46 protein-coding genes (2 of these 46 only partly in view) are annotated in these 57,671 nt (G+C 73.1%); 38 read left to right on the top strand and 8 right to left on the bottom strand.

The window, feature by feature from the left end; translation table 11 throughout:
• A protein-coding gene (locus FKD65_RS12760) for a DEAD/DEAH box helicase (protein ID WP_141577706.1) crosses the window boundary here: on the bottom strand, positions 1-2,129 show its 5' portion. Its footprint begins 886 nt before the window's first position; 2,129 of the gene's 3,015 nt are visible here — the first part of the coding sequence; the start codon lies at positions 2,127-2,129; the stop codon falls past the left edge of the window.
• A 131-nt stretch (positions 2,130-2,260) separates the two neighbouring features.
• On the opposite strand from FKD65_RS12760, the gene FKD65_RS12755 reads away from it, so the two are divergent.
• Positions 2,261-3,043, top strand: a complete 783-nt coding sequence (locus tag FKD65_RS12755) for an enoyl-CoA hydratase/isomerase family protein (RefSeq protein ID WP_141577705.1) — start codon at positions 2,261-2,263, stop codon at positions 3,041-3,043.
• Positions 3,044-3,045: 2 nt separating this feature from the next.
• Here FKD65_RS12755 and FKD65_RS12750 read toward each other — a convergent pair whose 3' ends face one another.
• Positions 3,046-3,435: a helix-turn-helix domain-containing protein gene (locus FKD65_RS12750; RefSeq protein ID WP_168221022.1), complete on the bottom strand. Its 390-nt coding sequence runs from the start codon at positions 3,433-3,435 to the stop codon at positions 3,046-3,048.
• 81 nt (positions 3,436-3,516) lie between these two features.
• Between FKD65_RS12750 and FKD65_RS12745 the strand changes: the two genes are divergently transcribed.
• From FKD65_RS12745 to FKD65_RS12710, 8 genes are all read left to right on the top strand, one after another.
• Positions 3,517-4,182: an NADPH-dependent F420 reductase gene (locus tag FKD65_RS12745; RefSeq protein ID WP_141577704.1), complete on the top strand. Its 666-nt coding sequence runs from the start codon at positions 3,517-3,519 to the stop codon at positions 4,180-4,182.
• 74 nt (positions 4,183-4,256) lie between these two features.
• Entirely contained in the window at positions 4,257-5,024 is a 768-nt protein-coding gene (locus FKD65_RS12740) for an SDR family oxidoreductase (protein WP_141577703.1), read from the top strand.
• 173 nt (positions 5,025-5,197) lie between these two features.
• Positions 5,198-6,148 (top strand): acyl-ACP desaturase, encoded by a 951-nt coding sequence (locus tag FKD65_RS12735; protein ID WP_141577702.1) that lies wholly within the window; start codon positions 5,198-5,200, stop codon positions 6,146-6,148.
• A 45-nt stretch (positions 6,149-6,193) separates the two neighbouring features.
• Positions 6,194-7,006, top strand: coding sequence for a serine/threonine-protein kinase (locus tag FKD65_RS12730; RefSeq protein ID WP_141577701.1), 813 nt, complete (start codon positions 6,194-6,196; stop codon positions 7,004-7,006).
• Between the two features lie 48 nt (positions 7,007-7,054).
• Complete coding sequence (locus FKD65_RS12725) at positions 7,055-8,923, top strand: serine/threonine-protein kinase (RefSeq protein ID WP_141577700.1); 1,869 nt, start codon at positions 7,055-7,057, stop codon at positions 8,921-8,923.
• A 63-nt stretch (positions 8,924-8,986) separates the two neighbouring features.
• Complete coding sequence (locus tag FKD65_RS12720) at positions 8,987-10,315, top strand: hypothetical protein (protein ID WP_141577699.1); 1,329 nt, start codon at positions 8,987-8,989, stop codon at positions 10,313-10,315.
• A 275-nt stretch (positions 10,316-10,590) separates the two neighbouring features.
• On the top strand, positions 10,591-11,370 hold the full coding sequence (locus FKD65_RS12715) for an electron transfer flavoprotein subunit beta/FixA family protein (RefSeq protein ID WP_141577698.1): 780 nt from the start codon (positions 10,591-10,593) through the stop codon (positions 11,368-11,370).
• Between the two features lie 21 nt (positions 11,371-11,391).
• Positions 11,392-12,342 (top strand): electron transfer flavoprotein subunit alpha/FixB family protein, encoded by a 951-nt coding sequence (locus FKD65_RS12710; protein WP_141577697.1) that lies wholly within the window; start codon positions 11,392-11,394, stop codon positions 12,340-12,342.
• A gap of 51 nt (positions 12,343-12,393) precedes the next feature.
• On the opposite strand, the gene FKD65_RS12705 is transcribed toward FKD65_RS12710, so the two are convergent.
• The 3 genes from FKD65_RS12705 to FKD65_RS12695 form a co-directional block, all read right to left on the bottom strand.
• Positions 12,394-14,217: a serine/threonine-protein kinase gene (locus FKD65_RS12705; protein ID WP_141577696.1), complete on the bottom strand. Its 1,824-nt coding sequence runs from the start codon at positions 14,215-14,217 to the stop codon at positions 12,394-12,396.
• Positions 14,218-14,266: 49 nt separating this feature from the next.
• On the bottom strand, positions 14,267-15,496 hold the full coding sequence (locus tag FKD65_RS12700; RefSeq protein WP_141577695.1) for an MFS transporter: 1,230 nt from the start codon (positions 15,494-15,496) through the stop codon (positions 14,267-14,269).
• Between the two features lie 199 nt (positions 15,497-15,695).
• The gene (locus tag FKD65_RS12695) at positions 15,696-16,217 is read right to left on the bottom strand and encodes a TetR/AcrR family transcriptional regulator (RefSeq protein WP_141577694.1); all 522 of its coding nucleotides are present in this window, start codon (positions 16,215-16,217) and stop codon (positions 15,696-15,698) included.
• Positions 16,218-16,400: 183 nt separating this feature from the next.
• On the opposite strand from FKD65_RS12695, the gene FKD65_RS12690 reads away from it, so the two are divergent.
• A complete protein-coding gene (locus tag FKD65_RS12690) occupies positions 16,401-17,576 on the top strand; it encodes a cysteine desulfurase family protein (protein ID WP_141586783.1) in 1,176 nt (391 codons plus the stop codon).
• A gap of 39 nt (positions 17,577-17,615) precedes the next feature.
• A complete protein-coding gene (locus tag FKD65_RS12685; RefSeq protein WP_240810114.1) occupies positions 17,616-18,443 on the top strand; it encodes a DUF1206 domain-containing protein in 828 nt (275 codons plus the stop codon).
• A 244-nt stretch (positions 18,444-18,687) separates the two neighbouring features.
• On the opposite strand, the gene FKD65_RS12680 is transcribed toward FKD65_RS12685, so the two are convergent.
• Positions 18,688-19,770, bottom strand: a complete 1,083-nt coding sequence (locus tag FKD65_RS12680; protein ID WP_141577693.1) for a DUF695 domain-containing protein — start codon at positions 19,768-19,770, stop codon at positions 18,688-18,690.
• Positions 19,771-19,837: 67 nt separating this feature from the next.
• Between FKD65_RS12680 and mnmA the strand changes: the two genes are divergently transcribed.
• From mnmA to FKD65_RS12660, 4 genes are all read left to right on the top strand, one after another.
• Positions 19,838-20,914 carry a tRNA 2-thiouridine(34) synthase MnmA gene (gene mnmA / locus FKD65_RS12675; RefSeq protein ID WP_141577692.1) on the top strand — a complete coding sequence of 359 codons (1,077 nt, stop codon included), beginning with the start codon at positions 19,838-19,840 and terminating at the stop codon, positions 20,912-20,914.
• A 48-nt stretch (positions 20,915-20,962) separates the two neighbouring features.
• Positions 20,963-21,964, top strand: a complete 1,002-nt coding sequence (locus tag FKD65_RS12670; protein WP_141577691.1) for a methionine synthase — start codon at positions 20,963-20,965, stop codon at positions 21,962-21,964.
• 52 nt (positions 21,965-22,016) lie between these two features.
• Positions 22,017-24,185: an NAD-dependent DNA ligase LigA gene (gene ligA / locus FKD65_RS12665; protein ID WP_141577690.1), complete on the top strand. Its 2,169-nt coding sequence runs from the start codon at positions 22,017-22,019 to the stop codon at positions 24,183-24,185.
• A 258-nt stretch (positions 24,186-24,443) separates the two neighbouring features.
• A complete protein-coding gene (locus FKD65_RS12660; protein ID WP_141577689.1) occupies positions 24,444-26,552 on the top strand; it encodes a bifunctional diguanylate cyclase/phosphodiesterase in 2,109 nt (702 codons plus the stop codon).
• Positions 26,553-26,633: 81 nt separating this feature from the next.
• Here the strand turns inward: FKD65_RS12660 and FKD65_RS12655 are convergent, their stop codons facing one another.
• Entirely contained in the window at positions 26,634-26,903 is a 270-nt protein-coding gene (locus tag FKD65_RS12655) for a hypothetical protein (protein WP_141577688.1), read from the bottom strand.
• Between the two features lie 186 nt (positions 26,904-27,089).
• Here FKD65_RS12655 and gatC point away from each other — a divergent pair, with 186 nt between their 5' ends.
• Genes gatC through gatB form a run of 3 tightly spaced genes read left to right on the top strand, consistent with a single transcriptional unit; the run spans position 27,090 to position 30,387 of the window.
• Positions 27,090-27,389 carry an Asp-tRNA(Asn)/Glu-tRNA(Gln) amidotransferase subunit GatC gene (gene gatC / locus FKD65_RS12650; protein WP_141577687.1) on the top strand — a complete coding sequence of 100 codons (300 nt, stop codon included), beginning with the start codon at positions 27,090-27,092 and terminating at the stop codon, positions 27,387-27,389.
• Positions 27,389-28,888 carry an Asp-tRNA(Asn)/Glu-tRNA(Gln) amidotransferase subunit GatA gene (gatA, locus tag FKD65_RS12645; protein WP_141577686.1) on the top strand — a complete coding sequence of 500 codons (1,500 nt, stop codon included), beginning with the start codon at positions 27,389-27,391 and terminating at the stop codon, positions 28,886-28,888. The genes gatC and gatA overlap by 1 nt, the downstream gene beginning before the upstream one ends.
• Positions 28,889-28,902: 14 nt before the next feature.
• Positions 28,903-30,387, top strand: coding sequence for an Asp-tRNA(Asn)/Glu-tRNA(Gln) amidotransferase subunit GatB (gene gatB / locus FKD65_RS12640; RefSeq protein ID WP_141586781.1), 1,485 nt, complete (start codon positions 28,903-28,905; stop codon positions 30,385-30,387).
• A 172-nt stretch (positions 30,388-30,559) separates the two neighbouring features.
• Here the strand turns inward: gatB and FKD65_RS12635 are convergent, their stop codons facing one another.
• Positions 30,560-31,681, bottom strand: a complete 1,122-nt coding sequence (locus FKD65_RS12635; protein ID WP_168221021.1) for a sorbosone dehydrogenase family protein — start codon at positions 31,679-31,681, stop codon at positions 30,560-30,562.
• Positions 31,682-32,167: 486 nt separating this feature from the next.
• Between FKD65_RS12635 and FKD65_RS12630 the strand changes: the two genes are divergently transcribed.
• The 20 genes from FKD65_RS12630 to FKD65_RS12535 all read left to right on the top strand — a co-directional run.
• Positions 32,168-34,999 carry a bifunctional diguanylate cyclase/phosphodiesterase gene (locus tag FKD65_RS12630; RefSeq protein ID WP_141577684.1) on the top strand — a complete coding sequence of 944 codons (2,832 nt, stop codon included), beginning with the start codon at positions 32,168-32,170 and terminating at the stop codon, positions 34,997-34,999.
• A 133-nt stretch (positions 35,000-35,132) separates the two neighbouring features.
• A complete protein-coding gene (locus FKD65_RS12625) occupies positions 35,133-37,004 on the top strand; it encodes an acetolactate synthase large subunit (protein ID WP_168221020.1) in 1,872 nt (623 codons plus the stop codon).
• A 5-nt stretch (positions 37,005-37,009) separates the two neighbouring features.
• On the top strand, positions 37,010-37,534 hold the full coding sequence (ilvN, locus tag FKD65_RS12620) for an acetolactate synthase small subunit (protein WP_141577682.1): 525 nt from the start codon (positions 37,010-37,012) through the stop codon (positions 37,532-37,534).
• A 69-nt stretch (positions 37,535-37,603) separates the two neighbouring features.
• A complete protein-coding gene (gene ilvC / locus FKD65_RS12615) occupies positions 37,604-38,587 on the top strand; it encodes a ketol-acid reductoisomerase (protein WP_141577681.1) in 984 nt (327 codons plus the stop codon).
• Between the two features lie 218 nt (positions 38,588-38,805).
• Positions 38,806-39,393 (top strand): PadR family transcriptional regulator, encoded by a 588-nt coding sequence (locus FKD65_RS12610; RefSeq protein WP_141577680.1) that lies wholly within the window; start codon positions 38,806-38,808, stop codon positions 39,391-39,393.
• Positions 39,390-40,106 (top strand): ABC transporter ATP-binding protein, encoded by a 717-nt coding sequence (locus tag FKD65_RS12605; RefSeq protein ID WP_141577679.1) that lies wholly within the window; start codon positions 39,390-39,392, stop codon positions 40,104-40,106. The genes FKD65_RS12610 and FKD65_RS12605 overlap by 4 nt, the downstream gene beginning before the upstream one ends.
• On the top strand, positions 40,103-42,079 hold the full coding sequence (locus FKD65_RS12600) for an FtsX-like permease family protein (RefSeq protein WP_141577678.1): 1,977 nt from the start codon (positions 40,103-40,105) through the stop codon (positions 42,077-42,079). Before FKD65_RS12605 ends, FKD65_RS12600 begins: the two co-directional genes overlap by 4 nt.
• Before the next feature lie 70 nt (positions 42,080-42,149).
• On the top strand, positions 42,150-43,721 hold the full coding sequence (locus tag FKD65_RS12595) for a DUF2079 domain-containing protein (RefSeq protein ID WP_240810113.1): 1,572 nt from the start codon (positions 42,150-42,152) through the stop codon (positions 43,719-43,721).
• A gap of 401 nt (positions 43,722-44,122) precedes the next feature.
• Positions 44,123-44,761 carry a hypothetical protein gene (locus FKD65_RS12590; protein WP_240810112.1) on the top strand — a complete coding sequence of 213 codons (639 nt, stop codon included), beginning with the start codon at positions 44,123-44,125 and terminating at the stop codon, positions 44,759-44,761.
• Between the two features lie 172 nt (positions 44,762-44,933).
• Positions 44,934-46,523, top strand: a complete 1,590-nt coding sequence (gene serA, locus FKD65_RS12585) for a phosphoglycerate dehydrogenase (RefSeq protein WP_141577677.1) — start codon at positions 44,934-44,936, stop codon at positions 46,521-46,523.
• 1,104 nt (positions 46,524-47,627) lie between these two features.
• Positions 47,628-48,572 (top strand): NAD(P)-dependent oxidoreductase, encoded by a 945-nt coding sequence (locus FKD65_RS12580; RefSeq protein ID WP_141577676.1) that lies wholly within the window; start codon positions 47,628-47,630, stop codon positions 48,570-48,572.
• Between the two features lie 6 nt (positions 48,573-48,578).
• Positions 48,579-49,520: an RNA polymerase sigma-70 factor gene (locus tag FKD65_RS12575; RefSeq protein WP_141577675.1), complete on the top strand. Its 942-nt coding sequence runs from the start codon at positions 48,579-48,581 to the stop codon at positions 49,518-49,520.
• Between the two features lie 31 nt (positions 49,521-49,551).
• Positions 49,552-50,244 carry a (2Fe-2S)-binding protein gene (locus FKD65_RS12570; protein ID WP_141577674.1) on the top strand — a complete coding sequence of 231 codons (693 nt, stop codon included), beginning with the start codon at positions 49,552-49,554 and terminating at the stop codon, positions 50,242-50,244.
• Between the two features lie 43 nt (positions 50,245-50,287).
• Positions 50,288-51,337, top strand: a complete 1,050-nt coding sequence (locus tag FKD65_RS12565) for a 3-isopropylmalate dehydrogenase (protein ID WP_141577673.1) — start codon at positions 50,288-50,290, stop codon at positions 51,335-51,337.
• Positions 51,338-51,513: 176 nt separating this feature from the next.
• Complete coding sequence (locus FKD65_RS12560; protein WP_141577672.1) at positions 51,514-52,617, top strand: branched-chain amino acid aminotransferase; 1,104 nt, start codon at positions 51,514-51,516, stop codon at positions 52,615-52,617.
• Between the two features lie 234 nt (positions 52,618-52,851).
• Complete coding sequence (gene cimA, locus FKD65_RS12555) at positions 52,852-54,429, top strand: citramalate synthase (RefSeq protein WP_141577671.1); 1,578 nt, start codon at positions 52,852-52,854, stop codon at positions 54,427-54,429.
• Positions 54,430-54,465: 36 nt separating this feature from the next.
• Positions 54,466-54,744, top strand: coding sequence for a GNAT family N-acetyltransferase (locus FKD65_RS12550; RefSeq protein ID WP_141577670.1), 279 nt, complete (start codon positions 54,466-54,468; stop codon positions 54,742-54,744).
• 349 nt (positions 54,745-55,093) lie between these two features.
• A complete protein-coding gene (locus FKD65_RS12545) occupies positions 55,094-55,462 on the top strand; it encodes a tol-pal system YbgF family protein (protein ID WP_141577669.1) in 369 nt (122 codons plus the stop codon).
• An 83-nt stretch (positions 55,463-55,545) separates the two neighbouring features.
• Complete coding sequence (locus FKD65_RS12540; RefSeq protein ID WP_141577668.1) at positions 55,546-56,961, top strand: cellulose binding domain-containing protein; 1,416 nt, start codon at positions 55,546-55,548, stop codon at positions 56,959-56,961.
• 194 nt (positions 56,962-57,155) lie between these two features.
• Positions 57,156-57,671: the 5' portion of a fumarylacetoacetate hydrolase family protein gene (locus FKD65_RS12535; RefSeq protein ID WP_141577667.1), read on the top strand. 252 nt of this gene lie beyond the right edge of the window; the window shows 516 of its 768 coding nt (coding positions 1-516); the start codon lies at positions 57,156-57,158; its stop codon lies off the right edge, out of view.

The following is a 57,671-nucleotide window of genomic DNA, read 5'->3' as shown; positions in this document are numbered from 1 at the left end:
CGCGGCCCGAGCAGCCCCGGGTTCGCGAACTCCATGATCGACCACAGCTCGGTCAGGTGGTTCTCCACCGGCGTGCCGGTGAGCGCGATGCGGCTGCGCGCCGGGATGCTGCGCACCGCCCTGGCCTGCCGCGTCCCGCTGTTCTTGAGCGCCTGCGCCTCGTCGCAGACGACCCGCTCCCACGCGATCGCCGCGAGCGTCTCCGCGTCGCGCGCCGCCGTCCCGTAGGTGGTGAGCACGAGATCGGCTCCCGCCACCGCCTCGGCGAGCTCCTCGCCCCGGTGCCGCCCCGTCCCATGGTGGACCTGCACCCGCAGCTTGGGCGTGAACCGCGCCGCCTCCCGCTGCCAGTTCCCCACCAGCGACATGGGAACGATCGCGAGCGTCGGCGGCGGAGTCGCGCCGTCTTTTCGTTCGTGAATAAGCAGTGAAAGTACCGAAATCGTCTTCCCGAGGCCCATGTCGTCCGCGAAAAGGGCACCGAGACCGAGGTCGTTCATGAACGTCAGCCAGGCGAGCCCGCGCTCCTGGTACGGCCGCAGCTCGGCGTTCAGGTCGTCGGGGGTGCGCATGGGGGTGAGGCGGCGGTCGGCCTCGCCGGAGAGGAGGTCGCCCAGAGCGCCGGTGGCGTCGACCTCGGTCAGGGGGAGGGCGTCGTCGCCCGCGTGCACGATCGCGCGGATCGCCTCCGCGGCGGACATGCGGCCGCGGCGCGGGTGGCGCAGGAAGTCGAGGGCCGCCTCCAACTGCCGCTCGTCGAGCTCCACCCACTGGCCGCGCAGCCGGACGAGCGGCGTCTTCAGCCGGGCCAGCTCCTCCAGCTCGGCCTCGTCGATGCTCTCGTCGCCGATGGCGAGGTCCCAGCGGAAGTCGACCATCGACTTCAGGTCGAAGCCCGAGGGGGCGGCCGACCCCGAGGAGGCCTCCGGGTCCTCGCTGCGGGCGGTGAGCTTCATGCCGAGCTTCGCCTTGCCCGCCCACTGGGGGAGCAGGACGCCGAACCCCGCGGCGGCGAGCATGGGGGCCGCCTGGCGGAGGAAGCGGAACGCGCCCGCCGTGTCGAGGACGAGCTCGGACGGGGTGGGCCCGTCGAGGGCGGGCGCCAGCTCGGGGTAGAGGCGCAGGGCGCGGCCGAGGCCGGCGAGGAGCGTCTCCTCCGCCTGCGGGATCGAGGTGGCCTCCCCGTCCCAGACCATCGCGGCGGGGACGTAGAGGCTCGGGTCGTCCGTGCCCTGGAGGGCGAACTCCAGCCGCCACGACTCGTCGTCCCGCGGACGAGGTTCCGGAGCGTCACCGCGCTCCTCGAACTCCTCGGCGCCCGGTTCGGCGAGCCGGAGGCAGACGCGCAGCGGGCCGGACGGGCGGCGCGCCGCGGCGGCCCACGCGTCCAGCTCGGCGATCAGGTCGTCGGGGTCGTCGCGGGGCTCGCGGGCGACCTCGGCGGACGGGCCGGTCAGCGCCATCACCCAGCGCTCGGCGAGCGGCAGCCGGTCGGGCTCCTTGCGCCGCGACACCAGGAGCGGATGCGGCACGACGCCCCGCACCGCCGTGTCGACCAGGGCCGACAGCGCCTCGCGCAGGACCTCGGCGGCCGGGCGCCCGCCATCGGCGGCGCGGCAGGCGGCGGGCATGGCGCGGGCCAGCGCGCGGAACCGCGCCGGGTCGTCGACGACGGGCCGCCAGCGGGCCACGAGGTCGCCGTCCTCGCGCAGCAGGGCGGGCAGGACGTGGCCGCGCCCGGCGAGGTGGACCGCCTCGTCCGCGACCATGCACAGGAAGCGCAGGTCGGTACCGGCGATCACGTCGGCGCCGTTCTCGGCGGCCTGGAGCAGCGCCATCGCGGGGAACGGCGCGAGGACCAGCGCCGGGACCCGCCACGGGCGCAGCTCGGGCTCGCCGCTCACCGGCTCGGGGCCCAGCTCGGCCGACGGCAGCGGATGGTCGCCCGCGGTGGGCAGCGCCATCTCCAGCTCGACGCGGAACGCGGTGCGCAGGAACGGCTCGTAGGACGTGCCGGTGAAGTCGCAGGTCGCGAAGGGGTGGACCGCCGCGGAGGGCTCGTACGGGCCGGTGCGCTCGGCCCACAGGCAGAGCGCACCGCCATGCCAGGTGGCGTGGGCGACGAGCATGGTCCCCGAAGCTACCAGCAGCCTCTGACGTGACCGAGCACCACGCTTCGCGGCGGCCGCCACACAGGTGCGCACACGCCCCTGGCTAGGCTCGGGGCGTCCGCCACCGGGTTTTCACAGGGAGGGTCGCCGTGGGCGAGTTCGTACGGGTCGAGGTCGAGGACGGGATCGCGACGATCAGGCTGGACCGTCCGAAGATGAACGCCCTGAACGCCCAGATGCAGCGGGAGCTGATCGACGCGGCCCGCCAGGTCACGCAGGACGAGGCGGTCGGCGCGGTCGTGCTGTACGGCGGCGAGCGGGTGTTCGCGGCGGGCGCGGACATCAAGGAGATGGCCCCGATGTCGTACGCGGAGATGTCGGCGGGGCACTCGCGGCTGCTGCAGGACTTCGCCAAGGCGCTCGCGGCGATCCCGAAGCCGGTGATCGCCGCGATCACCGGGTACGCGCTCGGCGGCGGGCTGGAGACGGCGCTGACCGCCGACTTCCGCGTCGCGGGCGAGGGGGCGAAGGTGGGGCAGCCGGAGATCCAGCTCGGCATCATCCCCGGTGCGGGCGGCACGCAGCGGCTGGCCCGGCTGGTCGGGCCCTCGAAGGCCAAGGACCTGATCTTCTCGGGGCGGCACGTCGCGGCGGACGAGGCCCTCGCGATGGGGCTGGTGGACCGGGTCGTCCCGGACGACGCCGTCTACACCGCCGCCAAGGAGTGGGCCGCGACGTTCGTCGGCGGTCCCGCGATCGCGCTGCGCGCCGCCAAGCAGGCCATCGACCGCGGTCTCGAGGCCGACCTCGACACCGGGCTGGAGATCGAGCGGACGCAGTTCGCGGCGCTGTTCGCCACCGAGGACCAGGCGAGCGGGATGAAGAGCTTCATGGAGGAGGGGCCCGGCAAGGCCCGCTTCACCGGTCGCTGATCTCACCGGTCGCCGAGCGCGCGGTCCCGCGTGCCGACCACCTCGTCGGCGTAGCGCTCGGTCCAGCGGCCGAGGGCGGCGAGGGGTTCGAGCATCCCGCGTCCCGGCCCGGTCAGCTCGTACTCGACGCGCGGGGGCGCCTCGGCGTAGCGGCGCCGCACCACCAGGCCGTCGCGCTCGAGGCGGCGCAGCGTCTCGGTCAGCACCTTGTGGCTGATGCCGCCGATCCGCGCCCGCATCTCGCCCGGACGCAGCGGCCCGTGCTGGAGCGTCCACAGCACGACGCCCGCCCACGTGCCGGACAGCAGGTCGAGGGCGAGCCGCGTGCGGCAGTCGGCGGCGAACTCGCTCGTGTTCAGGGGCTCGTACTCGTCCATGGGATCGCCCGCCATCCTGCCCCTTCCGATACGCACCGGATGGTGCGGAACGGACCGCCTAACGTCCCGTCCGACGGTAATCGAACGGAGGACGGCATGCGGATCGGAATTCTCGGCGCGGGCGACATGGCGGACGCTCTCGCCACGCGGTGGGCGCGCAAGGGGCACCTTGTGCGGATCGGGGCGCGCACGCCCGCGAAGGCGGTCGCGCTGGCGGAACGGATCGGGCACGGCGCGGCCGGCGGCACGCTGCGGGAGGCGGCCGAGTTCGGCGAGGCGGTGCTCCTCGCCGTCTGGCACGAGGGCGTGCCGGACGTCCTGCGCGCGGCCGGGCCGCTGGAGGGACGGGTGCTGATCGACTGCACCAACCCGATGGAGCCGCCGTTCGAGCGGCTCAAGACGGCGGGCGGCCCGTCGGCGGCGCGGCGGATCGCCGGCGCGACCGGCGCGCGGGTCGTCAAGGCCTTCAACACCTGCCACGAGAGCGTGTGGCGGATGGAGCCCCCGGCGTTCGGTGGGCGGCCCCTCGGCGTCCCGCTGTGCGGGGACGACGAGGACGCCCTCGCCGTGGTGCGCGGCCTGGTGTCCGACCTCGGCTGCGTTCCCATGAACGGCGGAAGCCTGGAGCGGGCGGGGCTCCTGGAGGCGACGACCGCGTTCATGGTGGGCCTGTGGATGGCCGGTGAGGACCCCACCGCGATGCTGCCGCCCCCCGAGTACGCTGGGGGCGACCCGGCGCGCACGTCGGAACTCGCGGGCTGACGGGCCAAAACGTTATTTGCGTTTTTGGGCGTGCTGGGGGGCTGCGCGAAGATCGCCCGATAGCATCTCCCGCCATGCGACACGCGTACCGGACCGCGCTGGTGACGGGGGCGTCCAGCGGTATCGGTGAGAGCTTCGCCCGCCTCCTGGCCCGCCGCGGCACCGATCTCGTGATCGTGGCGCGCCGAAGCGACCTGCTGGACGGGCTGGCCCGCGACCTCGTCGAGCGCTACCGGGTGGCCGTGGAGGTGCTGGCCGCCGACCTCGCCGACCCCGGGCAGCGCGCCGAGGTCGAGGGGCGGCTGCGCGCGGAGCCGGTCGAGCTGCTGGTCAACAACGCCGGTTACGGCGCTTTTGGAGCGTTCGCGGAGCTGCCGCTCGACGACCACCTGGCGCAGATCGAGCTCAACGTGGCCGCGCTGGTCCGGCTCACCCACGCGGCTCTGCCGGGAATGATCGCGCGCGGCCGGGGCGGGGTGCTGAACGTCGCGTCGATGGCGGGGTTCGCGCCCTCGCCCGGCAGTGCGACCTATGGAGCGTCCAAGGCATATGTGGCCTCCTTCTCCGAGAGCCTGCACTCCGAGGTTGCGGGGAAGGGCGTCCACGTGACGGCGCTGTGCCCCGGGTTCACCCGCACCGACGACGACGTCCCCGCCAACCTGCTGTGGCTGCGGCGAGAGGACGTGGCCCGGGCGGGCCTGGAGGCGGTGTCGACCGGGCGCGCGTTGTGCGTCCCCGGCATGCAGTACAAGGCGGCGCTCCCCGCTCTGCGCCTCGTCCCGAGGCCCCTGCTCAGGGCCGCCGTGAACCGCATGTGGCAACAGGCCGCCGACACGCGGTGACAAGACGTCACACCCTTTCGCGCAGGTCTACAAAAGTTCCCGCGTCTTGCTTGTGGCGGGGGTGACTTGACGGGGCGGACCGTGACTCGCGACGATCGAACCTACGCTTGAGTAGGTTGTGACCGGCCTGCTGGGCGGCTGCAAGACGACCTCTCGTCCAGCGAAGGAACCGCATGTCCGTGACCCCCGAAGAGAAGTCCCAGACCGGCCTCATGCTCGACCTCGAGCCGGTGGTCGAGAAGGAGCTGAACCGGCACCTGTCGATGGCCAAGGAATGGTTCCCGCACCAGTACGTCCCCTGGAGCGAGGGCCGCGACTTCGACGGGCCGCTGGACGGCGAGCCGTGGTCGATCGAGCAGTCGAAGGTGACGCCCGAGGCCCGCGAGTCGCTCATCGTCAACCTCCTCACCGAGGACAACCTCCCCGGCTACCACCGCGCCATCGCCACGGTGTTCGGCCGCGACGGCGCCTGGGGCACCTGGGTGAACCGCTGGACCGCCGAGGAGAACCGGCACGGCATCGCCCTGCGCGACTACCTCACCGTCACCCGCGCGGTCGACCCGATCGCGCTGGAGCGCGCCCGCATGCACCACATGGAGGCCGGCTACGAGGCCGACCACGGCGACTCGTTCCTGCACGGGACGGCGTACGTGTCGTTCCAGGAGCTCGCCACCCGCGTGTCGCACCGCAACACCGGCAAGGCCTCCGGCGACCCCGTCTGCGAGCAGATGATGACCCGCATCGCCGCCGACGAGAACCTCCACATGATCTTCTACCGGAACCTGATGGGCGCCGCCCTGGAGGCCGCCCCGAACGAGACGATGCGGGCGATCACCGACGTCGTCACGACGTTCCACATGCCCGGCCACAGCATCGACGGCTTCCTGCGCAAGTCGGTCGTCATCGCCAACGCCGGCATCTACGACCTGCGCCTCCACCACGACGACGTCCTCGTCCCGGTGCTGCGCAAGTGGGGCGTCTTCGACCGCACCGACCTGAGCGGCGACGGCGAGAAGGCCCGCGAGGAGCTCAACGAGTTCCTGGAGCAGCTCGACGCCTCCGCGACGAAGTTCGAGACCCGCCGCGAAGAACGCCGAGCCCGCCAAGCAGCTCGCAAGGGCTGAGGGAAGCCGGGAACCGGGGGGCCGTTTTCTGGCGTCATAGGGGGCATGGGGACGCACAGGCGACTGGGCGGGTACCGGTTGCTGGACGAGATCGGCCGGGGGAGCACGGCCGTGGTCTACCTGGCCATGGACGCCGCCGGCCGGGAGGTCGCGGTCAAGGAGCTCGTTCCGGAGCTCACGGGGGAGCCCGAGGCGATCAGCCGGCTGGCGCGGGAGATGTCGGCGCAGGCGCGGGTGCGCAGCGCCTACGTCGCCCGGCTGCTGGACGGGGCGGTCTCGGCCCGGCGACCGCACGTGGTCATGCAGTACGTGCCGGGGTGCCCGCTGAACGACCTCGTCGAGGCGTACGGGCCGCTGCGCGGCGACCGGCTCGTCCGGTTCGCGCGGCGGCTGGCGCTGGCGCTCGGGGACGTCCACGACGCGGGCGTGCTGCACCGCGACGTCTCGCCCGGCAACGTGATCGTCCTGGGCGACCGGCCGACGCTGATCGACTTCGGGATCGCGCACGAGTCGGGCGCGGAGCAGATCACCAGGCGCGGCATGGTCGTGGGGACGCCCGCCTACCTGGCGCCCGAGCTGATCGAGGGGGAGCGCGCCACCACCGCCTCGGACGTGTTCTCGTGGGCGTCGACCGTGGCATACGCGGCGACGGGGCGCCCGCCGTTCGGGCGCGGCTCGCTGCACGGGGTGTGCTTCAGGATCCTGCGCGGCCAGGCCGACCTCGACGGGGTGCCGGAGCCGCTGGCCGGGCTGCTGCGGGCGGCGTTGCGCCGCGACGCAGCCCGGCGCCCCGCCGCGCGCTGGTTCGCGGGCGCGCTGGCCGGCGCCGCCGAGGGCGACGGGGTGGTGGCGGCCTGATGGCTGGATCTCCCCGGCGGGATCGGCAAGGGTAGGGTTTCGTAAACGATGAAGGGAGCCGTCACGTCCGGGGACCGAATCGGCCACTACAGCGTCCTGCAGACCCTGGGGGAAGGGGGCATGGGCGTCGTCTACCTCGGCGCCGACCCCGAGGGGCGCAAGGTGGCCATCAAGGTGCTGCGGCCAGCGGTCGCGGGGGACGCCACGGCGCGTCGCCGGCTGGCCCGCGAGGTCGACTCGATGCGCAGGGTGCACAGCCCCCACGTCGCCGAGATCCTCGACGCCGACGTGACCGCCGACCAGCCCTACATCGTGACCCAGTACGTGCCCGGCCGGACGCTCGAGGAGATCGTCGAGGAGTCCGGGCCGATCTACGGGCAGGGCCTGCAGCGGCTGGGCGTCGGGCTCGCGTCGGCGCTGTCGGCGATCCACGGCGCCGGGATCGTGCACCGCGACCTCAAGCCCGGCAACGTGATGCTCGTCGACGGCGAGCCCGTCGTGATCGACTTCGGCATCGCACAGGCGGCCGACGCGACCCGGCTGACCGCGACCGGCATGGTCATCGGCACCCCCGGCTACCTCGCCCCGGAGATCATCGAGGGCGAGGACGCGGGCCCGCCGTCGGACGTGCACGCCTGGGCCGGGACGCTCGCCTACGCCGCGACCGGCCGTCCGCCGTTCGGCTCCGGCACCTTCGAGTCGATCTTCTACAAGATCATGCAGGGCGCGCCCGACCTGGACGGCGTGCCCGAGGCGATGCTGCCCGTGCTGCGGTCGGCGATGGCGCGGCACCCGGCCGAGCGCCCGACGGCGGTCGGCCTGGTGCAGCTCACCCGCCGCATCCACCTCGAGGCCACCATCACCGACCAGACGCGCGTCGACCGGCACTACCCGGCGCCGAGCGCGCCGCCGCCGGACGAGACGGCGGCCGACCACTCCCGGCAGTTCTCCATGCCGCTGCCGGCCCCGCAGGACCCGCCCTCGCAGGCGCCGGCCCCCTCGCCCGCGCCCGTCCCCTCGCCCGCGCCCGTCCCGGCGCAGCCGAAGGACTTCGTCGGGCAGTTGCCGCCCGCCGCGCCGCCGCCCGTCCCGCCGCCCGGCCCCGCGCCGTTCAAGGCGGGGGAGCAGTACGCGCAGCAGGGCTACGGAGCGCCCGCGCCTCCCTACCAGGGCGGGTACCCGCCCCAGTACGGGGCTCCGCCGAACCAGCCCCCGCAGGGCGCGCTCCAGCGCGGCCCCTACGAGCCGGAGGCCAGGGCCGACCAGGCCCGTCCCGACCGGGCCGACCGCGGAGACAAGGAGCGCCGCAAGCCCTACGGCTGGTACCGGGTGCTCAGCCTCATCGTCCTGGTGGCGCTGCTCGGGTTCGCCAACATCGCGCCGCTGCTCGCGCTCGGCGTCACCGTCGCCGGCGTGCTCGTGCTGCGCATGGCCGACAAGGCGGCCAAGGGCATGGAGGGCCGGCAGACGCGGCGCGGGCCGCGCTCGGGCGACGCCGTCGCGGCCGCGTTCCGGACGCCGCTGCACCTGCCCGGCGCCCTGATGTCCACCGTGCTGTGGACGTCGCTCAGCGGCCTCGCGGGCGTCGTCCTGCTCGCCGTGCTGATCTTCGCCGACCCGAACATGACCGCGTCCAACGCGATCGCCTACGCGTCGATGGCGGTGATCGGGCTGCTGTGCCTCGCGCCCGGCAGCGGCGCGCCCCGCCGCCAGCTCGCCCGCGTCTGGGGCGCGCTGCTGCCGCGCGCCGAGGCGGCCCTCATCGGGGCGCTGATCCTCGGGATCTTCGCCGCGGTCCTGGTCGGGCTGTCGCAGCGGCAGCCGCCCGACACCACGCCCGTGGACGGGATGAGCCAGGACCTGGAGAGCCTGCGCGCCGACGTCCACGACCTCGTGGCGGGCATCCCCGGCATGTGACGCGCGGGCCCGCCCGGCGACGGGGCGCCGCCGCCCCCCGGATCGGTAGGGTGGCGACCCATAATGAGCGGTGAGACGAGCCACCAGGCGAACATCGGTCCGTACCGGCTGCTGTCCAGGCTGGGCGGCGGAACCGGTGGCGTCCACCGCGCCGCGGGCCCCGACGGCCGCGATGTGGCGATCCGGCTGCTCCCGCCGGGGGCCGCCCCCGACACGGTGCGGATGCGCGAGGTGCTGAGCCCCTACGTGGCCGACGTCCTGGACGGTGAGGCCGCCGGCCCGCGCCCCTACGTCGTGTTCCGGTTCGTGCCCGGGCGGCCGCTCGCGGAGACGGTGGCCGGGCAGGGGCCCATGTCGGGGGACGCGCTGCGCCGCATGGCCTTCGGCCTGGCCAAGGCACTGGCCGCCATCCACCGCACCGGCCTCGCCCACGGGGAGCTCGCGCCCGGCACGGTCCTGGTCGTCGACGACGCGCCCGTGGTCGTCGACTTCGCGCTGGTCGAGGGCGCCGACGCCGCCGACGACATCCGCGCGTGGGCGGCCACGGTCGCGTTCGCCGCCACCGGCCGAGCGGACGCGACCGCCGAGGCGCTGCCCGCGGGCCTGGCCTCCCTGGTGAGGGCCGCCTCGCATCCCGATGCGGCGGCCCGCCCCTCGGCCGCCGAGCTGGCGGAGGCGGCCTTCAAGCTGGACCTTCCGGCCACCGCGGCCCCTCCCACCACGACTCCTTCAGCCACGACTCCCTCGGCCACGGTCTCTTCCGGCGCGGTCGGGGAGCACGGCTCTGAGGCGCCCGCCCCGCCGAGCGGTCCCGCCGCTCCCGGCGAGGCGCCGGGGACGGCGGCGCACGAGATGGCGGTCGCGCGGGGCTGGGCGCGGCTGCTCGCGGCCCTGGTGGTGGTGGCCGGCGTCGGTGTCGTCATCATGCTGCCGATCGCGGGGCTCGCCCTGACGCTGGTCGCGGTGACGCTGCTGCGGGTGGCGGGCACGACGGCGCGCGGCTGGGCGTGGGCGCTCGGGCGGACGCTGCTGACCGTCCCCTACGCGGCGGTGTTCACGGTCGCCGTCCCGCTCGGGCTCGCCGCGGCGTCGGCCGTCGGCGGGAAGCTGGACTCGCTCACCGCCTGCGCGTTCGGCGCCGGAGCCGGGGCCGCGGTGCTGTGGACGGCGCCGGGGGTCAGCGCCCCGCGGCGCCAGCTGGAGCGGATGTTCCTGCCGGTGGCGCTGCGGCCGCGGGCCGTCGCCGCCGCGGTCGTGGGCCTCGGCGTGCTGTGCCTGCTCGCGGGCGTCGGCGCCATGACCCTGACCCCGAGCTTCTCCCCGACCTACGGCCTCCAGCGGACGCTGGAGAGCTCCATGGACCGTCTCCAGCACGCCGTCAACAGGGTGTGAGGCGTGATGTCCGACACGTCCGATTCGGGACGCGTCTTGCACCGCAAACCCGCCGCGCACGTGGGTAAGGTCTCACGAACTGGGATTTGCCAGTAGGCTACCCGCGAGTAACATTGTCGTGCACGGCCGAACCGGGGACCCGGCTCCGAAGCACATTCGGGTGTTTGGCAGGCTGTGACTGCGAAAGCGCATGTCCGCGTCGACCCGTCATGGGCGGCGCCCCTCTGCCGCTTACCTCAGCGGCCAACTGAGTGCAGGGAGGTCGGCCACCGGCCATGAACATCGTCGTCCTGGTGAAGCAGGTTCCCGATACGGAGAGCCCGCGCAAGCTCAAGTCCGATGACAGCACGCTCGACCGCGCCGCGGCGGACGGCGTCATCAACGAACTCTGCGAGTACGCCATCGAAGAGGCGCTGCGCATCAAGGAGGCCCAGGGCGGCGAGGTGACCGTCCTCACCATGGGCCCCGGCAAGGCGACCGACTCCATCCGCAAGGCCCTGGCGATGGGCGCCGACAAGGCCGTCCACCTCCTCGACGACGGCCTCGCCGGCTCCGACGCGCTGCAGACCTCGTACGCGCTGGAGCAGGCGCTCGGACGGACCGGGTTCGACCTGGTCGTCCTCGGCGCGGAGTCCACCGACGCGCGCACCGGCGTGCTCGCCGCGATGCTCGCCGAGCGTCTCGGCGTCCCGCAGCTGTCGCTCGCCAACAAGGTCGAGATCGACGGCACCTCCATCAAGGTGCAGCGGCAGACCGACTACGGCTTCGACCGGGTCGAGGCGAGCCTGCCCGCGGTCGTGTCCGTCGTGGAGAAGATCAACGAGCCGCGCTACCCCTCGTTCAAGGGGATCATGGCGGCCAAGAAGAAGCCGGTCGAGACGCTCGGCCTCGGCGACGCCGGCATCGACGCGTCCCAGGTCGGCCTGGCGAACGCCTCGACCGAGGTGGTCGACTTCGCCGAGGCGCCGCCGCGCGCCAAGGGCGAGATCGTCACCGACGAGGGCGACGGCGGATCGAAGATCGCCGAGTTCCTCGCGTCGAAGAAGTTCGTCTGACCGAGGAAGGGGATTGCAACCATGGCCGAGATTCTCGTCCTCGTCGACCACGTCGACGGTGAGGTCAAGAAGGTCACGCTCGAACTGCTGACGCTGGCGAACCGGCTCGGCGAGGCCGCTGCGGTATGGGTCGGCCCGGGCTACGAGAACGCCAAGGACAGGCTCGCCGAGTACGGCGCCGGCAAGGTCTACGTGGCCGCCGACGAGGAGCTCACCTCCTACGTCGTCGCCCCGAAGGCCGCGCTGCTGGCCCAGCTCGTGAACGACAAGTCCCCGGCGGCGGTGCTGGTGGCCGCGACCGGCGAGGGCAAGGAGATCGCGGGGCGCCTGGCAGTCAAGATCGGCTCCGGCGTGCTCACCGATGTCGTGGACGTCGCCGACGGCTTCGTCGGCGAGCACTCCATCTTCGGCGGCGGGATCATCGCGCACGCCAAGGTGAGGACCGGCACGCCGGTCATCGCCGTGCGGCCGAACTCCGTCGCGCCCGAGGCGGCCCCGGCCACCCCGGCCGAGGAGCAGGTGTCGGTCGCGCTCTCCGACGCCGACAAGGGCGCCCGGATCGTGGAGAAGGTCGTCCAGGAGAAGGGCGAGCGCCCGGACCTGACCGAGGCCGCGATCGTGGTCTCCGGCGGCCGCGGCGTCGGCGGCGCCGAGAACTTCACGATCATCGAGGGGCTGGCCGACTCGCTCGGCGCGGCCGTCGGCGCCTCCCGCGCCGCGACCGACGCCGGCTGGTACCCGCACTCGTTCCAGGTCGGCCAGACCGGCAAGACGGTGTCGCCGCAGCTCTACATCGCGGTCGGCATCTCCGGCGCCATCCAGCACCGGGCCGGCATGCAGACCTCGAAGACCATCGTCGCCATCAACAAGGACCCCGAGGCGCCGATCTTCGAGCTCGTCGACTACGGCGTGGTGGGCGACCTGTTCCAGGTCGCGCCGCAGCTCACCGAGGAGATCAGCAAGCGCAAGTGATCTCGCGCGAAGGGCCCGGCGGCGCACACGCGCCGCCGGGCCCTTCGTCGTTCAGGAGCGCTTGGGCGAGGGGTACGGCACCGCCTTGAGCAGCGCGGGCTTCACCATGTCGCCGACCTCCGCGTAGGGCAGGAGGGTGTCCAGCTGGCCGCACGCCGACTCGTACCCCAGGACCGACAGGTAGAAGGCGACGCGCAGGCCGGCCGGGGTGAGGGCCATGGTGACCTCGCCGGACCCGACGAACGCGGACGGGTTGTCGGTGCCCTGTGGCAGGCCGGCGCCGCCCGAACCGCCCCTGCCGCAGTAGGCGCCGCCGGGCTGGCGGGCCTTGATCCTGCCGTCCAGCGGCTTGAGGCCCTGCTCGGTCGGGACGCGGAACAGGTCGAGCGGCCGGTAGGAGGCGCCGGTCCGCAGGTCGACGGTCGCCGCCTGGGACTGGTCCCAGCCCGTTCCGCGCTCGCCGCGCAGTTCGACGGTGTACCAGACCGACAGCAGCCGGTCGTTGCGCATGAGGATCTTCGGGGTGGCGAGGTCGGTGTAGGGGCCGCGGCCGATCTCCCCGAGGCTGTTGCGGATCTTCGCCCAGCGCCGTTCGAGCGGCTCCCGGAGGGCCTGGTTGATCTTCCGGTTGAGCGCCGGGTCCCCACCCGTGACCTGCACGACCTGGCCCTGCGCCTGGAACGTCTTTCCGCCGCCGAGGTCCTGCCGAGGCTCGCTGAGCGCCGCCAGCCGCGCCACGACCGGCTTCGCCTTGGGAGCCTGGTCGGCCACCGCCACGTACACCGCCGCCCCGCCGCCCACGGCCACCGCGGCGGCTCCTCCGGCGACGGCGGCGGCGCCCTTCGCGCCGAGCGTGCCGATGACGCCCTTGCCCGCCGCGCCCGCCGCGCCGGCGCCGCCCGTCCCGGCGGCGCCGCCCGAGCCCGCCGCCCCGGCGGCCCCCGCGGCCCCGGCCGACCCCGCGGCGCCCGCGGCCCCCGCCGAGGCGCCGCCCCCGCCGAGGCCGAGGGCGGTCAGCGGGAACAGCATCGACAGCGCGGCGGCGGCGCCCGCGAGCGTGCGGACGCCGCGCCCCTCCCAGTCGGGCCCGTAGGCGCCCGCCGCGACCGACTCCAGCTCGGAGACGAACGCGGCGGCGCCCATCGGACGCTCCCACGGGTCCTTCGCCAGTCCCCGCTCGATCAGCGGGCGGAGCGGCGCGGGGACGTCGTCCACCGGGATCGGGGCGGTCAGGTGGCGGCCCATCAGCCCGGCCTGGTCCTCGGCGGTGTACGGGCGGCGCCCCGTCACGCACTCGAAGAACACGCAGGCCGCCGCGTACACGTCGGTGGCGGGGGAGGCGGGCTCGTCCCGCCACTGCTCGGGCGCCATGTAGACGGGCGTCCCGGAGCGCCCGGAGGCGCCCGCGTCCACCGCGATGCCGAAGTCGATCAGTTTGCTCAGCCCGTCGCCGCGCACGATCACGTTGGCGGGCTTGTAGTCGCGGTGGACGATGCCGAGGCCGTGGGCGGCGGAGAGGCCGAGCAGCGAGCCCTTGAGGACCGCCAGCGCGGCCTCGGGGGCCAGCGGCCCCCGCTCGGCGAGCACCGACTTCAGCGACGCCCCGTCCACCGCCTCCATGACGATCGCCGCGCCCTCGGGCGTCTCGACGAGCCCGAAGAGCTGGGCGACGAACGGGTTGCGCAGCCGGCCGAGCAGCTCGGCCTCGCCGCGGAACCGGTCGCGGAACCCCGCGTCCCCGGCGAGGGACGCCGACAGGTACTTGATGGCCGCCGGGCGGCCGGTCGCGTCGTGCCGCGCGAGCACGACGCGGCCCTGCGCGCCCTCGCCGAGCACCCTCAGCTCGCTGTAGCCCGGAACCCGCCATGCGCCCATACCGCCCCCAGTCCACCCGTTCTGGAAGGGGTTATATCGGATGGCGGCCTCAGGCGGCGACGGGTTCCGGCCGGGCCTCGCCCGGCGCCGGCACCGAAGCCTCCGCCGGGGGCTCGGCCGGTGCGGGGACGGAGACCCCCGCGGACGTGCGCAGCGGCGCGTACCGGGCGCCCGCCGCGATCAGCAGCGCCAGCACCACGACCACGCCGACCCCGATCCGCAGGGACGTCGCCTCCGACAGGAAGCCGACCACGACCGGGCCGAGCAGCAGGCCGCCGTAGCCCATCGCGCCGACCTGGGCGACGGCCGCCGCGGGACGGTCCGGGGCGGCCGAGCCCGCCAGCGAGATCGTCGTCGGGACGACCGTGCAGACCACGAGCCCGGTCACGAAGAACCCGGCGATCGCCACGGCCGGGACCGGCGCCAGCACGACGACGGTCATGCCCGCCGCGGTGCCGAGGCCCGCGCCGACCAGCAGCCGGCGGGTGCCCACCCGCATCCGGACGCGGTCGCCGACGAGCCGCCCGAGCAGCATCGCCAGCTCGAACACCGGGTAGCCGGCGGCGGCGACGGCCTCGGTGGCGCCCAGCTCGTCGTGCAGCAGCAGGCCGCTCCAGTCGGCGATCGACCCCTCGGTCATGAACGCGATGAACGCGAGCACGCCGATCAGGTAGACGGCGGCCGGCATCCGGCGCGCCCGGCGCCCCGTCCCGGACGCGGCGGGCGCGACGGGGTCGGGCAGGTAGGTGCGGCCGAGCGCGAGCCCGGTGGGCAGCGACAGCAGCGCGGTGACCAGCACGGTCTCGGTGAACCCGAAACCGGCCGCGGCCGTGGCGACGCCGAACAGGCCGCCGCTCATCGCGCCGACGCACCAGCCGGCGTGCATGCCGCTCATGACGGACCGGCGGTACGCCTGCTCGACGACGCTGCCCTGCGCGTTCATCGCGATGTCGGTGATCCCGAACGTCATGCCGAACAGCGCGACGGCGCCGAGGAGCACTCCGTAGGTGGGGGCGAGCGCCACGGCCGCGTACGACAGCCCCGTCAGCGGCAGGGCGACCCGCAGGACGGCGCGGCTGCCGGCCCGCGCCATCACGCCGCGCAGCGCCTGCATGGCCGCGATCGCGCCGAGCCCCCAGACGAGGACGACGATGCCGATCTCGCCCTCGTTCGTCCCGAACTTGCCGGCGAGCGCGGGCATGCGCGCCACCCACACTCCGGTCAGCAGACCGGCCAGTGCGAAGGTCAGGAACGTCCCCGAACGGGCACGGAACAGCATTGTTCACCTCTTTCTCGGCTCGACGGGGCGCACCCCGGCTGTCATGCGTGGTGTGGAGGGCGGCGCCGCGACATGCCTCGGGGACATGCCGCGTGCGACACGGTGACGTGGGTCATGGAACGCTCCAAACTCGTTCGGGTCCGGGGCGCCCAGGTCCGGAGTCTCCGGAGGTTCGGGCGGGGCGCGCGGCGCCCCCGCGTCAGCGCTCCAGCAGCTCCAGAAGCCGCTGTTTCAGCGCTCGGAGCTGCTCGGCGTCGTACAGCCCGGGATCATGGCTGACCACCTCCCACAGGCCTTCTGCCGCCAGCCTGACGACCGCGGCGGTGCCCGGGTCGGGCTCGTCCGCCGGGGGGCGGCCGTGCCAGCGGCGCATCGCCTCGTTCAGCGGCTCGGCCTGCTCCGGATCGGCGGCGACGGCCGTGATGGCCGACCACCGCCGGTAGGCGCGGGCCTCGCCGCCGAGGATCTCGAACGTGGCCTCGACGTACGCGCGGGTGTAGGAGCCCGGCGTGCCGTCGTCGTGGGACGCGATCAGGTCGTCGAACTCCTCGATGACCCGCGCGACCATGGCCCGGACGAGCGCCTCCTTGGTGGGGAAGTGGTAAAGCAGCCCTCCCTTGCTGACGCCGGCGCGGTCGGCGACCGCGCTGAGCGTCAGCGCCTGCGTCCCCTGCTCGAAGAGCACGGACTCGGCGGCGTCCAAGAGGGCTTCCCGTTTCATGACGTCCCTACTGTTCCATGAGGTCCCCCGCTGTCTCACGACGCCCCCACTGTACCGGCTGGACGGTATACGGGCCAACAGCGGGGCGCCCGCCGCTATTCCGGCCCCGCCGCGGGCGCGTCGCGGCCGTCCCCGAGGGCCCCGGAGGGGAACACGGGGGGCGTGGATACTGTTGTCCGCGTGGTGACCTACCTCGACCATGCGGCGACCACCCCGATGCTGCCCGAGGCCATCGAGGCGATGACGGCGGAGCTGCGCGAACTCGGCAACCCGTCCTCGCTGCACGCGGCGGGCCGGCGGGCCAGGCGCGTCGTCGAGGAGTCCCGCGAGATCATCGCCGAGGCGTTCGGCGCCCGCCCGAGCGAGGTCGTCTTCACCTCCGGCGGCACCGAGGCCGACAACCTCGCCGTCAAGGGGATCTACTGGGCGCGCCGCGCCGCCGACCCGTCCCGCACCCGGGTGCTCGTCGGCGCGGTCGAGCACCACGCCGTCCTCGACGCGGTCCAGTGGCTCGCCGACCACGAGGGCGCCAAGGTCGACGTCGTCCCGGTGGACGCGGTGGGCCGCGTCGTCCCCGAGGCGCTGAGCGAGGCGCTCGGCTCCGGCGACGACGTGGCGCTCGCCACCGTGATGTGGGCGAACAACGAGGTCGGCACCGTCCAGCCCGTGGCCGGGCTGGCCGCTGCCGCGGGCGAGCACGGCGTCCCGCTGCACACCGACGCCGTCCAGGCCGCCGGGCAGCTGCCCGTCGGCTTCGCCGCGAGCGGCGCGCAGGCGCTGACCATCACCGGCCACAAGCTCGGCGGCCCGATCGGCGTCGGCGCCCTGCTGCTGGCCAAGCCCAAGCCGCCGGTCTTCCTCGACCCGGTCCCGCTGCTGCACGGAGGCGGCCAGGAGCGCGACGTCCGCTCCGGCACGCTCGACGCCCCCGCCATCGCCGGGTTCGCCGCCGCCGTCCAGACCGCGGTCGCCCGCCGCGACGCCGAGGCGCACCGCCTCGCCGGGCTGCGCGACGAGCTGATCGCCGCCGTGCGCGCCGCCGTCCCCGAGGCCGTGCTGAACGGCGACCCGGCCGACCGCCTCCCCGGCAACGCGCACTTCTCCTTCCCCGGCTGCGAGGGCGACGCCCTGCTCATGCTGCTGGACGCCCGCGGCATCGCCTGCTCCACCGGCTCGGCGTGCTCGGCGGGCGTCTCCCAGCCCAGCCACGTCCTGGTCGCCATGGACGCGGGCGCCGAGCGGGCCCGCGGCTCGCTGCGCTTCTCCCTCGGCCACACCACCACCGAGGCCGACGTGAAGTCCCTCGCCGAAGCCATCGGCCCGGTCGTCGAGCGCGCCCGGCGCGCGGGGCTCAGCTGACACTTGTTTGACCGTCCCTTGAACGGGGACAGCGTGCCCGTGACGACGGATGTGAGCCACGGACTCAAGCGGGCGGCGGGACACCCCTGGTTCCACCACATGTCCCGGGTCGGGCTGGTCGCGCGCGGCCTGCTCTACCTCCTCATCGGCTGGCTGGCCCTCCAGGTCGCCTTCGGAGGCGGAGGGAAGGAGGCCGACCGCACGGGCGCGCTGGAGACCGTCGCCGACAAACCGGGCGGCCTCGTCCTCATCGCGGTGATGGCGGTCGGTTTCGCCGCGCTGGTCCTCTGGCAGGTCGCCGAGGCGCTGCTCGGCCGCCCCGTCCCGGACGGCGACAAGGCGACCAAGCGCCTGGGCTCGGCCGGACGCGCCGTCATCTACGCGGTCGCGTTCGCCGGGACCCTGGCGTTCCTCTTCGGCCACCACGGCTCGTCGAGCGACAAGCAGTCCAAGACCTACACCGCGCGGCTGATGGAGGCCCCCGGAGGCCGCTGGCTCGTCCTGGCGGTCGCGGTGGGCTTCGCCGTCTACGGCGCGATCATGCTGGGGAAGGCCTTCCGGCACAAGTTCATGAAGGAACTGAAGTCCTGGGAGATGGGGGAGACCGCCCGCCGCGTCGTCAAGCCCCTCGCGATCGTCGGCTACACCGCCCGCGGCCTCGTGGTCCTCGCCGCCGGTGCCTTCTTCGCCTATTCGGCCATCACCTTCCAGCCGGACAAGGCCCAGGGACTGGACGGCACCCTCCGCGAGTTCGCCGACACCCCCGCGGGCCCGTGGGGCCTGGTGGCCATAGCCTTCGGCGTCATCACCTTCGGCCTCTACAGCTTCTGCGAAGCCCGCTACCGCAAGGTAGACGCCAGCAACTAGCAGCCCTGGGCCTGAACCCCAGATCCCCGGGTCTGAACCTCAGCTCCCCGGGTCTGAACCTCAGCCGCCGGTCACGGGCATGCGCGTGGAGCGAGCGCAGCGAGCGCGACGCGCATGCCCGTCGAGCCGGGCGACCGCAGCGCCACGCACAAACCCGCACGGGCACGAAAACCTCAGCGGTGGCGTGAGGATCGCCCGGCTCGCAACAGGGGTTCCAGGGGGTCGCCCCCCTGGGCTAGCACAGTCACGGCTGGTAGGGGGCTAGGGCTTTCCAGCCTGGGTCGTTGGTGGAGGCCACCTTCGCCTTGCCCTCCGGCCAGCCGGCGGCGAGTTGGTCGAGTTCGGAGATGACGCCCGAGTCGGGGTCGGCGTAGAGGTGGAAGACGCGCAGGCCGTCGCCGGTCTCGCGGACGGCGAGGACGGCGCGGTCGCCGAGCTTGGCGAGCTTCTTCTCGAAGGCGCGCAGCGCGCCCGCCGACGGCTCGACGGGGAGCCGGTCGGGGTTGCTGTTGGCGTACGGGACGGTGATCGCCACGTGCAGGTCGCAGAGCGGGTAGTCCTGCCGGTGCAGGGGGAACCGGGCGCCGAGGCGGGCGGGGTGGCCGCGCGGGGTGCGGCCCTCGCCGGTCAGCCAGGCGGGCTCGGCGAACGGCTCGGAGATCTGCTCCACGACCGCCGGCAGCATGGACGGCGGCAGCGAGTCGATCGGCGCCTCGGTCGCGATCGTGACCTCGCCGACCCAGCGGGCGACGTCGTCCTCGCCGAGCGCCCAGTGCAGGACGTTCAGCGCGACCTGGAGCTGCTGCTCCTCGGAGACGAACAGGAAGTCGGGGTGGTAGGCCGTGATGTGCACGCGGGCGCGGTCGGCGTCGGCGCGCATCCCGAGCCGGACGTACTCCAGGTCGAACTCGTGGTCGCCGAGGATGAGGTCCTGGCCGAGCATCTCGGGGTCGGCCTGGCGGGCCGGGTGGAAGCTCCAGCCCGCGGCCGCGGAGCCCGTCGGCGCGGAGCGCACCCAGCGCTCGGTCAGCCCGCGCAGCTCGGGGTCGCCGCCGCCGGTCACGGTGAGCGAGGGGCTGCGGTCGTCGGCGCCGCCGATCTCCCACTGCAGCCCGGGGTGGATCTTGTGGACCCGGCGCGACAGCTCCTCGATCGTCTCGGCCGACAGGCCCTCGCCGGGCACGGCGTCGGACTCCTCGGAGCGCTCCGGTCCGGCGGCCAGCGAGGCCTCGATCGTCGGGCGGGCCTGCGCCCACCACTCCCAGAACTCGCTGATGGCGGGCGGTGCGGCGGCGGACGCCTCACGCGGGCGGCGGAAGATTCCCATAGCGGCCCCAATCGTACGCGGAAATGACGTCGGGAGACCGGGCCACGCCGCGTACGCTCGAAGGACTATGGCTCTTCGCGTACTCGCCGCCATGTCGGGCGGCGTCGACTCCGCCGTGGCCGCCGCCCGCGCCGCCGAGGCCGGGCACGACGTGACCGGCGTCCACATGGCCCTGTCCAGCAACCCCCGGTCGTACCGGACGGGGGCGCGCGGATGCTGCACCCTGGAGGACTCCCGGGACGCCCGCCGCGCCGCCGACGTGATCGGCATCCCGTTCTACGTGTGGGACCTCGCCGAGCGCTTCCACAAGGACGTGGTGGAGGACTTCGTCAGCGAGTACGCGGCGGGCCGCACCCCGAACCCGTGCCTGCGCTGCAACGAGAAGATCAAGTTCGCGGCGCTGCTGGACCGCGCGATGGCGCTCGGGTTCGACGCCGTCTGCACCGGCCACTACGCGCGGCTGGACGGCGGCGTCCTGCGCCGCGGCGTCGACGAGGCCAAGGACCAGTCCTACGTGCTGGCCGTCTGCACGCCCGAGCAGCTCGCGCACGCGCTGTTCCCGCTCGGCGACACCTCCAAGGCCGACATCCGGCTGGAGGCCGGGCGGCGCGGCCTCCAGGTCGCCGACAAGCCCGACAGCCACGACATCTGCTTCATCGCCGACGGCGACACGCGCGGGTTCCTCGCCGAGCGGCTGGGCGCGGCGCCCGGCCCGATCGTCGACACCGACGGCAACGAGGTCGGCGAGCACGACGGCGCCTACGCCTACACGATCGGCCAGCGCAAGGGCCTGCGCATCGGCACCCCCGCGCCGGACGGCAAGCCCCGCTACGTCCTGGACATCTCCCCGGTGACGAACACGGTGACGGTCGGGCCGCGCGAGTCGCTGGACGTCCACGAGATCACCGGCGAGCGCCCGGTGTGGCTGAGCGAGGCCCCGCGGGGCCCGTTCGGCTGCCAGGTGCAGCTCCGCGCGCACGGCGAGGTCTACGACTGCACGGCCGAGCAGGCCGGGGACGGGCTGCGCGTCCGGCTGTCCACCCCCGCCCGGGGCGTGGCGACCGGCCAGGCCGCCGTCCTGTACGCCGGAGACCGCGTCCTGGCGTCGGCCACCATCGCCGACACCGCCCGCGTCCCCGCCTGACCCGGCTCGCGGCGTCGAGGCGATCGGGGCGCGGATAGGGTCTCCAGGGTGACGAGCTATCCGTGGCAGGCCGGGACGGCGACCGGCGTCGGGTCCTATCCGGGGGACGACCCCGCCGAGGCGCTGCGGGTCGTCCTCGGCGAGCTGCCCGAGCTGCCGCACCTGCCCGAGCTGCCCGCTCGCGGCCCCGGCGCCGACCTGGCGGGGCGCACCGCGGGGCTGCTGGTCGACATGCCCGTGCACCTGGAGCCGTCCGGGTGGCGGTTCTCCGACCGTCCGGGACGCGACACGCTGCGCTCCCGCGACCACCTCGCCCGCGACCTGGACGTCCTGGAGGAGGTCGCGGGCGGCCACGACGGCCCGTTCAAGATCCAGGCGTGCGGGCCCTGGACGCTGGCCGCCTCGATCGAGCTGCGGCACGGCGACCGGGCGCTGAAGGATCCGGGCGCCGTCCGCGACCTGGTCGCCTCGCTGGCCGAGGGCGTCGCCGCGCACGTCGCCGACGTCCGGCGGCGGCTGCCCGCCGCGCAGGTCGTCCTCCAGCTGGACGAGCCCGGCCTGCCCGCGGCGCTCGCCGGGACGGTCCCGACCGCCAGCGGGTTCTCGCGGCTCCGGGCGATCGAGGAACCGGTGGCCGAAGAGGCCCTCCGCACGGTGATCGAAGCGGCGGACGCCTACCCCGTCGTGCACTGCTGCGCCCGGAACGTCCCGTACGGGCTGCTGCGCGGCGCCGGGGCGAAGGCGCTCTCGGTCGACCTGCGGCTGGTGCCGAGGCGCGACGACGACGCGGTGGGGGAGGCGATCGACGCGGGGATCGGGCTGCTCCTCGGCGCGGTGCCCGCGACCGACGCGGCCCTGCCGCCCCTTCGGGCGACCGCCGAGCCGGTGCGGGAGCTGTGGCGGCGGTTCGGGTTCCCGGCCGAGCGGCTGGCGGAGCAGGTCGTGGTCACCCCCGCGTGCGGGATGGCCGGCGCGTCGCCGCGCTACGTCCGCACGGCCCTGAAGCGCTGCCGCGACACCGCCCGGATGCTGTACGAGGCGGCCCTCTGAAGGGAGCGCGCCGGGGTCTCATATTGTCGGTCCCGTTGGCGAGAATGGGGGCATGACCATGAGCGACGGCGTTCCGACCGAGGCGCGGCAGCGCCACAAGGAGCTGAGCGAGCGGCTCGACGAGGCCAACTACCGCTACTACGTCCTCGACCAGCCGACGCTCTCCGACGCCGAGTACGACCGGATGATGCGGGAGATCCGCGAGCTGGAGGAGCGGCATCCCGAGCTGGTCACGCCCGACTCGCCGACGCAGAAGGTCGGCGCGCCCATCGTCACCGACTTCGCGACCGTCGAGCACCTGGAGCGGATGCAGAGCCTCGACAACGCGATGAGCGCCGACGAGCTGGCCGCCTGGGACGAGCGGGTCGTCAAGGAGGTCGGCGAGGTCGCCGGCTACCTGTGCGAGCTGAAGATCGACGGCCTGGCGATCGCGCTGACCTACGAGAAGGGGCGGCTCACGCGCGGCGTCACCCGCGGCGACGGCCGCACCGGCGAGGACGTCACCAACAACGTGCGCACCATCGCCGACATCCCGGCCCGGCTGGCCGGCGACGGCTGGCCCGACGTGCTGGAGGTCCGCGGCGAGGTCTTCCTGCCGGTCGAGGGGTTCGAGCAGGTGAACGCGGCCCAGCTGGAGGCGGGCAAGGAGCCCTTCGCCAACCCCCGCAACGCGGCGGCGGGCTCGCTGCGGCAGAAGGACCCGCGGGTCACCGCGCACCGTCCGCTCGGAATGCTGATCCACGGGTTCGGCGCGTGGCGGGGCGGCAAGCAGCCCGACAGCCAGTCCGGCGCGTACGAGCTGATGCGCGGCTGGGGCCTGCCGGTCAGTGACCGCTACAAGGTCGTCGGCGGGCTCGGCGCCGTCCGCGAGTACATCGCGGAGTACGGCGACGACCGGCACGGCACCGCCTACGAGATCGACGGCGTCGTGGTCAAGGTCGACCAGTTCTCGCTGCAGCGCAGGCTCGGGTCGACGAGCCGCGCGCCGCGCTGGGCGATCGCGTGGAAGTACCCGCCGGAGGAGGTCAACACCAAGCTCCTCGACATCAAGGTCGGCGTGGGGCGGACGGGGCGCGTCACCCCGTACGGCGTGATGGAGCCGATCAAGGTCGCCGGGTCCACGGTCGAGCGGGCGACGCTGCACAACGCGAGCGAGGTCAGGCGCAAGGGCGTCCTGATCGGCGACACGGTCGTCCTGCGGAAGGCGGGCGACGTCATCCCCGAGATCGTCGCGCCGGTGACCGGGCTGCGCGACGGCTCCGAGCGCGAGTTCGCGATGCCCGAGACCTGCCCCGAGTGCGGGACGGAGCTGGCGTACGAGAAGGAGGGCGACGTCGACATCCGCTGCCCGAACGCCAGGAGCTGCCCCGGCCAGCTGCGCGAGCGGCTGTTCTACCTGGCGAGCCGCAAGGTGCTCGACATCGAGGCGCTCGGCTACGTCGCGGCGACGGCGCTCACCCAGCCCCTGGAGCCGAGCGACCCGCCGGTGAAGAACGAGGGCGACCTGTTCCACATCACGGTCGGCCAGCTGCTGCCGATCAGGAGCCTCGTCCTCGACCAGCGGACCGGGACGGTCAAGACCGACCCGAAGACCGGCGAGCCGAAGGCGGTGTCGTTCTTCGCCAACAAGGAGGGCGAGCCGAAGAAGACGGTCGAGATCCTCTTCGAGGAGCTGGAGAAGGCCAAGCGGCAGCCGCTGTGGCGGGTGCTGGTGGCGCTGTCGATCCGGCACGTCGGGCCGTCCGCCGCGCAGGACCTCGCGCGCGAGATGCGCTCGATGGACGCGATCGCGAGCGCGACGGAGGAGGAGCTCGCGGCGGTCGACGGCGTCGGGCCGACCATCGCCGCGTCGATCAGGAAGTGGTTCGAGGAGGACTGGCACCGCGAGATCGTCGACAAGTGGCGGGCCGCCGGGGTCCGCATGGAGGACGAGGGCGCCGCGGGCCCGCGCCCGCTGGAGGGCGTCTCCGTGGTGATCACCGGGTCGCTGGAGGGGTTCAGCCGGGACTCGGCGACCGAGGCGGTGCAGCGGCTCGGCGGCAAGGTGTCCGGCTCGGTGTCGAAGAAGACGGGCTTCGTGGTCGTCGGCGACAGCCCAGGGTCGAAATACGACAAGGCGGTCAAGTTGGGCGTACCGGTCCTCGAGGAGGAAGGGTTCCGGGTCCTGCTGGCCGATGGGCCAGATGCGGCCAAAAATGTAACTATGCGCGCCGAGGCCTAACACGGTGTGGTTACAGGGGTTTCGACCAGGGTTGCGTTACTCAGGGGTACACTTCCACTACCCACCGACGAGGGGTGGGTACGGAAAGGAAATAACGGAACGTACCCAACCGGTTTCGCGAAGTTGAGCAAAGGCCGTACTCTCCCTCACATCACGACCCACACCTGAAATCTCCGGACGTGACACCCGGGGGGCGTCCCCCGAGGTCGGGGACGCCCGGTGCCGGGGGACGGCCCCCCGAAGCCCCCCGAGGATGTGATGAAGGACCCGAACAACACGCGGAACACGGCGCCACGCCGCGGCTCCCCGTTGTGGATCTACTTCGTCGTCGTCATCCTGCTCGGCCTCGCCGCCGGTACCGCCGCGTTCTCCGGGCTGAGCCGCGCCGACCTCGACGCGCTCGTCGGCAACCCCGTCTTCTGGATCCTCGGCTGCTTCATCATCTTCGGCGAGCTGCGCCCGATCATCACGCCCGGCTCCACCGAGAACAACGGCGCCACCACCTCGACCACGTTCTCCTTCGCCGCGCTGCTGTACGCGGGGCTGCCCATCGCCGCCGCCCTCCAGGCCGTCGCCGTGATCACCTGCGGGATCTTCCGCGGCCGGTCCCCGCACCGCATCGCCTTCAACGTCTCCCAGTACACCCTCAGCCTCGCCGCCGCCCAGTTCGTCCTCGCGCTCTCCGGCGACATGGCGACCCCGTCGCGGCTGTGGGTGCCGCACGGCTCCGACCTGCCCGCCATCGCGCTCGCCGGGGCCGTCTACTTCGCCTGCAACGACACCCTCGTCGGCGCCGCCGTCGCGCTGCACGCCCGCGTGTCGCTCCTCAAGGCCCTGCGCTGGGACCTCGCCTACCAGGTGCTCGTGCACCTGGCGCTGCTCGGCCTCGCCCCGCTGATGGTCATCGCGATGGACCGGTCCGCCGTCTTCGTGCCGCTCATCGTCCTGCCGTTCATCGCCGTCTACCTGAACGCGTCGGTCTCGGTCCGGCGCGAGCACCAGGCGCTGCACGACGGGCTGACCGGCCTGCCCAACCGCAAGCTGCTGATCGTCCGCACCGAGGAGGCGCTCGCCGAGGCGCGCGGCGCCGACCGGCGGCTCCCGCGCGCCGCGGGCCTCGGGTCCAGGCGGCGCAAGGCGCTCGACCCGCCCGCCCACCGCGCCGGGCTGTTCCTCCTCGACCTCGACCGGTTCAAGGAGGTCAACGACACCCTCGGGCACCCCACCGGCGACCGGCTGCTCCAGCTCGTCGCGCACCGGCTGACCCACAGCGTCCGCCCCGGCGACCTCGTCGCGCGGCTCGGCGGCGACGAGTTCGCGGTGCTGCTGCCCACCGTGCGGGACGAGGCCGCCGCCCGCGAGGTCGCCGCCCGGCTGCGCGCCGCGCTCTCCGAGCCGGTCCGGCTGGACGGCATGTCGTTCGACCTGGAGGCCAGCGTCGGGATCGCCCTGTTCCCCGACCACGCGCCCGACTTCGAGCTGCTCCTTCAACGCGCCGACGTGGCCATGTACAACGCCAAGGAGGCCCGGACCGGCGTCGAGACCTACTCGCCCGGCAAGGACCGCAACTCCCCGGCCCGGCTCACCATGCTCGGCGACCTGCGCCGCGCCATCGACCGCTCCGAGCTGGAGCTGTACTACCAGCCGAAGATCTCGCTGCACGACGGCCATCTCGTCGGCATGGAGGCGCTGCTGCGCTGGCGCCACCCCGACGAGGGGCTACTCGAACCCGAGGCGTTCCTGTCGGTCGCCGAGCAGACCTACCTGATGCGCTCCATCACCCACTACGTCGTGGAGGCCGCGCTCACCCAGGCCGCCGCGTGGTGGCGGGCCGACATGCCCGTCCAGGTCGCGGTGAACGCCTCGGGGCGCGACCTGCTCGACACCGGCCTCACCGAGGTCATCGAGGAGGGCCTGCTCGCCCGCGGCCTGCCCGCCGCCGCGCTCCAGCTGGAGATCACCGAGCGCATCCTGATGAACGAGCCCGCCTACGCCTCCGACACCGTGAGCGCGCTCGCCGAGCTCGGCATCCCGCTCAGCCTCGACGACTTCGGCACCGGCTACTCCTCCCTCGTCCGGCTCAAGCGGCTGCCGGTCGAGGAGATCAAGATCGACTCCTCGTTCGTGCGGCGCCTGGCCGACTCGCCGGACGACGCGGTCATCGTCCGCTCGATCGTCGACCTCGTCCGCACCCTCGGCCTGCGCTCGGTGGCCGAGGGCGTCGAGGACGCCGCCATCGCCGAGCGCCTCCGCGAGATGGGCTGCGAGGCCGCGCAGGGCTGGCACTTCTGCCGTCCGATGGACGCCGAGACCGCCACCGAGTGGCTGCGCCGCCACGCCCACCGGGCCCCCGAACCCGCGGCCTGACCGGCCCTCCCGCCGCCGGGGCGGCGGTATCCGCGGCAGCCGGCGCAGGCCGGTGCCGGCACCCGCGTCAGCGGGGAGCGGTCAGTAGCGCCGGCGGGCCTGGTACTCCTCCGGGTAGGTCTCGTCGCGCGGGTAGTACTCCTCGCGCACGGCCGCCGGCGGCGGGGGACGGCGGTCGACGGCGCGGCGGGCGGTCATCATCCGCATGAGGCCGACGACCAGGCCGATCAGGCCGCCGACCATCAGGATGACGCCGACGAGCCGGATGTCGATGCCGCTCAGGTCGTAGTCGACCGCGTACGCCAGGATGGCGCCGATAATGATCAAGGCGATGCTGCCACCGATGGTCACGGCGGGCTCCTCTCCTCGTCCCGGGGGTGGACGCAAGCAGTGTTCCCCCCGTACGGGAATGAAACGGACAACCTCGTCGCTCCGCCGGCCCGCCGCGGGCCCGCCCCCGATAAACCGGTCGGGTCGTGGGGCCCGGGGCCCATAGGATGGCCGTGAACCCACTTCATCGCAGGAACGGTTTCTCGAATGTCCGCCATCACCCGCGACGAGGTCTCGCACCTCGCCCGGCTGTCCCGGCTGGCGCTCGGCGACGATGAGCTCGACCATCTCGCCGCCCAGCTCGACCAGATCATCTCCGCGGTCGCGCGGGTGCAGGAGGTCGCCGCGGAGGACATCCCGCCCACCTCCCACGCGCTCCCGCTGACCAACGTCTACCGGACGGACGAGGTACGGCCGTGCCTCCGGCCGGAGGAGGCCCTCGCCGCCGCCCCGGCCGCCGAGGAGCAGCGCTTCCGCGTTCCGCGGATCCTCGACGAGGAGGCCTGATGGGCGAGCTGGTCAGGAAGAGCGCGGCGGAGCTCGGGGAGCTGATCGCCGCGGGCGAGACCTCGGCCGTCGAGGTGGCCGAGGCGCACCTCGACCGCATCGCGGCGGTGGACGGCGAACTCAACGCGTTCCTGCACGTCGACCGCGAGACCACGCTGGCGCAGGCCCGCAGGGTGGACGAGCGGCGCGCCGCGGGGGAGGAGCTCGGCCCGCTGGCCGGCGTCCCCGTCGCGCACAAGGACGTGTTCACCACCACGGACATGCCCACCACCGCAGGATCGAAGATCCTCGAAGGCTGGCGGCCGCCGTACGACGCGACCGTGACGGCGCGGCTCCGGCAGGCCGGGCTGGTGATCCTCGGCAAGACGAACATGGACGAGTTCGCGATGGGCTCGTCCACGGAGAACAGCGCCTACTTCACCTCCCGCAACCCGTGGGACCTGGAGCGGGTCCCGGGCGGGTCGTCCGGCGGGTCGTCCGCGGCGGTCGCCGCGTTCGAGGCCCCGCTGTCCACCGGCACCGACACCGGCGGCTCCATCCGCCAGCCCGCCGCCGTCACCGGCATCGTCGGCATGAAGCCCACCTACGGCGGCTCGTCCCGCTATGGCGTCATCGCGTTCGCGTCCTCGCTCGACACGCCGGGCCCGTTCGCCCGCAACGTGCTCGACGCGGCGCTGCTGCACGAGGCGTTCAGCGGCCACGACCCGATGGACTCCACCTCGGCCGACCAGGCCGTCCCGCCGGTCGTGGAGGCCGCGCGCCGCGGCGACGTCAACGGGCTGCGCGTCGGCGTCGTGAAGGAGTTCGCGGGCGAGGGCTACCAGCCGGGCGTCTCCGCGCGCTTCGCCGAGGCGGTCGAGCTGCTGGAGTCCCTCGGCGCGAAGGTCGTCGAGGTGTCCTGCCCGCACTTCACCTACGCGCTTCCCGCCTACTACCTGATCGCGCCGTCGGAGTGCTCGTCGAACCTGGCCCGGTTCGACGCGATGCGCTACGGCCTGCGCGTCGGCGACGACGGCAGCCGCAGCGCCGAGGAGGTCATGGCGCTGACCCGCGCCGAGGGCTTCGGGCCCGAGGTCAAGCGGCGCATCATGCTCGGCACCTACGCGCTGTCGTCGGGCTACTACGACGCCTACTACGGCAAGGCGCAGCAGGTCCGGACCCTGATCAAGCGCGACTTCGAGGCCGCGTTCGAACAGGTGGACGTGCTGGTCTCGCCGACCACGCCCACCACCGCGTTCCCGATCGGCGAGCGCGCCGACGACCCGATCGCCATGTACCTGGCCGACCTGTGCACGATCCCGGCCAACCTCACCGGCAACGCCGCGATCTCGGTGCCGTGCGGCCTCGCGGACGGCCTGCCCGTCGGCCTGCAGATCATGGCCCCCGTCCTCGGCGACGACCGCGTCTACCGCGTCGGCGCCGCCGTCGAGCGGGCCCTCGAAGACCGCTGGGGCGGCCCGCTGCTGGCCAAGGCCCCGGAACTGGTGGAGGCGAAGTGACCACTCCGGCCCTGATGGACTACGACGAGGCGCTGGCGAAGTTCGAGCCGGTGCTCGGCATCGAGACGCACATCGAGCTCGGCACCGCGTCCAAGATGTTCTGCGGGTGCCCGACGGCGTTCGGCGCGGAGCCGAACACGCAGGTGTGCCCGGTGTGCCTGGGCCTGCCGGGATCGCTGCCCGTCACCAACCACGCCGCGATCGAGGGCATCATCAAGATCGGCCTCGCGCTGAACTGCGGCATCGTGGAGTGGTGCAGGTTCGCCCGGAAGAACTACTTCTATCCGGACATGCCGAAGAACTTCCAGATCTCGCAGTACGACGAGCCGCTCTGCGTCGACGGCCACCTCGACGTCGAGGTCGAGGGCGAGACCTACCGGATCGGAATCGAGCGCGTCCACATGGAGGAGGACACCGGCAAGTCGCTGCACGTCGGCGGCGCGACCGGCCGCATCCACGGCGCCGAGTACTCCCTGGTCGACTACAACCGGGCCGGCATCCCGCTGGTGGAGATCGTCACCAAGCCGATCCCCGCCACCGGCGACAAGGCGCCGCTGGTGGCCCGGGCGTACGCGACGGAGCTGCGCGAGCTGGTCCGGTCGCTCGGCGTCTCGGACGTGCGCATGGAGCAGGGCTCGATGCGCTGCGACGTGAACGTCTCGCTCATGCCGCGCGGCGCGCAGGAGTGGGGCACGCGGACCGAGACCAAGAACGTCAACTCGCTGCGGTCGGTCGAGCGGTCCGTCCGGTCGGAGATCGAGCGGCAGGCGGCCGTGCTGGACGCCGGCGGCAAGATCGTCCAGGAGACCCGGCACTTCCACGAGGAGACCGGCCGCACCACGAGCGGGCGCAGCAAGGAGGAGGCGCAGGACTACCGCTACTTCCCCGAGCCCGACCTCGTGCCCATGGCGCCGTCGCGGGAGTGGGTGGAGGAGCTGCGCGCCTCGCTGCCGGAGCTGCCGGCCGCGCGCCGCCGCCGTATCCAGCGGGAGTGGAACCTGTCCGACCTTGAGCTGCGGGACGTCGTGAACGCCGGGGCCGTCGACCTCATCGAGGCGACGGTCGCGCAGGGCGCCGACGCCCCGGCGGCCCGCAAGTGGTGGATGAACGAGCTGTCGCGGCGCGCCACCGAGCAGGGCGTCGAGCTGGCCGACCTGCCGATCACGCCCGAGCAGGTCGCCCGCGTGCAGGCGATGATCACCGCGGGGGAGCTGAACGACAAGCTGGCCCGCAAGGTGTTCGAGGGCGTCCTCGCGGGCGAGGGCGGCCCGGACGAGGTCGTCGCCGCGCGGGGCCTGAAGGTCGTCAGCGACGAGGGCGAGCTGGCCTCGGTGATCGACCAGGTGATCGCCGACAACGCGGCCGTGGCCGACAAGATCCGCGCCGGGAAGGTCGCCGCCGCGGGCGCCCTCGTCGGCGCCGTGATGAAGGCCACCCGCGGGCAGGCCGACGCCGGCAGGGCCCGAGAGCTGATCCTGGAGAAGCTCGGCGCATCCTGACCCGGTCGGGACAGACCTTCGTCCGACCTGCGCCGTCCGGCCCGGGCGGGCTGCCCGCGCGGCCTGCTCCGGACGGTGTGACCTGCCCGCTGTGACCCGGCCGGTCCGGTCCGGGCCGTCTGACGCGCGCCGCCTGGTCCGTACTGGTCCGTCCTGGGGCGGGCGGGGCGGATCAGGGGAGCGGGAGGTCGAGGATGCGGTCGTCGCCCGGCCTGGGGGTGCCCCGGCCGTCCTTGTTGCTGGTCGTTATCCACAGGGAGCCGTCCGGTGCCCGGACGACCGCGCGCAGGCGTCCGATCCGGCCCTGGAACCGGGCGAGGGGCCGCTCCGCCTTGCCGTCGTGCAGCGGGACCTGCCACAGGCGCTCGCCGCGCAGCGCGCCGACCCACAGGGACCCGTCGGCGTAGGCGAGCCCGGACGGCGACGCCTGGTCGGTCGGCCAGGTCACGAGCGGGTCGGTGAAGCCCGGACGCCGGCCGACGCCCTCGACCACCGGCCAGCCGTAGTTCTGCCCCTTGCGGATCAGGTTGATCTCGTCGATGCGGTTCTGGCCGAATTCGGTGGCGTACATGCGCCTCGCGCTGTCCCAGGCGATGCCCTGGACATTGCGGTGCCCGTACGACCAGACGCGATTGCCGAACGGGTTGCCGGGCGCGGGCTCGCCCCCGGGGGTGACGCGCAAGATCTTGCCCGCCAGGGAGTTCTTGTCCTGCGCCTTGGCTCCGTCACCGGTCTCCCCGGTGGTGATGTAGAGCATCTTGTCGGGGCCGAACGCCAGGCGCCCGCCGTTGTGGATGGAGCCCTTCGGGATGCCGGTGACGATCGGTTCCAGATTGCCGAGACGGCCGTCATAGGTGGCGCGCACGACACGGTTGTCGGACGCCGCCGTGTAGTAGAGGTAGACGAAATGGTCGGTGTCGTAAGTCGGGGAGACCGCGACGCCGAGGAGGCCGCCCTCGCCTTGCGCGTCAACCCCGCGCACGGTGCCGACGGTCGTCTTGCGACCCGCCGGCGTGACGCGCAGGAGCCGGGCGGTGGACCGTTCGGTCACCAGCCCGTCGCCTCCGGGCAGGAACGCGACGGCCCACGGCACGTTCAGGTTGTCGGTGACCGTGCGGGGCATGCCGCCCGGCGCGTCGCTGTCCGTCCCGGACGGGACGGACGAGGCGGGCGGGGTCGCCTGAGGCGGGGTCCGGCCCTCCCCGCCCCCGGACGGCGAGGACGAGCAGGCCGCCGCGACCGCGGCGGCCGGCACCAGGACGGCCGAGACGAGGATGGTCGTGTGCTTTCGCATGAGCGCCTCCCGCAGGTGGTACGGATCCCGGGCGCCCGCCGTTCCCTGCCACGCCGTTCGCCTGCCACGCCGATCGCCCGTCACGCCGTTCCCCGTCATGCGGTCGCCTGACACGCCGATCCCTGTGACTCAGCGTAACCCCGGGCAGGGACCCCGAACCGGGGAGAACCGGCTTTCGGACGTCCCAAACGGATCCGCGAAGAGGTCGTTCGTCGCGGGAAGGTCGCCCAGCCTCAATCGCTCCGTGACCTACCGAACGTACAGTGAGCGACACGGTGATCCCGTAGTGCAGCAGTGTCGCTGATCTCCGGCAGGCGAGCCCCGGTGCGCTCGCGGCCGGCCCGCTCCGATCCGGCGCGGGGCACGATCCGTGACCTTCGGACCGTTATCCATGCGGCGGGGGTCGTGGACCCGAACTCTCCCCTGGCGCGGCGCGCTCTCCGCCGGGGCCGATCAGCCCGTCGGGGCAGGAAGGGACACGGCGCGATGAGCGGCGACTACGCCAGGCGGGTATCGCCGCGTGCGCTGCCGGTCGCCCTGGCGGCCATCCTCGGTGTGCTGTACGCCACCGGCTCGCTGCTCGGCTGGGGAGGCCGCGCCTTCATCGCGTGGACCGAGGCCGGCGCCGCGGGCGCCGCCGCGATCTCCCTGCTGCTGTCGGCCCGGCGCCCGGACGGCCCGCCGGCCGACGCCGCCGGCGCCCCCGGCGGCATCTGGCGCGCGTCCTGGCGGTGGTACGGCATAGCCGCCGCCTCCTGGTTCGTCGGCGCCGTCGGCGGCGCGCTGTCCTACGGCACCGGCCGCAGCGCCCTGTCGCTGTCGGTACCCGACCTGTTCTACCTGCTCGCGCTGGGCGCGCTCGTCACCGGCCTGGTCGCGCCGATCAGGCTGCCCCGCGACGCGGGGACGTGGCTGCGCTACGCCGCCGACACCTACGTCTGCGCCTGCGCGCTGTTCGTGCTCGGCTGGGTGGCGCTGTTCGGGAGCCTGTACCACCGGTCGGGGGAGTCGCCGCCCGAGTTCCTGCTGGAACTGCTGTACCCGCTCATCGACATCGTCTTCGTCTGCGGCGCGCTGCCGTTCGTGCTCGGCGCCGGGCGCGGGCACCGCCGCCTCGCCTGGATGGGGTACGGCGCGCTGGCGGCCATCGCGGTCGCCGACATCGTCACCACGTTCGTCCGGCTGGACGGGGGCGGGGCCGCCGAGGACCCCTCCGACATCCTGCGCCTCGCCGGGCTGCTGCTCCTGCTGCTGGTGCCGTGGACGGGCCCGGACGCCGAGCCCGCGCTGCCCGTCGACGACATCCCCGAGGACGTCGCGGCCCCCGAGCAGGAGTGCGGCCGCATGATCGGACCGGGCCTCGCGCCCGCCGCGGTCGCCGCCGCGGCCGCGCTGTTCATCGCGGGCCACTCGATCGCCGGCAACGACGGCCTGGAGCCGGCGATCTCGATCGCCGCGGGCTCGGCCGCGCTGGTGCTGATCGCGCGCCTCGCCGCCCTGCTGCGGGAGAACGAGGCCCTGCGCCGGGCCGTCGGCACGGGCGAGGAGCACTTCCGCGCCCTGTCGGAGAGCATCAACGACGCGGTGCTCATCTGCGACCTCGACGCCACCGTCCAGTACGCGAGCGCCGGCGCCCTGCGGACCTACCGGTACACCTCGGACGAGCTGCTCGGCCGCCCGCTGAACGAGATCGTCCACCCGGAGGACCTGCCGCGCGTCCAGCAGGTGTTCACCGAGTTCCTGGAGGAGCCGTCCGGCGACGTCGGGCCGCAGGACGCCCTGCGGGTGCCGTGCCGGCTGCGCGCCGCGGACGGGACGTGGCTGCCGACCGAGTCCACGATCTCCCGCTACAGCGGCTCGGACGGGGCGCCGTCCCGGCTGCTGGTCACCACCCGCGACCTGAGCGAGCAGGCGGCGCTCCAGCGGCAGGTCGCCCACCTGACGTTCCACGACGGGCTGACCGGCCTGCCGAACCGGTCCTACTTCGAGGAGCGCACGCGGGAGGTGCTGTCGCGGCAGGCGTCCGGCGGCGAGGCGGCGGTCGTGTTCGTCGACCTGGACGGCTTCACCGCCGTGAACGACTCCGACGGGCACGCGGCCGGCGACCAGGTCCTCGCGCAGGCGGCCCGGCGGCTGCGCGCGAACGTCCAGGCCGACGACACGGTGGCGCGGTGGGGCGGCGACGAGTTCGCCGTGCTGGTCCAGCGCCCGCCGGACGACCCTGAGACGCGCGCCACAGTCGAACTCGCCGGTCGGCTCCTGCGCGTACTTTCGGCCGACCCTTACCAGGTGGGCAGCAAGCACATCGTGCTGACGGCGAGTGTCGGCATCGCGTTCGCCGGGGACGCGGAGCAGCCGCGCGGCGGCGGATCGGACGCGGGACGCAGGCTCCGCCGCAGCGCCGCCGACCTGATCCGCAACGGCGACCTGGCGATGGCCCGCGCGAAGGAGCTCGGCGGCGGGCGCGTCGAGGTGTACGCGCCGCACATGCACGCCGACGTCGTCCGGCGGCTGGAGCTCGGCAGCGACCTGCAGACCGCGCTCGCCGAGGAGCAGTTCTCCGTGGAGTTCCAGCCGGTCGTCGACCTGGCCACGTCCCGGGTGACCGGGGTGGAGGCGCTGCTGCGCTGGCACCGGGGGACCGAGACGGTGCCCCCGGAGGAGTTCATCGGCCCGGCCGAGGAGTCCGGCCTGATGATCCCGCTCGGCGACTGGATGCTGCGGGAGGCGTGCCGGGAGGTGGCCCGCTGGCGCGGCGACTCGTGGGACGTCGGCCTGTCGGTGAACTTCACCGCCCGGCAGATCGCCGCCCCCCGGTTCGTGGAGTCGGTCGCGGCGGCGCTGGCGGAGACGGGGCTGCCGCCGCAGGCGCTCACGCTGGAGGTGCGCGAGGAGGTCCTCGTCGAGGACGCCGACCAGAACGTCGAGCGCCTGTCCCAGCTGCGCGACCTCGGCGTCCGGCTCGCGATCGACGACTTCGGCACCGGCTACGCCTCGCTGGCCTACCTCGGGCAGCTCCCGGTCGACATCATCAAGATCGACCCGTCGTTCGTGGCGGGGCTCGGCTCGGACGAGACGCTGACGCTGCTCACCCGGACGATCGTGCGGCTCGGCAGCGACCTCGGGCTGACCGTGGTGGCGGAGGGCATCGAGCGGCCCGAGCAGCTGGAGCTGCTGCGGGAGATGGGCTGCCCGCGCGGCCAGGGCTTCCTCGTGGCGCGTCCGATGGCGGCGCGGCGGGTCGAGTCGCTGGTGCGGACGAACCTCGGCGGACAGAGCCGCACGGGCGGCGACCTCCCCCTCCCGCTACCGGGATGAGGCCGCCGGCGGCCCTCGCCGCCGCGCGCACCGTCGTCTCGACATATGAGACAAAGCGTCCAAGGATTTGACCGGTGGCCGGACATCGGCGAAAGTGGGCTCGTGCAGAGCACCTCCATCATCCTCGTAGTACTTGGTCGGCGCGCAGGCTGACCAAGCTTTCCGTCCTGCGCGCCTCCCCTCGATCGCCTCACGGCGGCGGGGGTTTTTTGTTGCCCGGCGAGCCAACACTCACTCCCCAAGGAACCGCAGAATCATGACGACCGAACAGATGACGGGAGCCCAGGCGCTGGTCCGCGCCCTGGAGAACGTCGGCGTCGACACCGTGTTCGGCATCCCGGGTGGCGCGATCCTCCCGGCGTACGACCCGCTGTTCGACTCCAGGAAGCTGCGCCACATCCTCGTCCGGCACGAGCAGGGCGCCGGCCACGCCGCCCAGGGCTACGCGATGGTGACCGGCAAGGTGGGCGTCTGCATGGCCACCAGCGGGCCGGGCGCGACCAACCTCGTCACGGCGATCTCCGACGCCTACATGGACTCGGTCCCGATGGTGGTGATCACCGGGCAGGTCGCCTCGTCGCTCATCGGCACCGACGGCTTCCAGGAGGCCGACATCGTCGGCATCACGATGCCGATCACCAAGCACAACTTCCTGGTGACCGACGCCGGCGACATCGCCCGCACCGTCGCCGAGGCGTTCCACATCGCGGGCTCCGGGCGGCCCGGGCCCGTCCTGGTCGACATCGCCAAGGACGCCCTGCAGGCCACGGTCGGGTTCGAGTGGCCTGTCCCGCTGCAACTGCCCGGGTACCGGCCCGTCACCCGGCCGCACTCCAAGCAGGTCCGCGAGGCGGCACGGCTGATCGTCCAGGCGAAGCGCCCGGTGCTGTACGTGGGCGGCGGGGTGCTGAAGGCGGGCGCGTCCGCCGAGCTGAAGGTGCTCGCCGAGCTGACCGGCGCGCCGGTCGTCACCACGCTGATGGCCAAGGGCGCGCTGCCCGACAGCCACCCGCTGCACATGGGCATGCCGGGCATGCACGGCGCGGTCGGCGCGGTCGGCGCGCTCCAGCGCTCGGACCTGCTGGTCGCGCTCGGCGCCCGGTTCGACGACCGCGTCACCGGGAAGCTGGACGGGTTCGCCCCGCACGCCAAGGTCGTGCACGCCGACATCGACCCGGCGGAGATCTCCAAGAACCGGCACGCCGACGTCCCGATCGTCGGGGACGCCCGCGAGGTGATCGCCGACCTGATCGTCGCCCTGCAGAACGAGCACGAGGCGGGACGCAAGGGCGACTACACCGACTGGTGGCGCCAGCTCGACGCCTGGCGCGAGACGTACCCGCTGGGCTACGACACGCCCGCCGACGGCTCGCTCTCCCCGCAGTACGTCATCGAGCGGATCGGGCGGATCGCCGGGCCGGAGGCGTACTACGTCGCGGGCGTCGGCCAGCACCAGATGTGGGCCGCGCAGTTCATCAAGTACGAGCGGCCGGGCGCGTTCCTGAACTCCGGGGGCGCCGGGACGATGGGGTACTCCGTCCCGGCGGCGATGGGCGCCAAGGTCGGCGCGCCCGACTCGACGGTCTGGGCGATCGACGGCGACGGCTGCTTCCAGATGACCAACCAGGAGCTCGCGACCTGCGCGATCGAGGGCATCCCGGTCAAGGTCGCCGTGATCAACAACGGCAACCTCGGGATGGTCCGGCAGTGGCAGACGCTCTTCTACAACGAGCGCTACTCCAACACGAATCTCCACTCGGCCAAGCGGATCCCCGACTTCGTCAAGCTCGCCGAGGCGTACGGTTGCGTCGGCCTGCGCTGCGAGAAGGCCGAGGACGTCGACGAGGTCATCGCCAAGGCCATGGAGATCAACGACGCCCCCGTCGTGATCGACTTCGTCGTCCACCAGGACGCCATGGTCTGGCCGATGGTCGCGGCCGGCACCGCCAACGACGACATCAAGATCGCCCGGGACATGGCGCCCGAGTGGGAGAACGGAGACTGACCCCGATGAGCCTGCACACCCTCTCGGTGCTGGTGGAGAACAAGCCCGGCATCCTGGCTCGGGTCGCGGCCCTGTTCTCCCGGCGCGGCTTCAACATCGAGTCCCTCGCGGTCGGCACCACCGAGCATCCGGAGATCTCCCGGATGACGATCGTGGTGAACGTCGCCGACCTGCCGCTGGAGCAGGTCACCAAGCAGCTCAACAAGCTGGTCAACGTGCTGAAGATCGTCGAGCTGGACCCCTCGGCGTCCGTCCAGCGCGAGCTCATCCTGGTCAAGGTGCGCGCCGACGCCGAGACCCGCTCGCAGGTCCTCGAGACAGTGTCGCTGTTCCGCGCCAAGGTGGTGGACGTCGCGCCCGACGCCGTCACGATCGAGGCGACCGGCAACCGCGACAAGCTGGACGCGTTCATCAGGATCCTGGAGCCGTTCGGCATCAAGGAGCTGGTGCAGTCGGGCATGGTGGCCGTCGGCCGCGGCGCCCGGTCCATCACCGACCGCTCGCTGCGCGCCATCGAGCGCAGCGCCTGACCCGCGACCCGGGCCGTCCCAGCGGGCGGCACAACCACACCAACGAAAGGCAACAGCACTGTGGCTGAGATGTTCTACGACGACGCCGCCGACCTGAGCGTGATCCAGGGCCGGCACGTGGCGATCATCGGCTACGGCAGCCAGGGGCACGCGCACGCGCTCTCGCTGCGCGACTCCGGCGTCGACGTGCGGGTCGGGCTCCGCGAGGGGTCGGCCAGCCGGGAGAAGGCGGAGGCCGGGGGCCTGCGCGTGGTCACCCCGGCGGAGGCCGCCGAGGAGGCCGACCTGATCATGCTGCTCGCCCCGGACCACCACCACCGGGAGATCTTCGAGAAGGACATCAGGCCCGCCCTGGTCGAGGGCGACGCGCTGTTCTTCGGCCACGGCTTCAGCATCCGCTACGACCTCGTCCAGCCGCCGGAGGGCGTCGACGTGGCCATGGTCGCGCCGAAGGGCCCGGGGCACCTCGTGCGCCGCCAGTTCGTCGCCGGGCGCGGCGTGCCGGTGATCGTGGCCGTGGAGAAGGACCCGTCCGGCAACGCCTGGCCGCTGGCGCTGTCCTACGCCAAGGCCATCGGCGGCCTGCGCGCGGGCGGCATCAAGACGACCTTCACCGAGGAGACCGAGACCGACCTGTTCGGCGAGCAGTCCGTGCTGTGCGGCGGCGTCTCCGAGCTGATCAAGACCGGGTTCGAGGTGCTGACCGAGGCCGGCTACCAGCCGGAGGTCGCCTACTTCGAGGTCCTGCACGAGATGAAGCTGATCGTCGACCTGATGTACGAGGGCGGCATCCACAAGATGTACTGGTCGGTGTCCGACAACGCCGAGTACGGCGGGTACAGCCGCGGGCCGCGCGTCATCACGCCGGAGACCAAGGCCGCGATGAAGAAGATCCTCGGCGAGATCCAGTCCGGCGAGTACGCCAAGGAGCTGGTGGACGAGTTCGAGGGCGGCCAGAAGAAGTTCACGCAGTACCGCGAGGAGCTGGCCCAGCACCCGATCGAGAAGACGGGCGCCGAGCTGCGCCCGATGATGAGCTGGCTCAACGACTGAGCCGGCTCGGCGACTGAGCCGTTCCGCGAAGGCGCGGGGAGCCGGCGGCCCCCGCGCCTTCGCATGTACGCGAACGGCGTCGCCCTGGCCTCCCCTGAGAAGTGTCTTCCCGGGGACGGGGGGCTCTTTGGATGCGGCGCCCCCCTCCACCTGCGGTTTCCTCCTGGATGCATACTCGGTATTGCCCTGACCATACTCCGTATGCATACTTGGTAGGCATGTCGATCCGTCACGGCCTGCTGGCACTTCTGTCCCAGGGGCCCCGCTACGGCTACCAGCTGCGCGCCGAGTTCGAGTCGTCCACCGGCGCCACCTGGCCGCTCAACATCGGCCAGGTCTACTCCACGCTGTCGCGCCTGGAGCGCGACGAGCTCGTCACGCGCGTCGGCGCCGACGACGAGGGCAGGTTCGTCTACCGGATCACTCCGGCGGGCGAGCAGGACGTGCGGCGGTGGTTCGCCACCCCGATCGCACGCACCGACCGGCCCCGCGACGAGCTGGCGATCAAGCTGGCGATGGCCGTCACCACACCGGGCGTCGACGTCGCGCACGTCGTCCAGACCCAGCGCACCGCCACGCTGCGCGCCCTGCAGGACCTCACCCGGCTCAAGGCCGACGCGCCCGCCGTCCCGGCGGACCAGGGCGACCGGGCCTGGCGGCTGGTCCTGGAGTCCATGATCTTTCAGGCGGAGGCCGAGGTGCGCTGGCTGGACCACTGCGAGGCCTACGTCACCCGCGCCGAGCCCGCCGCCCCGCCGCTCCCCGCCGAGGCGCCCGCCCCGTCGGACGAGGAGGCGCGCCGATGAGCCTGCTGGCGATGCGGGACGTCTCCCGCGACCACGGCGCCGGCCCGTCCCTGGTGCACGCGCTGCGCGGGGTGACGCTGGAGGTCGCGGCGGGCGAGTTCGTCGCCGTGATGGGCCCGTCCGGCTCCGGGAAGTCGACCCTGCTGGCGCTCGCCGGCGGGCTCGACAGCCCCACCTCGGGACGGATCCTGGTCGACGGCGCCGACCTCGGCGGGCTCGGCCGGACGGGGCGGGCGGCGCTGCGCCGGCGCGGCGTCGGCTACGTCTTCCAGGACCTCAACCTCATCCCGAGCCTCACCGCGGGCGAGAACGTCATGCTGCCGCGCGAACTGGACGGCGTCCGTGCCCGCCAGGCCCGCCGCGAGGCGCGGGAGGCGCTCGCCGAGGTCGGCGTCGCCGAACTCGCCGACCGGTTCCCCGAGGAGATGTCCGGCGGCCAGCAGCAGCGCGTCGCGATCGCCCGCGCGCTGGTCGGCGATCGGCGCCTCGTCCTCGCCGACGAGCCCACCGGCGCGCTCGACAGCCACACCGGCGAGGAGGTCCTGCGCGTCCTGCGGGGCCGCTGCGACGCGGGCGCGTCCTGCCTGATGGTCACGCACGAGTCCCGGCACGCCGCCTGGGCCGACCGGGTCGTGTTCCTGCGCGACGGCCGGATCGTCGACGCCACGGCCCGCTCGTCCGGCCCCGAGAGCCTTCTCCAGGAGAGACTGTGAACCGCTACGCGTTCGCGCTGCGCATGGCCCGCCAGGACGCGCTGCGCGCCAAGGGCCGCACGGCGCTCGTACTCGCCATGATCGGCCTGCCGATCGGCGCCGTCGTCACGCTGGCCGTGCTCCAGGCCACCGTCGACGCGAACGTCGAGGGGGAGCCCGGCTCCGCGACCGGTGCCGAGTCGGCCATCCTGGCGATGCTCTTCGCGATGGTCCTCCTGGAGGTCGTGCTGCTCGCCGGGCCGGCGTTCCTGATGGACGTCCGGCGGCGGCGCCGCGAGCTCGCGCTGGTCGCGTCCTCGGGCGGCGCCGGCCGGCACCTGCGCGCCGTCGTCCTGGCGAGCGGCCTGCTCCTCGGCGGGATCGCCGCCGTCGCCGGGGCCGGGCTCGGCATCGCCGCCGCGGCCGTCATCGTGCGCGCCTCGTCCGGGAGCGGCTTCGGCCCGTTCAGCGTGCCGTGGATCGCGGTCGCCGCGACGATGCTGGTGGGCGCGGGCAGCGGGTTGTTCGCCGCGCTGGTGCCCGCCTGGCAGGCCGGCCGGATGGACGTGGTCGCCGCCCTCGCCGGACGCCGCGAACCCGCGGCGGCGGCGCGGCGCGGCTGGCCGATCGCCGGGGGCGTCCTCGTCCTCGCGGGCGTGGCGGCGTCCCTGGAGGGCATCCGGGTGCTGCGCGAGTTCGGGGCCGCGCTCGGCGCCGCGGCGATCATCATCGGCCTGGTGCTCGCCTGCCCGTGGATCGTCGAGACGACCGGGCGGCTCGCGCCCCGGCTCCCGCTGCCGCTTCGCCTCGCCGTCCGGGACGGCGCCCGCAACCGGGCCCGCACCGCGCCCGCGGTCGCCGCGATCATGGCGGCCGTGGCCGGAGTCACCGCGCTGGCCATCGGGGGCGCCAGCGACTACCGGCAGCGGCAGGTGGAGTACCAGGCGCGGCTGCCGCACGGCTCGGCGCTGATCCGGCTGCCCCAGGGCGGCAACGAGGCGGCCGCCGCGGCCGCCGTCCAGCGCGCCCTGCCGGGGGTGCCCGTCGTCCCGCTGCGCACCCTGCCGGGGGAGGGCGCGCCCTGCCTGTCCGAGGACACCTCGAAGTGCCTGGCCCTCTCCTTCACCGCCGAGCAGGCCGGTGAGCCCTCCGTCCAGATGATGGAGGCCCTCGTCGGGGGCGCGCGGGAGGCCCGGCTGCTGCTCGGCCGCGACGACCCCGCGGTGTCCTCGGCGCTGGCCGCCGGCAAGATCGTCATGTTCCGGGTGCGCCCGCTCCCCGGCGGGACGGCCACCGCGACCGTCACCTACTGGAAGGACGACCGGCAGCACACGAGTGCGACGATCAAGGACCTGCCGGCCGTCACCGCCCAGGGCGACCCGCACGTGCGCGCCATCGTCCCCCCGAAGGCCGCGGAGGAACTCGCCGCGAAGGCCGGCGTTCCCATCGGGACGGAGGCGGTCGGGGTGGACCGCGCCGACCACCGGGTCACCAAGGCCGAGGAGGCGCGGTTGAAGAGGACGATGGCGGCCTTCAGCCCGGACGACGACCCCGTCCACGTGGAGCGGGGCTTCACCGAGTCCTTCGGCGGGACGACGCTGCTGCTCGGCGCGCTCGCCGCCGTCCTGGCGATCGGCGCCACGCTCATCGCGACCGGGCTCGCCGCCGCCGACGCCCGCCCCGACCTCGCGACGCTGCGCGCCGTCGGCGCCCGGCCCCGCACCGGCCGGCTCCTGACGATGGGCCGGGGCGCCTACATCGCCGCGCTCGGCTGCTGGCTCGGGATCGCCGGCGGGCTCGTCCCCGGCCTCGCGGTGGCGCGCCCGCTCACCGACACCGTGGACGAGGTGGGCGCTGCTCCGCACGGCACGATCATCGACGTTCCGTGGCTGCTCCTGCTTGCGATCGGGATCGGAATCCCGCTCGTCGCGGCGTGCGCCGCCGGAGCGGTGACCGGCGGCCGCCTCACCCTGACCCGGCGCGAGGCGGGGTAGAAGACGGGGCGTGGCGAGCGCGAGCCGGGCCGATCGGCCGCGCGCCGGGGCTGGTGATAGCGTCCGGCGCGTGGTCGAGGCGGTTGCGGTGCAGGGAACGGCCGGGGGCTCCTCCGCGGGCCGCGGGGGAGCCGCCCGGCGCCGGCGCGCCGCCCTGGGGGCGCTGGTCGCGGCGAGCGCGCTGCTGTACGCGGCGTACTCGCTGCTGCGGCTGCGCGCCTTCCGGGCGGGCAGCTACGACCTGGTCATCTTCGACCAGGCGGTCCGCTCCTACAGCCGGTTCGGTCTGCCGGTCGCGATCGTCAAGGGCGTCCACAACGACTTCGGCCCTGGCTTCTCGATCCTCGGCGACCACTTCTCGCCGATCCTCGCGCTGCTCGCGCCCCTCTACCGGATCCACGACGGCCCGGCGACCCTGCTGGTCGCGCAGGCCGTCCTGCTCGCGCTCGCGATCCTCCCGATCTGGCGGTACGCCGAGCGGAGGCTGGGCGCCCGCGCCGCCTACTGCACGGCGGCCGCCTACGCCCTTTCCTGGCCGATCGCCGAGGCGCTCGCCTTCGACTTCCACGAGGTCGCCTTCGTCCCCCTGCTGTCGGCGCTGATGATCGAGCGGTACGACGCGGGACGGCGGGGCCAGGCGGCCGCCGCTGCGTTCGCCCTGCTGCTGGTCAAGGAGGACATGGGGCTGCTGCTCGCCGGCTTCGGCCTCTACCTGCTCACCCGTCCGGCGGGCCGCGGGCACCGCCCGCCGCGCTCCCTTCGCGGCCTGCTGCCGCCGGGGGACCGGCGGGCGGGCCTGGCGTACGTCGCGGCCGGGCTGGCCGCCACCTGGTTCTGCTCCCGCGTGGTCATCGCGGCGTTCGGCGGGGACAACGACTACTACTGGGCGTACGGCGCACTCGGCCCCGACCTTCCCGGCGCCGCGGCGCACGCCCTCACCCACCCGTGGGACGTCGTGCTCGTCCTCGGCGACCCGCCGCAGAAGCTCCTCACGATGGCGCTGGTGCTGCTGCCGCTGCTCCTGCTGCCGCTGGCGTCCCCGCTGACCCTGGCGGCCGTCCCGCTGCTCGCCGAGCGGATGCTCGCCAGCCGGTTCAGCAACTGGTGGGAGCCCCACTACCACTACAACGCCTTCATCGTCGCCGTGCTCGTCCTGGCGGCGGCGGACGGCGCGGCGCGGCTGCGCGGCCGGGTCGGGTTCGCGCGGCCCCGGTTCGCTCGGGTCCGGTTCGCGCGGGGTCGGCGGCTCGCGGGCGCGCCGATGGCCGGGATCCTCGCGGCGACGGTCGCGTGCGTGCCGTTCTTCGCGTACCGGCACCTGGCCGACCCCGCTCTGTGGCGCCACAACGAGCGGGCCGGCGCGGCGTCTGCGGCGGTGGCGCGCATCCCGGACGGCGCTCTGGTCGAGGCCGCCAACGGCGTCGGCCCGGCGCTGACGTCCCGCGCCCGCGTGCTGCTGTGGGACGACACCTCGCACGGCGCGCCCTGGGTGGTGGCCCAGGTGGAGCGGCTGGAGTTCCCCTTCGCCTCGCCCGCCGAGCAGCGGCGGCGGGTCGAGGAGCTGAAGGCCGAGGGGTACCGGGAGGTCTTCCGGCGGAACGGCTATGTCGTGCTGTACCGGAACGTCCCCGACCCCTGGTGACGCGAGGCCCGGACGGATCCCGGCGAGGCGGGCCCCTGGTAAGGCGAAACGCGGCTTTTGGACAGATTGTCCGCTGACCGATCATCGTCGCACGCGTCATAATGACGGTGAAGGCGCCGGGCCGCCAATCATCCCTATCCTTTCTGGGTACTTTGCCAGATACTTGAAGAAAGCCGTGACGGCCGTGGCCGGCGCGGGAGAACCTGCGCGAACACCTCGTGACCTCGGTCGGAGCGGGCCTTGGGGCGTGTGCATGAGCGATGTGAGGCGGAACGGCGGCAAAGCGGGGACACCGGCGGGCGGTGCTCCGGAATTCCTCGCCGGACGGACAATGCGACGGGCAGGCGAATCCCCGATCCGCGCGGCGGGCCGGGGAGCGGGTCGCGGCGAGGAGCCGTGACATGCCGGCGCGGGAGGACAAGGACGTCCGGCGCTTCGAGACGTGCGGGCAGGCGTGGATCGGTGTCCTGCGGCACGTGTGGGCGGCCGGGGAGGCGGGGCTCGAGGACGGCGGGCCCATCATCGAGGGGCCGCCGCTGCTGTTCGAGATCTGCTCGCTGAGCTGGGAGGACCCGATCCTGCGCGAGTACGGCGACCGGGAGCGGCTCGTCCGGCGGGCGCGGGAGCGCACCCGCCGCGCCGTCCGGGGGCGGTTCTGGCCGCGGCTGCACGACCTGCAGGGCCACGACCAGATCCGCTGGGTGGTGGACCTGCTGCGCGCGAGGCCGTGGACGACCAGCGCCTGGATCTCGCTGACGGTCCCGGGCGAGCCGGCCGACGGGCTGCCGGCGCTGACCGCGCTGTCGTTCCGCATCCGCGGCTACCGGCTGATCATGACGGCGATGTTCCGGTCGCAGAACGTCCACCGCGCCTACCTGGCCTACATCCCGCTCCGCGAGGTGCAGGTCCGGGTCGCCGACGAGCTGGGGCTGCCGCCCGGGCCGCTGCGCGTGTTCGTGGACGTCCCGCACGTCCACGTGGCCGACGCCGAGCGGGTCGCGTCGGTGCTCGTCTCGGTGCCGGAGCCGAACGCCGCCTGACGAAACCGGCGCGGCGGGACGAACCGGAGTTACTGGTGGGTCTTTCCCTGCCGCGAGCCGGTCCCTCCCCCGGGTTATAGACTCGCCGTCGGGGGCGAGGGCACGACGAGGTGACTCGCGACTTCACCTGCACACAGCACACGAACATCCACTTCCGAAGGACTGTTTCCTCTTGAGCAAGCCCGTCGTCCTCGTCGCAGAAGAACTCTCCCCGGCCGGCATCGCCGTGCTGGAGGCCGACTACGACGTCCGCCACGTCGACGGCAGCGACAAAGCCCAGCTGCTGCCCGCCGTCGCGGACGTGGACGCCATGATCGTCCGCAGTGCCACCAAGGTCACCGCCGAGGTGTTCCAGCACGCCAAGAAGCTGCGGGTCGTCGCCCGGGCCGGCGTCGGCCTCGACAACGTCGACGTGGAGGCCGCCACCAAGGCCGGCGTCATGGTCGTCAACGCGCCGACGTCCAACATCGTCACCGCCGCCGAGCACGCGATCGCGCTGCTCCTCGCCACCGCCCGCAACGTGCCGCAGGGCCACGCCGCGCTGAAGCAGGGCGAGTGGAAGCGCTCGAAGTACACCGGCGTCGAGCTGCAGGGCAAGACCGTCGGCGTGCTCGGCCTCGGCCGCATCGGCGTCCTCGTCGCCCAGCGCCTCGCCGCCTTCGACATGAACGTGATCGCGTTCGACCCCTACGTCCAGGCCGCCCGCGCCGCGCAGCTCGGCGTGAAGCTCGTCACCCTCGACGAGCTGCTCGCCGAGAGCGACTTCATCACCGTCCACCTGCCGAAGACGCCCGAGACACTCGGCCTCATCGGCGACCGCGAGCTGCAGCGGGTCAAGCCGTCGGTCCGCATCGTCAACGCCGCCCGCGGCGGCATCGTCGACGAGGCGGCCCTCGACCTCGCGCTCAAGGACGGCCGGGTCGCCGGCGCCGGCATCGACGTGTTCAGCACCGAGCCCTGCACCGAGAGCCCGCTGTTCCACCACGACAGCGTCGTCGTCACCCCGCACCTCGGCGCCAGCACCCACGAGGCGCAGGAGAAGGCGGGCACCCAGGTCGCCCGCTCGGTGAAGCTCGCGCTGTCCGGCGAGTTCGTCCCGGACGCCGTGAACGTCCAGGGCGGCGCCGTCGCCGAGGACGTCAAGCCCGGCCTGCCGCTCGCCGAGAAGCTCGGCCGCATCTTCACCGCCCTCGCCGGCGGCGTCCCCGTCCGGCTCGACGTGGTGGTCCGCGGCGAGATCGCCGAGCACGACGTCAAGGTGCTGGAGCTGGCCGCGCTCAAGGGCGTGTTCGTCGACGTCATCGAGGAGGCCGTGACCTTCGTCAACGCGCCGCTGCTGGCCCGCGACCGCGGTGTCGAGGTCACCCTCACCACCAGCGAGGACAGCCCCGACTGGCGCAACGTCGTGCAGGTGCGCGGCACGATGTCCGACGGCTCCGTCGTGTCGGTCTCGGGCACGCTCACCGGCCCCAAGCACGCCGAGCGCATCATCGAGATCAACGGCTACAACATGGAGCTCGTCCCGACCGAGCACATGGCGTTCTTCTCCTACGTCGACCGCCCCGGCATCGTCGGCGCCGTCGGCAAGCTCCTCGGCGACGAGCAGGTCAACATCGCGGGCATGCAGGTCGGCCGCGACGCCAAGGGCGGCAAGGCGCTGATCGCGCTCACCGTCGACTCGGCCATCGCCCCCCAGCTCGTCGACGCCATCACCCGCGAGGTGGGCGCCGACATGGGCCGCCGCGTCGACCTGGAGGGTTAGGGCGGGGGGCCGGGGGCGTCCCCCGGGATCGACGTGAGGCGTGTCCGGGAGCTGAGGTCGCCCCCAGCACCCCGCGAACGCCGAGCTTGAGGCGGGTGTCCGGCCACGTGCCGGACACCCGCCCGTCTCATATACCGAGATTTTGGGCCACGGGTCGGGACAACCCGCCGGACCGGGGGTAACCTCGCAGTAGTCATGCGGCGTTACGTGGTAATCCTTCGCTGCCGCAGCGGGGCCTGATCATCGGCAGGCCGGCACCCGCTGCGGAGGCTCTGCCTGGCCATGAGACCGATACCACGCCGGACCGTGCGAACCACGGCCTCTCCGGCGGCCCCTCTGGCCACCAGCTCAGCGATCGGAGCAACCCATCATGAACGAAACGCAGAACAGCGCCCCCGCCGAAGACGCCCAGGAAGAAGCCGCCCGCGCCTTGCAGACGGCCCTGGACAGGCGTGCTGATTAATTTTTCTCCTCCTTCGGGCCTGAAGGCCCTCCATCGTCGAAAAATTGGGGCGATCGCTGGCATCGCTCCGTCTCGCCTGGCGGCTCGCTGCGCGATCAGATTCTCGCTTCGCTCGAATCTGCCTTCGGACGCGATCGCAACCGTTTGAGGTTGCTGCGTGGTTGCGGCGCGGGCTGAGGTCTGTGCCTATGGCAGTGCCCTCCTCCTTCGGGCCCGGAGGGCCCTCCATCGTCGGGCACTGCGGGCGATCGCTGGCATCGCTTCGTCTCGCCTGGCGGCTCGCTGCGCGATCAGATTCTCGCTTCGCTTGAACCTGCCTTCGGACGCGATCGCAACCGTTTGAGGTTGCTGCGTGGTTGCGGCGGGGGCTGAGGTCGGTGTGTTGGTGGCTTGCCGCCGCTGGGCCCCAGGGGAGTGGGCAGCGGCGAGCGTGGCCGTGTGCCCGCTTGTTGGGGCTCTGCCCGGTTTCGGTGTAGGGCGTTGGCCGGGCGGAACGTGGATAGTGCGTGATGTCGGCCCTTTTGGGTGCTCCTTGGGTCAGTTGATCCAATGTGTTCTGGGTCACTGCTGTTCATGGGGTGTGGGGGCGTTTCGTCTTCTGTTCTGGAGCGACTTGATGAGCGCTGTGGACGGGAGACGTTATGAAGATCTTTATCGCCGGGGCGTCGGGGGCGATCGGGGGGCATCTCGTGCCCCAGCTGGTGGCGCGCGGCCATGAGGTGGTCGGTACGACCCGCTCGGCCGCCAAGACCGACGCCCTTCGAGCGCTGGGCGCCGAACCGGTGGTCGTCGACGCGCTCGACCCCGAATCGGTGGCCGACGCGGTGGCCAGGGCCGAGCCCGATGTGATCGTCCATCAGCTGACCGCGCTGAGCGGTCCGATGAACTTCCGGCATGTCAAGCGGATGGTGGCCGCCACCGACCGGCTGCGCACCGAAGGCACCGACAACCTGCTGGCGGCCGCGCGGGCCGCCGGCGTCGGCAGGTTCGTGGCGCAGAGCAACGCCGGGTGGATGGAGCGCACCGGCGGACCGGTCGCCGACGAGAAAGGCCGGATCGAGCCGAACCCTCCCGCGGACGTCGCGAGGTCGGTGGCCGCGCTGCGTCACCTGGAGGAGGCGGTGACCGGCATCACCTGGGGCGACGGGATCGCGCTCCGCTACGGTGGCTTCTACGGCCCCGGGACCGGCATCAGCGCCGCGCCGGACGCCGTGATGACCGAGCAGATCGGCAAGCGGAGGTTCCCGATCGTCGGCGGCGGCGGAGGGGTGTGGTCGCTGGTGCACATCACCGATGCCGCGTCCGCCACGGTCGCGGCCATCGAACGCGGCAAGCCCGGGATCTACCATGTCGCCGACGACGATCCGGCGCCGGTGCGCGACTGGCTGCCGGAACTGGCCCGCGCGCTCGGCGCCGCGCCGCCGCGCCGCGTTCCCGCCTGGCCCGTGCGCCTGCTGGCCGGCAAGGGGCCGGTGGAGCTGATGACGCGGGCCCGCGGGGTCTCCAGCGAGAAGATCAAGCGCGAACTGGGCTGGACGCCGCGGTACCCCACGTGGCGTACGGGTTTCGCCGACGGGCTGAGGTAGGGCGGCTTGTCCACCACCGACCTGTACGACGAGCTGCGACCGCGGGCGTTCGCCATCGCGTACCGGATGCTCGGCAGCGTCGGCGAAGCCGAGGACGTGGTGCAGGAGGCGTTCCTGCGGCTGCACCAGACCATGCAGGGCGACGAGCGGATCCTGTCGCCGCGGGCGTACATCGCCACAGTGGTCACCCGGCTGGCCATCGACCAGTTGCGCTCCGCGCGGGCACGCCGGGAGCAGTACGTCGGCGAATGGCTGCCGGAGCCGCTGGCCGGCGATCCGTCCCCGGCCGAGCAGGCGGAGACCGCCGACTCTCTGTCGCTGGCCTTCCTGGTGCTGCTGGAGAGCCTGACACCGCAGCAGAGGGCCGCGTTCCTGCTGCGGGAGGTGTTCCAGTACCCCTATGGCGAGGTCGCCGAGATCATTGGCACCGACGTGGACAGCACGCGCCACCTCGTGGCGCGGGCTCGCCGCCACGTCCAGGAACAGCGGCCGCGCTACCACGCCTCTCGGCGGCAGCAACGACGGCTGGCCCAGCGGTTCTTCGCCGCCGTCGAGCAGGGAGACCTCCGCGCCCTGGAGGAGCTTCTGGCGCAGGACGTGGCGCTGCACGGCGACGGGGGCGGCAAGGTGCCCGCGCTGGGACGGCCGCTCAACGGGCGGCGGCGCGTGGCGCACGTCCTGGCGGCGGTGGCGCCCGTGCTGGCCCGTGCCGGCGGCCTGCGCTTCCAGGTCACCGGGGTCAACGGCGGGCCGGGCGCCCTGGCGTTCGACCGCCGGGACCGGCTGGTCGGGGTGATGGGGCTGGAGATCGCCGACGGCCGGGTCCAGACGATCCACTCCATCGTCAACCCCGACAAGCTTCAGCACTTCGACCGCGTCGGCGACATCGGCGCCCTGGTGCGCGGGGCCCGCCGGACCGCCGGCGACGGCCGACCCGCCGGTCGGTGAGGAGGCGGGACGGCGATGCGAGACTGGGGGAGTGGCGGACGAGGCCGGAGGCGGTGAGGTGCGGGGCGCCCTGCGGCGCGTCGCGGAGCTCGGGCCGTTCTTCGAGCTCGTCACCGAGGGCGTGCCGGACGGTCCCGCTTGGAGCTCGTTCCCCGGTGGCGCGGGGCGGTTGCGGGAGGCCGTCCGGGACTATGCCGGACGGCTCGGGACGGGTGAGGCGCGGGTGGCCGCCTCGCTGCTCTTCCAGGGGCTTGCGGCGCGGGTCTGGTCGCCGGTCGTGGCGGCGGCGGCCCTCGGGGTCGTTCCTGATCTGTCGGGGTCGCGGTGGCGGTGGGCGCCCGGCGAGCCGATCACGGTCGGGCTCGCCGAGGTCCAGGGGTGGCGTGTGGAGGACGCGGGCGAGGCCGTCGAGATCCTCCACCCCATGGTCGTGGACGGGGTGCTCCGGCCGTTGCGGGACGCGATGCTCGGCTTCGTCAAGCTCGCGGACGGCCTGGTCTGGGGCAACGCGGCGTCCGCCCTGGCCGGGAGCCTGAACGTCGGGCCGCCCGATCCCGGACGGGCCGAGATCGTGCGAGGGCTGCTCGCGCGTGAGCCGCTCGCCGGGATGGGGTCCTTCGGCCCGCGCGGGTACGTCCGGAACAACTGCTGCCTGTACTACCGCGTCCCCGGGGGCGGCTTGTGCGGGGATTGTGGGCTCGCGCGAGGATTGCCCGAGATGTGAGACGAGAGCCCAAGCACTGAGACGTTTGCAGTAGAGTGCGCGCATGGCTTCGCGCAGCATTCGTCTGGCCGTCATCCCGGGTGACGGGATCGGCCCCGAGGTGGTCGCCGAGGGGCTGAAGGTCCTCGACGCGGTGTCCGGCGACCTCACTTTCGAGCAGACCTCCTACGACCTGGGCGCCGCCCGCTGGCACCGCACGGGGGAGGCGCTGCCCGACTCGGTCCTGGCCGAGCTGCGCGAGCAGGAGGTCATCCTGCTCGGCGCCGTCGGCGACCCGAGCGTGCCCAGCGGGACGCTGGAGCGCGGGCTGCTGCTGCGGACCCGGTTCGAGCTCGACCACTACGTCAACCTGCGCCCGGTGAAGCTGTTCCCGGGCGTCGCCACGCCGCTGGCCGGCGCCACCCCGGACGACATCGACATGGTCGTCGTGCGGGAGGGCACCGAGGGGCCGTACGCGGGCGTCGGGGGAGTCCTGCGCAAGGGCACCCCGCACGAGGTCGCCACGCAGGAGAGCGTCAACACGGCCTACGGCGTCGAGCGGGTCGTCCGCTACGCGTTCGAGGTCGCGGCGTCGCGGCCGCGGAAGAAGCTCACGCTCGTCCACAAGGACAACGTGCTCACCTTCGCCGGAGACCTCTACCAGCGGACCCTGAAGCGGGTCGCCGAGGAGTACCCGCAGGTCAGCACCGACTACTGCCATGTCGACGCCGCCACGATGTTCTTCGTGAGCCAGCCGCGGCGGTTCGACGTCGTCGTCACCGACAACCTGTTCGGCGACATCATCACCGACATCGGCGCCGCGATCGCGGGCGGCATCGGGCTCGCGGCGTCCGGGAACGTCAACCCCGACCGCACCGCGCCGTCGATGTTCGAGCCGGTGCACGGCAGCGCCCCCGACATCGCCGGTCAGGGCAAGGCCGACCCGACCGCCACGATCCTGTCGGTCGCCATGCTGCTCGACCACGTCGGCGAGGGCGACGCCGCCCGCCGCGTCGAGCAGGCCGTCTCGGACGACCTGGCCGAGCGCGCCGCGCTGGGCGCCCGGTCCACGTCCCAGATCGGCGACGCGATCGCCAAGCGAGTATCCGGCTAGGGGCACGCCGCCTCCGGCCGGACCGGGCGTGCCCTCGCGGCGCGCCCGGTTTTTCGCATGTCCAGCCCGGGTGGCGCCGCATGGAGGAGCAGGTCTAGACGAAGTAGGACAATGGGGACTAGGAAGCCGATGCGGCGATGGGGCCGCCTGGGCGATCCGCGAGAGGACGAACCGCGATGAGCGAGACCCTGGAATTCGAGATCACCCGCACCGAGCGGCCCGCGAGCGCCGACGAACGGGCGCGGATCCTGGCCGATCCCGGCTTCGGCCGGTACTTCACCGACCACATGGTCACGATCCGCTACTCGGCCGAGCGCGGCTGGCACGAGGCGAAGCTCGAACCCTACGGGCCCATCCCGATGGATCCGGCCTCGCAGGTCTTCCACTACGCCCAGGAGCTCTTCGAGGGTCTCAAGGCCTACAAGCAGCCGGACGGCTCAGTCGTCACCTTCCGGCCGCACATGAACGCGGCGCGGATGAACCGGTCCGCCAGGCGGATGGCGATGCCGGAGATCCCCGAGCAGCTGTTCGTGGACGCGGTCGAGCTGCTCGTCGGCACCGACAAGGAGTGGGTGCCGGGCACCGAGGGCCACAGCCTCTACCTGCGCCCCTTCATGTTCGCCACCACCCGCGCGCTCGGCGTCAACAGCCCGGCGAACGAGTTCCTCTTCATGGTCATCGCGTCCCCGTCCGGCCTCTACTACCCGCGCGGCATCAAGCCGGTCTCGGTGTGGCTCTCGCAGGACTACACCCGCGCGGCGCCCGGCGGCACCGGGGAGGCCAAGTTCGGCGGCAACTACGCCGCGTCCTTCGCCGGTCAGGCCGAGGCCGTCGCGCAGGGCTGCGACCAGGTCGTCTGGCTCGACGCGGTGGAGCACCGCTGGGTCGAGGAGGTCGGCTCGATGAACCTCATGTTCGTCTACGGCTCCGGCGCTCGGGCGAGGCTGCTCACCCCCGCGCTCACCGGGACCCTGCTCGCCGGCGTCACCCGCGACTCGATGCTCAAGCTGGCGCCCGACCTCGGCATCCCCACCGAGGAGGGCAAGATCAGCATCGACGAGTGGGAGGAGGGCTGCCGGTCCGGCGAGATCACCGAGGTGTTCGGCTGCGGCACCGCCGCGATCATCAGCCCGGTCGGCCGGGTCAAGGGCCGCGACCGGGAGTGGACGATCGGCGACGGCGAGCCCGGAGAGGTCTCGATGCGGCTGCGCCAGGAGCTGGTCGGCATCCAGTACGGCACCCGCCCCGACCCGTACGGCTGGGTCCACAGGATCGTCTGATCGGTGCGGCGGCGGTGCGCGCCCTTCGCGGCGTGCGCCGCCGTCTTGGAATGTGAGACGGATGTCCCAGATCCGTGGGCGGTGTGGCAGACTGGGCGCATCATGCGCAACAGCCTCGTGATTATCGGCTGGCGCGCCGGCAGCTAACGGGACACCGCCGGCGCGCAGACCTCTCACGTCCGTGAGGGGTCTTTTTTGTGCCCTGGCGCTGTGATCCCCCTGGGGGTTACTCACATGCAAGGCGACGCGTTCCACGTCTACGACACCACCCTGCGCGACGGCTCGCAGCAGGAGGGGCTCAACCTCTCCGTGCCCGACAAGCTCGCGATCGCGCGACATCTGGACGACCTGGGCATCGGCTTCATCGAGGGCGGCTGGCCGGGCGCCAACCCCAAGGACACCGAGTTCTTCAGGCGGGCCCGAACAGAGCTCGACCTGAGGCACGCGCGGCTCACCGCGTTCGGCGCGACCCGCCGGGCCGGGGTGAAGGCGGCCGACGACCCCCAGGTCGCCGCTCTGCGCGAATCCGGCGCGTCCGTCGTGACCCTGGTCGCCAAGAGTCACGACAGGCACGTCGAACTGGCCCTCCGCACGACCCTGGAGGAGAACCTCGCGATGATCCGCGACACGGTCTCCCACCTGCGTGCGGAGGGCCAGCGGGTCTTCCTGGACGCCGAGCACTTCTTCGACGGCTACAAGGCCAACCGCGCCTACGCGCTGGAGGCCGTCCGCACCGCCGCCGAGGCCGGCGCCGACGTCGTCGCGCTCTGCGACACCAACGGCGGCATGCTGCCGGACGAGCTGGCCGAGGTCGTGCACGAGGTCGTCGGCCACGGCGTCCGCGTCGGCATCCACTGCCACGACGACTCCGGCTGCGCGGTCGCCAACACGCTCGCCGCCGTCAAGGCGGGCGCGACGCACGTCCAGGGCTGCGCGAACGGCTACGGCGAGCGCAGCGGCAACGCCAACCTGTTCACCGTGGTCGGGAACCTGCAGCTCAAGCGCGGCATGAGCCTCGTCTCCGGCGACCAGCTCGCCGAGATGACGCGGATCGCGCACGCCGTCTCCGAGGTCACCAACGTCGCGCCGAGCTCGCAGCAGCCGTACGTGGGCGTGTCCGCGTTCGCGCACAAGGCCGGGCTGCACGCGTCCGCCGTCAAGATCGACCCCGACCTGTACCAGCACATCGACCCGGCCGCCGTCGGCAACGACATGCGGATGCTGGTGTCCAGCATGGCCGGGCGCGCCTCCGTCGAGCTGAAGGGCCGCGAGCTCGGCTACGACCTGTCGGGGGAGAAGGCCAAGGCCGTCGTGGACACGGTGAAGGAGCTGGAGTCCACCGGCTACACCTTCGAGGCCGCGGACGCCTCGTTCGAGCTGCTGCTGCGCGAGGAGCTGACCGGCGTCCGGCAGCGGCACTTCGAGGTCGAGTCGTGGCGGTCGATCGTCGAGCGCCGCCCGGACGGGTCCATGATCAGCGAGGCCACCGTCAAGCTGCACGCCAAGGGCGAGCGGATCATCGCGACCGGCGAGGGGAACGGGCCGGTCAACGCCCTCGACAACGCGCTGCGGATCGCACTGGGCCGCCTCTACCCGGAGCTGGCGCGGCTGGAGCTGGTCGACTACAAGGTCCGCATCCTGGAGGGCGCGCACGGCACCGACGCGCGGACCCGGGTCCTGGTCGAGTCCAGCGACGGCGAGCGCGAGTGGGGCACCGTCGGTGTCGAGGACAACGTCATCGCCGCGTCCTGGCAGGCGCTCGAGGAGGCCGTCACCTACTGCCTGCTCCGCGCCGGCTACGAGGCGGGCTGACGGGAATCTCCGCGCGGCCGCGGGCATTATCGGAGCATGAGCACTGAGATCACCGACAACGCCGAGCAGAGCCGCTACGAGATCAGGCTGGACGGCGACCTCGCCGGGTTCGCCGAGTACGAGCGGGGCGAGGGCGCCGTCGTCTTCACCCATACCGAGGTCGACCCCGCGTTCGGGGGCAAGGGCGTGGGGAGCTCGCTGGCCCAGGGCGCCTTGGACGACGTCCGCTCCAAGGGCCTGTCGGTCGTCCCGGTGTGCCCGTTCATCAAGAAGTGGATCGGCAAGCACCCGGACTACCAGGACCTGGTGCGGTAGCGGTGTCGTCGCGGTGCTCGCGGAGATAAGCCGGGGCCTCGCTCGTTCGAAAGAACGAGTACCTTTGCATGAGCATCGGGGCATTTGCGCAGAAAGTCCGCCAAATCGACGAAACCGGTGGCGGATTTCAGTTGAAGGATCCACCATAGGAGTGGCACGGCACGTGCGCGGTACTGGCGTGCCGTGTTTGAACTGACGCCGTGTCCCTGTGAAGCTGTGTCCCTGTGACGCCGAGCGCCTGGAAGACGCTGTGTTTCTATGAACGCCGTGTCCCCTTGAACGGTGTTCCTGAGAAGACGCCGTCTTCCCCGACCCGCCGTCCTGTGACCCGACCTGCCGGAGTGATCGTATGCCTGTCCGACCCTGGAGCCCCGAGGACCTTGGGCGTCCTACGGACGGGACCTGGGCGGACGTGGCCTTCGGCCTGGGGGAGACCTACGAGCGCGAGGGCCACCTGGAGCTGGCCGCCGAGTGGTACCGGCGGGCCGCCGAGTCCGGCAGCGCCGACGCCGCGCTGCGCCTCGGCGCCGTCCTCGGGCGGATGGCCGACGCCGGCGCCGACCACGCGGCCGACGAGCTCCTGGCGGAGGCGGCCCGGTGGCTCAGCGGCGCGCAGGACGCCACCACTCCCGACGCGATCGAGCTGATCACCGCTACGCTCGACCGGCAGATGCGGCAGGCCGCGCGCCGCGGACTCGAACCGGTCCACACCGGCTGACTCCTTCAGGGGCCGGTGGCGAACCGATTCGTCGCGCCGGTCGTCGGACTCCATAGGATCGGCGTCAGTGGAAGGTGGACGAGTTGAGCGGTGAGGACTCCGGGTACGTGCCCCCTGACCACAAGACGACCGCTGAGTTCAGGAAGCCCGCGGAGCCCGCGGCGCCCGCGATGCCGGTGCTGCCGGGGCCCGCGGCCGAGCCGCCCGTCGCCGACGACCTGGTGGACGACCTCTTCGACGGGGACGTCACGACCTATGACGTCCCGCAGGCGGACGGTGTGGCGTTCCACGACCTTCCGTCCGACGACCCCGAGGACGACCTCGAGACGACGTACCAGGACGGTCCGACGGACGAACCGGAAGACGACTTCGACGTGACGCTGCGGGACGGCCCGGTCGCCCCCGCCCAGAAGCAGCCGCCCGCGGACACCGTGGACGAGTTGGACGTGACCGTCTTCCAGCCACCGGCCACCTTCGCCGACATTCCCATGGAGGAGCCCGCCGCCCCCGCTCCGGCGCCGCCGCCTGCGGCCTTCCAGCACGGCGCGAATCCCGCGCCGCCGTACGCTCCGCCGCCCACTCCTTACCAGGAGCGCGTTCCGGAGCCGAGGCCCATGCCGGAGCAGGCCCCGCCCGCCCCGGCACCGCCCGCTCCGGCACCGCCCGTGCAGGCGGCCGCCCCCATGCCCGCCGAGGCGCCGTGGACGGAGCGCTTCTCTTCTGAGGCGCAGACGGCGAACCCCGCGGCGAACGGCCCGGCGCCGGCCTACGCGATGCCCGTGGCGCCGCCTCCCGCCCAGAACGCGATGCCCGCCCCGCACCACCAGGCGGCGCCCGTCCCATCGGGGCCGCCGCCGTCCCGCTCGCGGCGGCCGATGCTCCTCATCCTGCCGATCGCCTTGGTGGTGGCCCTCGTTCTGGCCGGCGCCGTCGCGCTGATGCTCGGCGGCGGCTCCGAGCCGGGGGGCAAGTCCGCTCAGGCGTCCCCGACGGCGAGCACTCCGGCGCCCGGTAACGGCGCGGGACCCGCGTCCCCCGGCGCGCCCACGCCCGGCGGCACGCCCGCGACGCCCCCGCAGTCCGGGGTCCCGACGCAGCAGCCCGGGGGGCAGCAGCCCGGGGCGCCGCAGCCGGGCGGGCAGCCCGGCGTACCGCCCCCGGCGACCACCGCTCCGATCGGGCCTCTGGTGCAGGGCAAGGGCATCACGTACCAGCTCGTCCAGCAGGACCAGGGGTACTTCGAGGGCAAGATGGTCATCACGAACCGCACCAAGAAGCCCATGAAGGCATGGAAGCTGACGTTCAAGGCCCCGGGTGCGGACGTGAAGAACATCTGGGGCGCGCGGCTCGTGCACGGCGGCTCCACCGTCGAGGTCAGGAACCTGGACGGCGCCCGCGCCATCCAGCCCGGCGAGACATGGGACATCCAGTTCGGCGCGGCCGGACGGGCGGCCACCCCGAGGTCCTGCCAACTGAACGGCAGGGCCTGCGGCTTCTGATCGGCGATCGGCCCGGCCGGCGGCCTGTCCGGCGGGCGCACTGACCTGACCGGCAGTCCGGCCCCCCGGCCGGCCCGCCGGTCCGAGGCCGTGCTGGTCTGGTGGGCGTACGGACCTGCCCGGCGTGCCGGCCCGAACGCGGTACCGGGCCTGCCCGGCGTGCTGGCCGTTGCCGGCGTACTAGGCTCTTGACCATGCGTATCGCAAGGTTCTCCACCGACGAGGGCATGTCCTTCGGCGTGGTGGAGGAGAACACCGTCGCCGTCATCGCGGCCCACCCGTTCGGTGAGCTGACCTTCACGGGGCAGCGCCTCCCGCTCACCGACGTCCGGCTGCTCGCGCCGATCCTGCCCAGCAAGATCATCGCGATCGGGAAGAACTACGCCGACCACGTCCGCGAGATGGGCGGGGACGAGCCGCCCGCCGAGCCGGTGCTGTTCTCCAAGCCGTCCACGGCGGTGATCGGCCCGGGGGAGGCGATCGCCTACCCGCAGAAGCTCTCCGAGCGCGTCGACCACGAGGGCGAGCTCGCCGTCGTCATCGGCCGGATGTGCCGCGAAGTGCCGGCGTCCCGCGCCGCCGAGGTCATCCTCGGCTACACCTGCGCCAACGACGTCACCGCCCGCGACCTCCAGGCGAAGGACGGGCAGTGGACGCGGGCCAAGGGCTTCGACACGTTCTGCCCGATCGGACCGTGGATCGAGACCGAG

Origin of the sequence: Actinomadura sp. WMMA1423, assembly GCF_006547145.1 — a bacterium.
Taxonomy (GTDB): Bacteria; Actinomycetota; Actinomycetes; order Streptosporangiales; family Streptosporangiaceae; genus Spirillospora.
The sequence above is the reverse complement of the archived record's forward strand: the minus strand, read 5'-3'. Positions and strand labels throughout refer to the sequence as shown.

Excerpts from the sequence above, each read along its gene's own strand:
- FKD65_RS12720 (WP_141577699.1), top strand. The coding sequence starts at position 8,987 with ATGAGCGGTGAGACGAGCCACCAGGCGAACATCGGTCCGTACCGGCTG.
- FKD65_RS12680 (WP_141577693.1), bottom strand. The coding sequence starts at position 19,770 with ATGGGAATCTTCCGCCGCCCGCGTGAGGCGTCCGCCGCCGCACCGCCC.
- FKD65_RS12700 (WP_141577695.1), bottom strand. The coding sequence starts at position 15,496 with ATGCTGTTCCGTGCCCGTTCGGGGACGTTCCTGACCTTCGCACTGGCC.
- mnmA (WP_141577692.1), top strand. The coding sequence starts at position 19,838 with ATGGCTCTTCGCGTACTCGCCGCCATGTCGGGCGGCGTCGACTCCGCC.
- FKD65_RS12610 (WP_141577680.1), top strand. The coding sequence starts at position 38,806 with ATGTCGATCCGTCACGGCCTGCTGGCACTTCTGTCCCAGGGGCCCCGC.
- FKD65_RS12630 (WP_141577684.1), top strand. The coding sequence starts at position 32,168 with ATGAGCGGCGACTACGCCAGGCGGGTATCGCCGCGTGCGCTGCCGGTC.
- FKD65_RS12580 (WP_141577676.1), top strand. The coding sequence starts at position 47,628 with ATGAAGATCTTTATCGCCGGGGCGTCGGGGGCGATCGGGGGGCATCTC.
- FKD65_RS12725 (WP_141577700.1), top strand. The coding sequence starts at position 7,055 with ATGAAGGGAGCCGTCACGTCCGGGGACCGAATCGGCCACTACAGCGTC.
- FKD65_RS12705 (WP_141577696.1), bottom strand. The coding sequence starts at position 14,217 with ATGGGCGCATGGCGGGTTCCGGGCTACAGCGAGCTGAGGGTGCTCGGC.
- ligA (WP_141577690.1), top strand. The coding sequence starts at position 22,017 with ATGACCATGAGCGACGGCGTTCCGACCGAGGCGCGGCAGCGCCACAAG.
- FKD65_RS12750 (WP_168221022.1), bottom strand. The coding sequence starts at position 3,435 with ATGGCGGGCGATCCCATGGACGAGTACGAGCCCCTGAACACGAGCGAG.
- FKD65_RS12590 (WP_240810112.1), top strand. The coding sequence starts at position 44,123 with ATGCCGGCGCGGGAGGACAAGGACGTCCGGCGCTTCGAGACGTGCGGG.
- FKD65_RS12635 (WP_168221021.1), bottom strand. The coding sequence starts at position 31,681 with ATGCGAAAGCACACGACCATCCTCGTCTCGGCCGTCCTGGTGCCGGCC.
- FKD65_RS12545 (WP_141577669.1), top strand. The coding sequence starts at position 55,094 with ATGCCTGTCCGACCCTGGAGCCCCGAGGACCTTGGGCGTCCTACGGAC.
- FKD65_RS12740 (WP_141577703.1), top strand. The coding sequence starts at position 4,257 with ATGCGACACGCGTACCGGACCGCGCTGGTGACGGGGGCGTCCAGCGGT.
- FKD65_RS12605 (WP_141577679.1), top strand. The coding sequence starts at position 39,390 with ATGAGCCTGCTGGCGATGCGGGACGTCTCCCGCGACCACGGCGCCGGC.
- gatB (WP_141586781.1), top strand. The coding sequence starts at position 28,903 with ATGGACTACGACGAGGCGCTGGCGAAGTTCGAGCCGGTGCTCGGCATC.
- FKD65_RS12695 (WP_141577694.1), bottom strand. The coding sequence starts at position 16,217 with ATGAAACGGGAAGCCCTCTTGGACGCCGCCGAGTCCGTGCTCTTCGAG.
- FKD65_RS12715 (WP_141577698.1), top strand. The coding sequence starts at position 10,591 with ATGAACATCGTCGTCCTGGTGAAGCAGGTTCCCGATACGGAGAGCCCG.
- FKD65_RS12560 (WP_141577672.1), top strand. The coding sequence starts at position 51,514 with ATGAGCGAGACCCTGGAATTCGAGATCACCCGCACCGAGCGGCCCGCG.
- ilvN (WP_141577682.1), top strand. The coding sequence starts at position 37,010 with ATGAGCCTGCACACCCTCTCGGTGCTGGTGGAGAACAAGCCCGGCATC.
- ilvC (WP_141577681.1), top strand. The coding sequence starts at position 37,604 with ATGTTCTACGACGACGCCGCCGACCTGAGCGTGATCCAGGGCCGGCAC.
- gatA (WP_141577686.1), top strand. The coding sequence starts at position 27,389 with ATGGGCGAGCTGGTCAGGAAGAGCGCGGCGGAGCTCGGGGAGCTGATC.
- FKD65_RS12550 (WP_141577670.1), top strand. The coding sequence starts at position 54,466 with ATGAGCACTGAGATCACCGACAACGCCGAGCAGAGCCGCTACGAGATC.
- FKD65_RS12730 (WP_141577701.1), top strand. The coding sequence starts at position 6,194 with ATGGGGACGCACAGGCGACTGGGCGGGTACCGGTTGCTGGACGAGATC.
- FKD65_RS12735 (WP_141577702.1), top strand. The coding sequence starts at position 5,198 with ATGTCCGTGACCCCCGAAGAGAAGTCCCAGACCGGCCTCATGCTCGAC.
- FKD65_RS12565 (WP_141577673.1), top strand. The coding sequence starts at position 50,288 with ATGGCTTCGCGCAGCATTCGTCTGGCCGTCATCCCGGGTGACGGGATC.
- cimA (WP_141577671.1), top strand. The coding sequence starts at position 52,852 with ATGCAAGGCGACGCGTTCCACGTCTACGACACCACCCTGCGCGACGGC.
- FKD65_RS12745 (WP_141577704.1), top strand. The coding sequence starts at position 3,517 with ATGCGGATCGGAATTCTCGGCGCGGGCGACATGGCGGACGCTCTCGCC.
- gatC (WP_141577687.1), top strand. The coding sequence starts at position 27,090 with ATGTCCGCCATCACCCGCGACGAGGTCTCGCACCTCGCCCGGCTGTCC.
- FKD65_RS12710 (WP_141577697.1), top strand. The coding sequence starts at position 11,392 with ATGGCCGAGATTCTCGTCCTCGTCGACCACGTCGACGGTGAGGTCAAG.
- FKD65_RS12660 (WP_141577689.1), top strand. The coding sequence starts at position 24,444 with ATGAAGGACCCGAACAACACGCGGAACACGGCGCCACGCCGCGGCTCC.